The sequence below is a fragment of the Clostridium sp. genome (assembly GCF_051650885.1).
GTDB lineage: Bacteria > Bacillota > Clostridia > Clostridiales > Clostridiaceae > Clostridium.
The window spans coordinates 1-53,861 of record NZ_JBOFRG010000334.1 but is presented as its reverse complement, the minus strand read 5'-3'; the positions used below and the strand labels follow the sequence as shown (position 1 = coordinate 53,861).

Genomic DNA, 53,861 nt, shown 5'->3' with positions numbered 1-53,861 from the left:
AAGTATAATTGCATTAAGTTTATCAACGATAAAATTCAAAGAAAGGTTTATAAAAAAGGTTCCAATAAAAAATTTATTACTAAATAAAGGTGGAACTAACATATTATTAATAATACTTTGCATATTTATAATTGGTATAGTAATTGAAACTTACCTATCTCCAAGTTTAGTAAAGTTAGTAATAACTAAATTTTATTTATAAAAAATGGAAATCAAGAGATGAAAAGTGGGGAGAAATTTGTTGGATAGATAGTAGTAATGGTATTAGGAGAGTAAAATGTTAGAAATTATTGAGAGTTACAAAGAGTATTTATTTAAAAATGACAAAAGTGAAAATACTGTTTATGCATATGTTACTGATGTAAATCTTTTTATAAAGTTTTTAAATGCAAGTAACAAAGAATTATATACATCAGATAATGTATCTATAATTGCCTATATTCAGAATTTACTTGATACAGGGAAATCAGAGAGGTCTATTAATCGTATAGTAATAAGTTTAAGGAGTTTTTATGGCTTTTTAAAAACAAAATCACTTATAACGGATATTCCTAAGATAACTTATAAGAGCAGTAGAAACACTAAAAAACTTCCACAAATTCTTACTATTGATGAAGTAGATAAAATTATTAAATCAATAGATAAATCAGGAATAAAAGGTATTAGGGATAATGCACTTTTAGAACTTATGTATGCAACAGGAATGAAGGTATCAGAATTAATATCTCTAAATAATGAGGATGTAAACTTAGATTTATGCTTTGTAAAATGCACAGATAATAAAAATCTTGAAAGATTAATCCCAATTGGAAGAAGTGCTACACGTGCATTAGAAGAATATATTTTAGTTAGAAATGATATTGCAGAAGTAGGGGAAAAGAAACTGTTTGTGAATTTAAACGGAAAAGGTCTTACAAGACAAGGAATTTGGAGAATAGTAAAAGAATATTCCCATAAAGCAGGAATAAAAAAAGAGGTTAATTTAAATACTTTTAGACATTCATTTGCAGTTCATATGCTACAGAATGGGGCAAATGTAAGAGCAGTTCAAAAACTACTAGGAAACCAGGTATTAACTTATATGGATACTTACTATGAAATAATAAATAGTGATAAAATTAATCTAGTATATAAAAATGCTCATCCTAGAGCGTAATTATAATTTTATGATTTTTGTAAAATTATAATTACATAGATAATAAAAAGAGACTTTAAAAGCTAATTTCAAAAAAGAAATTAGCTTTTTTTATTTTTTTATAATAAATAAAAAAAATAAGGAAATAATACTGATAAGGAGGGATTCAAATGATAAGTTTAATAAAAAACAAAAGAACAATAATAAGTGTGATTGTATTTTTTATGATGATTCCGTTTATGACACCATTTGCTGCTAATAATGAGAATAGTGGAATTGTGGTAGAAGCAAAATCAGCTTTATTATTAGAACCAACAACAGGAAAAGTTGTATATGAAAAAAATCCAGATGAAAAATTTGCACCAGCATCAGTAACAAAAGTAATGACAATGCTATTAGTAATGGAAAGCATTGATTCAGGTAAAAATAAGATATCTGATAAAGTTACATGTAGTGAAAATTCTAAAAAAATGGGTGGTAGCACTATGCTATTAGATACAGGAGAGATAAGAACTTTAGAGGATCTTATAAAAGGTGTTGCTATTGCATCCGGGAATGATGCAGCTATAGCTATAGCAGAGTATATTGCAGGAACAGAAGAAAATTTTGTAAAATTAATGAATGAAAAAGCAAAAGAATTAGGGATGAAAAACACTAATTTTAAAAATTGCACAGGATTACCAGCAACAGAACATTACTCAACAGCAAGAGATATTGGAAAAATGTCTATGGAATTATTAAAACATAAAGATATATTGAAATACTCAAGTATATACATGGATACAATTTCAGAAGGAAGAAAAAGTCCAATTGAGCTAGTTAATCACAATAAATTAGTAAGATTTTTCAAAGGTTGTGATGGATTAAAAACTGGATATACAAAAGAAGCTAAATATTGTATATCATCTACAGCAACTAGAGAAGGAGTTAGGATGCTTGCAGTAATAATGGGAGCACCAACATATAAAATAAGAAATAGAGATGCAAGCATGCTTCTTAATTATGGATTCTCTAAATTTGAAGGGCGAAAAATAGTTTCTAAAGATGAAGTTATAGGAGATGCAAATTTATCAGAGGAAACAGATGAATTATTTGAAGCTAAAGCTAAAAATGATCTTATAGCAGTTTTAGAAAAAGGCAAAAAATGTGATGATATAGAAAAGAAAATTGTATTAGATAAAAATAAAGAAACATTTAAAGCAGGAGAAATAGTTGGTAAATGTGAATTATACAGTGGAAAAGATCTAGTAGGGGAAGTAGAAATTTACACTGATAAGGATATAAATAAACCAACTACATTTGCAAAAATAAAATATAAAATTAAATCTATTTTTAAGGAAAAAAATAAAATCAAAAAAGAAGATAAACAAAACAGTAAAAAAGAAGATAAAAAAACAAATGAAAATGAAAAATGTAAACAGAAAAATATAAAAAATTAAAATGTATAATTGTAAAAAGGGCTAAATTTATTTTAGTCCTTTTTTTTGAAACATAAGATAAATAGTGTATAATATTTAGAGAGTAGACTATGGAGGATGGTAAATGGAAGAACATAAAGTAAAAATAAAAATAGCAGATTTTGAAGGACCATTTGATTTATTATTACATTTAATTAAAAAAAATAAAATGGATATATATAATGTGCGAATATATGAAATAACAAATCAATATTTAGAGTATTTAGAACATATGAAAAAAATAGATTTAGAGATAACATCAGAATTTATAGTTATTGCAGCAACATTGATAGAAATTAAATCTAAAAGTTTACTTCCAAAAGAAAAGAAAAAGGAAGATGAGCTTGAAGATGAAGATTTAGAAAAAAATCTTTTAGAAAAATTAATATTGTATAGAAAAATAAAAGCATCAACAGAATTTTTCAAACAAAAGGTAGATAATATAGGACATACATATAGTAAAAAACCAGAAATAATAGAAGTTAAAAAGGAAAAAATAAGTAACGATAATATATTTGATAATATTACATTGATGGATTTATATAATATCTATAGTAAGTTATTAGAAGAATATATGCAAAAAAGAAATACTGGAGTAGTTGCAATAAATAAGAATATAAAAAGAGATAGCTATAAAATTGAAGATAAATATGAATATATTTTAAGAAAAATTGAAGGTATAAATCGCTTGAATTTTAGTGATATTATATATGAATGTTCTTGTAAAATAGAATGTGTAGTAACATTTTTAGCATTATTAGAACTTATAAAGCAAAAGAGAGTAAAAGCTTATCAAAGTGATAGCTTTGCAGAAATAATAATAGAAGGATTTGAAGATGATGAACAAAGTTAGCATAAGCCAATTTGAATTTGAAGAGGTTTCAATGAAAAAAACGTATAAAGCTGCCATTGAAGCAATGTTATTTGTAAGTGGAGAGCCACTTAGCCTAAGAGATATAGCAATAAATTTAGAAATAACACCTAAGGTAACAGAAGAAATATTAGGTGAGATGTTACTTCAGTATGAAATTGAAGATAGAGGGATAAAGCTAATAAGAATAAATGGCTTATATCAGTTAGTAACAAAGGGAGAATATAGTGAGTATATAGAGAGACTTTTAAATAAGAATAGAAGACAAGGCTTAAGCCAAGCCTCTTTAGAAAGTTTATCGATAATTGCATATAAACAACCAATAACAAGAGCTGATATTGATGAAATAAGAGGAGTAAAATCAGATAGTGCAATTCAAAAACTAATTGAGAGAGAATTAATAGCAGAAGTAGGTAGACTAGAGGTTATAGGAAGACCTATTCTATATGGAACTACAGATGAATTTTTAAGACAATTTAGTTTATCAGGATTAGAAGAACTACCATCTTTAGATTTATATCATGTAGAAGATGAAGAAATAGATGACGAATAAAAGAACTCATTTCTATAATGAGTTCTTTTATTTAATATATTATTATTTATCAGATTCATAGTAAGTTGAGTCTAAAGGTGATTCGTTAGCATGTGCATTAGAATCACAAAAAGGTGAAGATTTCTTTTCACAATTTTTGTTAGATTTAAAATCCTTACACACATCTTTAAACATCTCTAGAACTTGTGGTATAGTATCCACGATTCTATCATAAGTGCTATCTTGTTCTACTGGTAAAAGTCTAATAGAATCTTTTCTAACAACTAAAAACGATACTGGTTTAACAGAAACACCAGCTCCTGATCCACCAGCAAAAGGGTAGTCGGCATTAGTATTAGATGAATCTTTTTTTGTAGATTCAAATTCTGAACCTCCAGATGCAAATCCAAATGAAACCTTAGAAATTGGAATTATGCAAGTACCATCTTTAGTTTCTACAGGTGTTCCTATAATTGTGTTTACATCAATCATATCTTTTAAATTTTCCATTGTGCTTTCCATTAAATTTTCTATTGGATGATCGTTAATATTTTTCATAAATAATCCCTATTTAGGGCACCTCCTTAATTTGTAAAATTCTTTTAATAAAATAAATGCTGTATAAATAATCTGCCCAATTGAAGTTGTTATTATACATTTGCCGTTTAATCGCACAAAAAATGAATTTGTAAAATTAGGATGCAAAGATAACTTGGGTTTAGAATTTTTAAATAATACAGAAAAGATTTTGAATATAAATGGGAAAAGTGTATGAATAAATCCAAATAAAAGAGCCGTATTTTTAGCATCATTTAGTGAATAAGAAAGATTAAAGTCTAAAAAAAACTTAGGTTTAAACTTTCTATTATTAAAATTTGAAATAAAAAGATAAACATTATTTGGAGTTAAATTTTTAGTAAAAGAAGGTTTCTTCTTTTTTTTACTCTTTTTTTTCATAGATTTATTTTTAGAAGTTTTATTTGATTTAGTTTTGGGAAGAAGAGAAAAATTATATAATTTTAAGCTAAAAGAGGAATTATTAATATATGAAAAGTAAATTTTGATTTTAATTGGGAAAAATAAAATAAACATAACTATAAGTGCTATAAAAAAAATTTTCATATAATTTAATTAATACCTCCTTAATCATAACTAATTATATTTTGAACAAACATAAGGAAAAATATACTATAAAAAGAAAATTAAAAAATAGGTATATAACTTTAAGTTTAAAGCAAAATAATGTAGAGGTGATTTTTATGAAAATTTCTAAAAAGCTAATAGTGATTATTGTAATGGTGATTATTGGATTAAATGTTATGGGAAAAAATAGTTTTGCCTTAGATAAAAAATTAAAAGTTGATGGAAGATGTGCAATAGCAATTGAAAAAGAAACAGGAAAAGTACTGTTTGAGCAAAATGCATATGAAATAGTAGAAATGGCAAGTACAACAAAAATATTAACTGCATTAGTAGCTATAGAAAATGCTGACTTAGAACAAAAATTTACTGTGTCTAAAAAGGCAGCTAGTTGTAGAGGATCAAAGGTTGGATACAAGGCTAATGAAGAGATAACAGTGCGTGAGTTACTATATGGGCTTATGTATAAGTCTGGAAATGATGCTGCAATAACCTTAGCAGAAGGGATTGGTGGAACGGAAGAGGAATTTGCTAGAATTATGAATCATTATAGTTCAAGCTTAGGTTTAATAGATTCTCACTTTCAAACTCCTCATGGATTAGATAAGGAGGATCATTATTCATCAGCATATGATCTAGCTATGTTAACATCAAAAGCAATGGATTATAAAATATTTAGAGAGATTGTAGGAAGTAAACAAATAGATAAAAATAGATATAAGTTTACTCGTGATTATAACAACATTAATAAAATACTTTGGCAAATTGAGGGAGCAAATGGAGTAAAGACAGGTTATACAGGTAAAGCAGGTAAATGTTTAGTAAGCTCAGTAAATAAAAATGGTAAAGATATTATAATGGTTGTTTTAAATTGTCCAAAGCGTTGGGAAGAAACTAAAAAAATATATGAAAAAATAACAGAAACTAGTGCAATAACTAAAGTCCCAAGGTTAGATGACGAGGAAGTAGTATATGCATATAACCCTGGTAAAAAAACATCGATTATAGAGACATATAATTATTAAGATAAAGGTAAATGTAGAGATATGTAAATATTTCTACATTTTTTTGTTAGTAAATGTTGAAATGGTGAACAAAAAAGTAAATAAAGTAATAATTTAATATAAGAATTAATTTGGAGAGAAAAGATATGAGAGAAAAATTTACTTGTATAGATTTAGGAACTGTATATTGTCCATGCCACTTGGCCAAAAGTGGAGATTGTATATTATGCTCACAATTACAAGGAAAGTCCTTTTGTGAATGTTGTAATTGGAATGGAGTATGTGTCTATAATGAATTTTGTAACAATAAAAATAAACCCCAAAAAGGACGTGAAAATATTCAGTGTGATGTGATAGAGTCTGAAAATGTAGATGGGGAACTTCTTATTATTAAATTTAAAATTACTAGAAGATTAGCTATAGACTTAAATGTGCCTGGAGCTTACATTTTTTTAAGAAAATCAGAATTAAATTATTTTGAAATTCCAATATCAATTATGGAAACAAACAGTGAGGAAGGATGGGCAAAAGTTGTTATAAAAGTTAATGGTGTAAAAACTAAAGATTTATTAGATGGGGATATGAAAGAAATTACAATAAGAGGACCTTATTATAATGGGATGTTTGGAATTAAAGAATTTAAAAAGTTAAATAATGAAAAAGTATTAATTATAGCACGAGGAATTGGGATTGCACCGAGTATACTTGCAGTAAATTATTTACTTCAAAAAAATAATGAGGTGTATATGATAAAAGACTTTGGAGATATAAAGTATGATTTTTCAGAAAAAAATTTAAAGGAGAATATGATAAAAGAATTAGATTATGAAGAAATTATAATAGATGGAAAATTGACTAATAATGCAAAGGATAAAATAAAAGCTTATATAGAACAAGGGATAAAACATATTCATGTGGGAGGAGCAGATATAATGACATACTCGATTATAGAATTTTTAGATGCATTAGATAGAAATGATATAAGTATGTCTTGCTGTAATAACTTTAAAATGTCATGTGGAGAAGGTGTATGTGGTGCATGTACTATAAAGTATGAGGGAAATAAAGTTAGACGATATTGTAAATATCAAACAGATCCAAGGACTGTATTTAAAGGAAGGTGGCTAATATGATAAAAGTGGTTGTTATAGGTGGTGGATGGAGCGGCTGTGCAGCAGCACTTACAGCAAGAAAAACAGGAGCAGAGGTTCATATATATGAAAAAACTGACCTATTACTAGGGTTAGGAAATGTGGGAGGAATTATTAGAAATAATGGTAGATATACAGCAGCAGAAGAATTAATAGCCTTAGGGGCAGGAGATTTAATAGAGATTTGTGATAAATGTGCAAAGCATAAAAATGTAGAATTTCCAGGACACTCACATGCAACATTATATGATGTTAATTTAATTGAAGAAGCAGTAAAGAAATATATATTAGAGCAAGGAATATATCTTCATATGGAAGAAAGAATAGTTGATGTTAATTTTGAGAAAAGTATCATTAAGGGGATATACAATCAAAATGATGAATATATACAAGGGGACGTATTTATCGAAACAACAGGCTCTACAGGCCCTATGGGAAACTGCTTAAGATACGGTAATGGATGTTCAATGTGTATATTAAGATGTCCAGCATTTGGACCAAGAATAAGTATAAGTGGATTATGTAATATAGAAGATATTAGAGGAGAAAGAGGAGATGATGAACTAGGAGCATTTTCAGGATCTTGTAAACTAGCAAAAGAGACGCTATCAAAGGGAATTAGAGAGAAGTTAGATAAAGAAGGGGTAGCGGTAATAAATTTACCAAAAGAACAAGTAAATTATGAAAAACTTACTAAAAAGGTATGTCAACAATATGCATTAAAAGAATTTGCTGAAAATATAGTTTTATTAGATACAGGTCATGCAAAATTAATGAGTAGTTTTTATAACTTAGAGAAATTACGAAAAATTGAAGGCTTAGAAAAAGTTAAATATATTGATCCTTATGCTGGAAGTAAAGGAAACTCTGTAAGATATCTATCAGTAGCACCTAGAACAGATCAAATGCAAGTTAAAGGGGTAGATAATTTATTTTGTGGAGGGGAGAAATCAGGATTGTTTGTTGGACATACAGAGGCAATGACTACAGGAGCGTTGGCAGGTTTAAATGCAGTGAGATGGGCTATGGGTATAACACTTTTAACCTTGCCGCGTAATTTAGCAGTAGGGGATTTAATAGGGTATGCAAATGAAATGGTTGATACAAAAGAGGGAAGAAGGCTAAGATATACATTTGCAGGGTCAGTATTTTTTGAAAGAATGATGGAGAGAGGAAGTTATTTAATTGATAAAGAGAAGATAAAAGAAAAGGTAAAAAAATCTGGATTAGAAAATATATTTAATCAAAAAATCCTATAAATAATCCTTATATAAAATACTCGTAAATAAGTATAAAAATAAAAAAGAAAATAAAAAATTAACAGTTAACAAAAAATTAATAATATTGTATAATTTTAAATATAAACCAAATATAATTTATAAAAGGGGTAAACGAATATGAGAAAAAAAGCAATATTATTAATCTTAACATTAATGATTACAGGAGCTACTTTTGTTGGGTGTGGCGGAAAAGATTCAACAACAGGAACAGGAACTAGCCAAGAACAAGTAAAAGATGTAAATCCAACAGAAGTTGTAGCTAGTATAAAAGAAAAAGTTGAATTAAGATCAATTGCACCTGTAGATGATGAACAAGCAAAAGAAATTTTTAAATTAAATTTAGATAATATAGAAGCATATGCAATAGAAAAAGGAATGATAAATACTGGGTTAGAAACATTAGCAGTATTTAAAGTAAAGGATGGAAAAATAGAAGAAGTAAAAAAATCACTTGAAGAATATAAAAATGGAATGAGACCGTATCCAAATGAAGAGGAATTTATAAAAAATGCTAAATTTATTGAAAAAGGAAATTATCTTGGATTCTTTATAGTTCCAGATTATGAAGAAGGACAAGGGAATATGGACAAAGTTGTAGAGGCATTTGAAAATTCATTCAAATAATAAAAAAAGCTGCTTAAATTATTTAGGCAGCTTTCGTATTAGGAGGGTTTATGGTATTTAGTAGTTTAGTATTTATATTTAGATTCTTGCCAATATTTTTTTTAACATACTATATTGTACCGAAAAAATTAAAAAACATAGTATTACTTATAGGAAGTTTAATTTTTTATTCATGGGGAGAAGGTAAATATTTTTTGCTAATGGTATTTTCTATTTTAATAAATTATTTTTTGAATATATATATTGAAAAAATCAAGAAAAACAAATTGAAAATAATTATATTTAGTTCTGGAGTAATTTTTAATTTAGGAATTTTATTTATTTTTAAATATATGAATTTTTTTATAGAGATTTTAAATGAAACAACACATCTATCTATAAGTGAAGTAAAGATAACTTTGCCACTTGGAATAAGTTTCTATACATTTCAAACTTTATCATATTGTATAGATGTTTATAAAAAAAATATAGTCGCAGAAAGAAACTTAATAAATTTTGGAACATTTGTTAGTATGTTTCCTCAATTAATTGCAGGACCTATAGTAAAGTATACGGATATTAATAAAGATTTAGGAACGAGAAAAATTTCAAAGGAGGCTATCGGAAGTGGAATAGAAACATTTATATTGGGACTTGGTCAAAAGGTATTAATAGCAAATAATGTAGGGATGCTATGGGAAGAAATAAATAGAATGGAGATAAATAGTGTTCCAACTGTTTTAGCGTGGCTTGGCATAATTGCATTTTCATTGCAAATATATTTTGATTTTTCAGGATATTCTTTGATGGCAATTGGACTTGGAGAAATACTTGGATTTAAATTTCCTATTAATTTTAGGTATCCATATATATCAAGAAGTATAACAGAATTTTGGAGACGATGGCATATAACACTTGGAAGCTTTTTCAGAGAATATGTTTATATTCCATTAGGAGGAAGTAGATGTGGAAAAGTAAAACTTCTTAGAAATTTATTTTTGGTTTGGCTAGCCACAGGGCTATGGCATGGTGCTGAATATAATTTTATTTTATGGGGATTATACTTTTTTATATTAATCTTAATAGAAAAAATATGTTTGGAAAATATTTTAAATAAACATAAGATATTTTCTCACATATATACATTAATCCTTCTTTCGGTAGGATGGCTTATTTTTAGTACAAGCAATTTAGAGCAAGGAATAATATATTTTAAAAATATGTTTATTTATAAAGGTGGAGATTGGGTCTATTACTTAGAAAATTATGGAGTAATTTTAATTATTGGAGTTGTATTATCTACACCTATAATAAAAAATCTATATGAGAAATTTATAAAAAATGAAATTTTAAAGACAATTATTTTAATGATTATATTTATATTAAGTATTTCATATATAGTAGACTCAAGTTATAATCCATTTTTATACTTTAGATTTTAGAATTTGTAGTTAAGTGAAAGAGAGAAGATTTTATGAAAAAAAATTATCTTATGTATGCTTTTTGTATATTTGTTGGAAGTATAAGTATATTTGATATTATAAAACCGATAAGAGATTATTCAAATTTGGAAAATAGAAAACTAAAACAAGAAGTTGAATTTAGTTATAGTAGTTTTATTAGTGGAGAATTCTCAAAAAATTATAGTGATTATATAAATGATCAATTTATATTTAGAGATGGATTTATTTCATTAAAAGCATTAAATGAACAAGCTCTACACAAATTAGAGAATAATGGAGTTTTAATTGGGAAAAATGATTATTTGTTTTTAAAATATTTTGAAGTAGATAACTATAGAAAAGAATATAATATTAACTCAATTCTTCAGTTTGCTAAAAAGAGAAAAGAAAATATAACATTTATGATTGCACCTAATTCTTATGAATTATATGGAGAAGAAATTAAAGGACATCCACCATTAATAAATCAAGAAAAAGAAATACAGGAAATTTATAGTAAGGTGAAAGAGATAGATACAATAGATTTAGTAGAGGTATTTAAAGAAAATAAAGATAAATTATTATATTATAAAACTGATCATCACTGGAATATAGATGGAGCTTATTTAGCTTATGAAAAATTTATTGAAAGCAATGGAGAAAAGCCTATTGATAATAGAAATTTAGCTATTGAAAATGATGAATTCTATGGAACTTTTTATTCTAAAGCAAAGCCAATATTTAATAAAGGCGATAGAATTTTCTATATTCCAGTTGAAAATGTGGAAATGGAGATAAGCGGAGTTAAATATAATTCACTGTATGATTTAGAGGCATTGAATGGAAGAGATAAGTATAGTGTATATTTAAGGGGGAATAACCCTTATTTAAAAATAAAAAATAAGAATCTAAATAATAGAAAAAAACTATTAGTAATAAAAGATTCATTTGCAAATTCAATGATTCCTTTTTTGATAAATCATTACGAAGAAATTCATGTAGTAGATCTTAGATTATTTAATGGAAGTTTAGAAAAAACGCTAGAAGGAATAGAATTTAATGAAACATTGATTTTATATAATTTTGAAAATTTTTGTACTGAAAGTAATATATTAAAAATTAAAAACTAATATTTCCTGGGAAAAAATGGAAATAATAAAGTTAATAAAATATAAAATTTTGAAAAAATAATAAAAACAGAAATATAATTTAGTATAATTAAAGAAAAAGAAACGAGGGATAAAAATGAAATGTATGAATAACAGAGATACTAATACAAAATATTGTGCAAGTTGTGATAAATATTACGATGCTGAGTATATGTTTTGTCCTATATGTGGTAAGTCATTAGAATGTGATGATATAGATGTATCAGACTTTAATGAGGGATTCAGAAGTGTATATGGAAGATGGGAAGTTTCAACATATGGAAACTTTGAAGGATCAACAGTTGAAAAAATAGGTGTTTATGAAGGATATATTGATGATATAGCATTAGCCTTAGCAGATAAAGCGGTTATAACTTTAAAATTTAAACCAGCACCAAAAGATGAAGAAATAAAATATAAGCATAAAGCAAAAAAGGTTAGGGTAAGTTTCCCAGATGATGCATATCAAGGAGAGAAAGATACTAAGGAATTTAATGAATTGGTGAATAGATTATTTACTTATAGAGAAGATATTAAGGTAGATGCAACAAATATATATTCTTTTGAAATTAAAAAAAAGTAAATTAAAAAGATTATAAATAAAAAATTAAGGCAATGCTATAAATGGAGGTGTTGTCTTATTTTTTTGAAATTATCAAATGTTACATATGATACAGTGAAAAGAAATTTTAGAATACTGTATTTATTGAACATAACTGATTATATATTTACAGTAACATTAGTGAGTACAGGAGAATTTGAAGAGGGAAATGTTTTAATGGAAAGCTTCATTGCAAATCCATTAAGAGGACTAGTTTTAAAAGTATTTATAATAGGTCTTATTATAAAAGGCTTGATAATTCTCTTTAAAAAAGCAAATGAAAGTGAACTTAGAAAATTGAATTTTATTTCAATTATAAGTTTAGCAATTTATGGTGGAATAAATTTATTACACATTTACTATAGTATTTATTATATAAAAATAGCCTCTTCATGAGGCTATTTTTGTATGTTAAATTAATTGACCATGCCATATTTCTTTCTTTTCAAAAGAAATATTTAAATCTGTTGAGTATTTATTTATAAAGCTTAAGTCTCTTTTTGTTGCAACACAAATTGAAGTTCCAGAAGTATTATTACGTCCAGCACGCCCTGCTCTATGAACATATTCATTAGACATTAATGGGTAGTCTAAATTAATAACATAATCAATATTAGGAATATGTAAACCTCTTGCAGCAATATCTGAACATACAAGTATATCTATATTACCTTCTTTGAACTGTGCTAAAGAATTTTTTCTATCAACCTTATTTTTATCACCACTCAAAACAACAGAGTTTTTCTTATGAAAATCTAAAGTTTCTTTTAAAAGATTTAAATCATTTTTAGAATTTGTAAAAATGATACATTTCCCATCAGAGATAGTATTTAAAATTTTATTAGTAACTTCGTATTTATCACGTCTATCACATTCAACTATTAAATGAGATAAATTAGAACCCAGTTTTTCTTCATTAACTTTAACAAGTTCACCTTTATTCATAAGTGCAAGTGCTCTAGAAGTTGTAGATTCATCTATAGTTGCAGAAAATGCAACTACCTGTGTATTTTTTAATGTAGATTTTCTGATTAAGTTAGTTGTTTTAGAGTTTGATTTATCTAAAAGGTGATCAGCTTCATCAAGAACTAATGTGTCAATTGTATGAAGAGAAAGTTTTTTTAACTTTATAAGCTCTAAAACTCTTTTTGGTGTTCCTATAATAACATTAGGTTTTTCTTTTAATTTTTTTATTTGGTTATTTATATTTGCACCACCAATAACTAAGGCTGAAGTTATATTTAAATTAGACTCTTCTTGTAAAAGAAGTGCTTCTTTATATATTTGAGATGCCAATTCTTGAGTTGGAGCTAGAACTAATGCTTTGATAGCAGATGAATTTTCTTCAATTTTATTAAATAATGGAAGTAAAAATGCAAGAGTTTTTCCACTTCCAGTTTTAGCCTCGACAATAATATCTTTTGCCTCTAAAAAAAGAGGAATTGTTTGCTCCTGAACAGTAGTTAGTGATTCAAATTTCTTTTTCTCAAGTGCAGTTTTTAAATTTTCATTTAAAGTATTCATTTTTAAATCTCCTTTGTGAGTTAATAGTTTATATTATACATTGTCTGAGTATTTAAAGCTACAACAAAAGAAAGGTAAATTTATTTATAGAAGTTGAATAAGATATATAGGGAGGTGATCTAAAGTGGTAGATAAATTAGGAATATTAATATACTTAGATGAAGTGCTAGTAAAAAGTATAAATTCAATTCAAGGAAATTTTTATGGATATATTGATATAAGGACTAGAAAAAAAGCGTGGGATATTGGAATAAGTGCTAGAAGTCATAATCAAAATCAAAATACATTTTACTTAGAAGATAGAGAAAATAAAGATAAACGAGAGGGGTTTAAAGGATATAATAAATCAGATGCAAAGACAGAAACAAATATAAATTTATGTGATATTACACAGGAGCAACATGGTGGAACAAGATGTGAAGAAGAAGTAAAAGAAATTTATACTTCATATGTGTATCATATGGAATTTTGTAATAACTTAATAACGAATGGAAGATTAAAAGCGTATTGTAATGGTGAACAGTGTACAAGCGGAGATTATATTTTTTTGCAAGGAACATTAATAGAAAATAGTATCTTAAGTTATATTGAAGCAATATTATTAATTATAAATGCATATGGAGATGTTATATTAGATAGATTTATTCCTGATGAAGAATTATTGAAAACCAAGAATATAAAAATAATATTAGAAAAAATGAAAGTAGATATGGAGAATGATGGGATTATGGATTTGTTAGTTCAAAATAAAAAAGAGGAATATATATTACAAGTTAATACAAAATATTTTTTTAATAACGGTTGTTCTAAAAATATTAATGTTGGATGTGTAGTTAATATTGTTGGTAAGTTAGTTAAAAAAGTTACGAATGACGAACAAATAAGTCTTTTAAGAAAATTAGATCAAACAGATTTTTATGAAAGACTGTTAGAAAAAATAAGTTCTATATTTAATAATATTAATATTGGGATACAAATACCAATACTTCAAAAGGTAAGAATTGAAAATACTTTGCAAGTAATTCCAATAAGTATATTTATTTAAAGGGATACGCAAATTTATAGAAAAAAGAATTGAAAAATGATAAAATAGTTATAACAATACATAAATGAAGGGAAATACACCAATGAAAGAAAAAATAGGAGTATATTTTTGTATAGAAAAAAATAATGAAAAATATAGATTGAATTATGTAATAAAAGAGATAAATCAAAATAAAGTATTTATAAAAATTAAAAAAAATCTTAAAAATGATACAGCAGAAAAAAGAGTAGTAGAAGCATTAGAGTATCTTTTAAGCAATATTGTGGCATTAATAAAGCTAAATGAGATTGATGTGAATTCCAAAATAGAACTATTTACGAATAATAGAAGTGCACGTATGCTATTAGACAAAAAGGATAACATATCACAAGAAAGTATAAAGTTTTTTTTAGAAAAAATAAATTTAAATAAAGTAGTTGAGTATAAAAATATTGGAATGCTTTTAAAAAAAGAAAAACAAGTATCCATGAAAATATATAGAGAGTGTAAAAAAATAGTAAAAGAATATTATAAAGTATTAAAAAGAAATTCAACTTTAGAAAAGTTAGAAGAAAGCATAAAGACTACTAAAACATTAGTGTTTTTTGATTTTGAAATGAATTGTTTAGTAAACTTTAAAAGTGTAGAAATAGTAAGTGTTGGAGCCTGTAAAATTAATTTGGAAACAAATGAAGTTTCTAGATTTTATAGTTTAATTAAACCACAGGAAGTTAGTGAATTAACTGAAAAATGTATTGAAATAACAGGTCTAGATCAAGAGGAAATAGATATTTCTAAAGGATTTAATGAAGTTTTAGCAGAGTTTGGAGAATGGGTAAATGATAAGAGTGCTATATTTTTATTTTGGGGTGGAAATGATATTGCTGTCTTAAAAAATGATTTAAAAAGAAATGATAGTAAAAGCAAGGACGCTTTAATGATTCTTCAAAAAAATATAGATTTTCAAGAAGTTCTATGTAAGGATATTTTAAATAGAGAAGATATGTTATCCTTAAAAAATGGATTGATAGAAGCAAATTTAGAACTTGAGGGCTTGCAACACAATGCTGGTGATGATGCTTATAATTTGTTTAGAATATATAAAGAATTTGAAAAAAGATTGATGCATATTTAAGTTTGCATCAATCTTTTTTTATACAGTAAAAATAAGACCTATAATAATTCCTAAAATAGCACCACCTAAAACTTCAAATGGGGTATGGCCTAAAAGTTCTTTAAGCTTTATTTGTGGAAGAGCGAATTTTTTATTAGGATCTTGATTTTCAGATGAAACAATCAGGTTTAAAATTTTAGCATGTTGCCCAGCTGCACGACGAATTCCCATAGCATCATACATAACAATAAATGCCATAACAAGAGAAAGTGCAAAAATAGATGAATGAATACCATTTTTTCTAGCGATACCTACAGTTAAAGATACAATAAATGCAGAATGAGAACTTGGCATTCCTCCAGTTTCAAAAATTCTTTTAAAATTGATTTTTCTATCTATAATATAACCAATAGGTATTTTTAAAAATTGTGCAAACAACATAGCAAAAAGACTTAAAAATATTAAATTGTTTTCGAACATTATGTATTCCTCCAAATATGTCTAATAGTATTATTATAACTATTTTTTATGAAAAAAATATAAACAAAAGATAAACAAAAAAAATTGTTGGTTAGATAAGTTAAAACTAAAAATACTAATATATATTTTTTTTTAGGAAATAATACTAAAAAGAAACGATTTTATGGGAGGGAAAAGTTAAAATGCCAATACCAGTAATTACATCAATAATATCAGCAATTTCTATAATAACAGGGTCAGTCCTTGGTGGTTTATTTAGTTGGATTATTAATAATAAAATGCATGAACGAAAAAAAAAGGAAGAATGTAAATTGATTGAGGAAAATAGAGCATATGAGGAACGATTTAAAATAAAAGAAGTGTGTGCAAATGCGAATGTAATAAGATTAGATATCTGTACAGCTATTTATCAAAGCATAAGATTTATATTAGATCCAAACAAGGAGGGTATAAATTACATATTACCAATAAACAAAGGATATTCTTGTGCAGTTGCATCATTAAGTGACAAATATAACTTAAAAGAATTAAGTTATATTTATCAATTATATGGAATTATAGAAAAACTAAATAAAGATATAGAGAAAGAAAGTGAACAAAAGCAAATTGTTAGTGGGTTCTATTCTATATTAATAAAAATTTATGGTCAAAATGTAGAAAAAATATTAAAGGAGGATATAGATAAAGTTACATATAAAGAGTTATGTAGAAATGAATATATAAAGAAAGGGTATAGAGAAGTACTAAAGAGGTTAGATTATCTTTGTGCTGAAGAGAATATTTTAAAAGAAAAAATAGCAATAAAAAATAAGAGTATAGAAAGAGAAGCTATTAAACGAAGTGAAAAATAAGATATCTTTAATTAGATATCTTATTTTAATAATAATAATTTTATTTTATCAAGGGTAGCTTTATTTTTATCTAAATTACTAACATACTCAGATATATTATTATTTAAATAATTTATTCCTGAATCTGTAATGGAATAAATTTTTTTACTACGCTTATTAGAAGCCGTATCACCACTCCATTTAGAAATTACATATCCACAGTTTTCTAATTCATATAAACTTTCATAGATTGTACTAGATGAAACTGGAAATGGTAGTGAAGATGCTTGGAAAGTTTCCTTAAATGTTGAAAGAACTTTATTTCCAAAAACAGTATTACCTTTAGAGAGTTCCTTTAAAATATATAACATATACATCATTTTAGCATTAATTACATTTCTAGGAACAATAGCACGAGTTCGCTCATTCATAAATTTAAACCTCCTAAAATATATTTTTACAAAATAATAGTATCACAGATTATAAATAAATCATATTATATATTAATTAAACTAATGAAAAGGAGTGATAAACTTATGTCAAAAAGAAGAGATTGTTGTTGCAACGGATGTTGTAACACATGTAATCATTACGGAAATGGATGTTGTAATAGTGGGTTTAATAACTGTGGATATGGAAATTATGGATATGGGTATGGAGGATTCGGAAATAATCCTTTATTATGGCTATTATTATTAAATAATAACCAAAGATGTTTCTAAGAAAATATTTAGAATATAAGTGATTATAGAGATATTGATTCACAAATAAAATAAACTCAGTAGATTTATTTCTACTGAGTTTATTATTTAAATAATAAAAATATAGAGTATTCAATAATATAAAAGTTATGGGGGTAATATTTATGGATTATGAAATTTTCCTTAGATTGATTTTATCTGGAATAATACCTGGACTTATAGGATTAGAAAGAGATTATCGTCTAAAGGATGCTGGATTTAGGACTCACTTTTTAGTTGGTCTTGGAAGTGGACTCATTATGATTATTTCTATCTATGGCTTTACGGCACTAATAGGAGTGAATGGAATCAATGTAGATATAGGACGGATGGGTTCACAAATTGTATCGGGGATTGGCTTTATTGGAGCTGGAACTATTATTTTAAATAAAAATATTATAAAAGGGCTAACAACCTCAGCAAGTATATGGGTATCAGCAGCAATTGGGATGAGTATAGGTACAGGCCTCTTCAAAATAGGAATAAGTGCAATGATAATAGCAATTGTATGTTTAGAGATAGTTCATTTGTTCAATAATAATAGAGAATTTAGAATAATCAAGGTATGTATTTATTTCAAAGAAAATTTAGAAGAATCTATAAATAATGTAAATAAAATAATAACGGATATTGACTTTACATCGTGTTCGGTAGAGTATGGAATTAATGGGAAAATGTTAAGTATAGAATATAGAGTTTTTATAAATAAAAATGAATTACTGTGTTTAATAAAAAAAATTAATAATAGCAATTTAGATTTAATAGAAGTTAAGGTGGATGGAGGATAAGCAATGTATAGATATATTGATGAAATAAGTAAAATAGCACAAGGGATAATTGAAAAGTATGTAGAAAGTAAAAATATAGCCATAGACTGTACTCTTGGGAATGGATATGACACTGATTTTTTAGTGAAACATTTTAAAAAAGTATATTCCTTTGATATTCAAGAAGAAGCCTGTGAAAAATATAGAAGTAAGAAAGAGAATAATGTTCTTATAATAAATGAATCTCATCATAAATTAAAAGAATTTATAAAAGAAAAGGATATAAATTGTATAATGTACAATTTAGGATTTTTACCTGGAAGCGGTAAAAAAGAAATAACAACTAGAGTAGAGACAACAATAGAAAGTATTAAACAAGGATTAGATATGCTTAGTAAAAATGGAATAATGACAATATGCGTATATATAGGGCATGATGAAGGGAAAGTTGAAGAGTCTTGCATAAATGAACTATTGGAAAGTTTACCAAAAGAAAAATTTGCAGTATTAGAACAAAGGTATATTAACAGAAGTAGCATTGCACCGAGACTTTTTATTATAGAAAAAAATTCTTAAGTGCTAAATTCTAGAGAGATATTAAAATGAAATTTTAATTGCATTAACATTTATGAAATGTTAAAATTAGTTTGCTTAATTAAATAAAAAGAGTAGGTATATTATGAAAGAATTTAAAGATATTGATTTAAACGATAATAAAGATTTAATGAAATTAATTCAAATTAGATTTTCTAAACTTAGTAAAGGACAAAAGTTAATCGCAGAATATATATTAAATAATTATGATAAAGCTGCCTTTATGACAGCTGCAAAACTTGGTGTTTCTGTTGGTGTATCAGAATCCACAGTAGTAAGATTTGCAAATGAATTGGGCTTTTCAGGATATCCAAAGCTTCAAAAAGCATTACAAGAATTGATAAAAAATAAACTTACAACTGTTCAAAGATTAGAGTTGTCTAATGATTATATTTCAGATGAGGATGCCTTAAAAGGTGTTTTAAAATCAGATATGGAAAATATTAGACTGACACTTGAAAAAATTGATCCTAAAATATTCGAGCAAGTAGTAGATGAGATATTTGAAGCTAAGAATATATATATAATAGGACTTAGAAGTTCTACAGCAGTTGCAGAATTTTTAGGGTTCTACTTAAATATTATTTTACAAAATGTTAGAACAGTAAGCTATGGTATATCTGATATATTTGAGCAAATAATAAATGTTAAAGAAGGAGATTTGGTTATAGGGATAGGGTTTCCAAGATATGCATCTAAGACTATTGATGCATTAGATTTTTCTAAGTCAAGGGGAGCAAGAGTTGTTGCAATTACAGATAGCTTAAACTCGCCATTGTCATCAAAGGCGGATGTTTCATTAATAGCACAAAGTAATATGGCTTCATTTGTAGACTCTTTAGTAGCACCACTTTCATTGATAAATGCACTTATTATAGCTGTAGGGATGAGAGAAAAGGAAAGCATTGCAAATATATTCGGTTCGCTTGAAAGAATTTGGGAAGACTATAAAATATATCAAATAAATAATAAAACAATTTCTGATTTAGAAAAATAATTATAAGGCTAAAAGGAAAATTTTCTTTTAGCTTTTTTGGAGTAAAAATGGAATTTTTTTTAGTGAATTCAATTATAAGTAGAACTTTAGATATAGTTATTGTACAAAAAAATAAAAGCTTAGTTCAAAAATCGGTAGAGATAGGTGAATTTAAGAGGAGTTTTGAAAAATTATCAATTTCAAAAATAATTTTTAGAAATAAAATTACATATAACTACTTAAGGTTAATGTCAATTAATCTTGAATTTGAATTTTTAATTTTAGAAGAGGAGTTTAACATAGATGAATTGAAAGGGATGGATTCATTATATATGATAACTTTTATAAATATTTTAGCAGAACATAAAAAACTTGAATTTAAGAAAAATAAAAATTTAGAAGTTTGTTTCAAAGAAAATAATATTTTATTTACAGGTAAATTAAAGGATCTGCAGAGATATAAGGCAATTAAAATAGTTGAAGAACTTGGTGGAAATGTTTTAAGAAATTTTTCGGAGAAAGTAAATATTTTAATTTGTGGAAAATTTAAATGTGATAGAGCATCTACTAAGTATATAAAAACAATGAAATTAATAAATGAAGGAAAAAAAGTACTAATTTTAAAGGAAGAGGAATTTTTAAAATTAGAAACAATGATAGGGAGTGAAATTTTTGAAAAAAGTAATAGTTATAGGAGCAGGACCAGCTGGAATAATGGCAGCTGTGAAAGCAAGTGAAAAAAATGAAGTTATTTTAATCGAAGGAAATGATAGAATAGGAAAAAAACTTTTTATAACGGGAAAAGGAAGATGTAATGTAACAAATAATAAGGATATCTCAGAATTCTTTGACTTTATTCCAGGTAATCCATATTTTTTATATAGTTCATTATATAGTTTTACTAATTTAGATACTATGGAGTTTTTTGAAAGTAGAGGAATAAAATTAAAAGGAGAGCGTGGTGGACGTGTTTTTCCAAATTCAGATAAATCCTCAGATATAATAAAAGGCCTAAATATAGCATTAAAAGAAAGTAATGTAAAAGTGTTGCTAAATAGTAAGGTAACTAAATTATTTAAAGATAAAGAAAAGAACTTGATAACATCCATTGAGATAAATAATGAAAAAAAATTAAATGCAGACTATTTCATAATTGCAACAGGAGGTGCTTCATATCCATTAACAGGATCAAGAGGAGAAGGTCAGGATATGAGTAAAAGTGTTGGACATAAGATAGTAGAGTTAAAGCCTTCATTAGTACCTATTGAATTAGAAGCGGGATTTTTAAGAGAAGTAATGGGATTATCATTAAGAAATGTAGAAGTGAAGATTTTAGAAAATTCTAAAAAGGTTTATTCAGAATTTGGAGAAATTAAATTTACATACTTTGGAGTTTCGGGACCACTTGCATTAAAGGGAAGTAGATTTATAAAAAATAAAAATAATGAATATGAGTTAATAATAGATTTGAAACCAGCTTTAGATTTAAAAGAATTAGATTTAAGAGTACAAAATGACTTTAAAAAACATCTAAATAAAGAATTTAAAAAATCATTAGATGGATTATTGCCACAAAAGCTAATTCCTATAATTGTAGAACTATCTAATATACAAGAAAATAAAAAAGTAAATGAAATTACAAAATTAGAAAGAAAAGAATTAGTTCATTTACTAAAAAATTTAAAATTCAAGGTGAAGGGTTTACGTCCAATTGCAGAAGCCATAGTAACAGCAGGGGGAGTATCTACTAAAGAAATAGATCCATCAACAATGAGGAGTAAGATTATTGAGAATTTGGCGTTTGCTGGAGAGGTGATGGATGTAGATGCTTTTACAGGTGGATATAATGTACAAATAGCACTTTCGACAGGATATATTGCAGGGAGTAATGTCTAAATAACTTGTTTAAAGGAAAATAAAGCTATATAATAAAATTGTAAAATGTAAAAAATGAAAGGTGGATTAATTTTGAGAATAGCAGTAGCGATAGATGGACCAGCGGGAGCAGGGAAAAGTACAATAGCTAAATTAGTAGCAAAAGAATTTGATTTAATGTATATAAATACAGGTGCAATGTATAGAGCAGTTGCATTAATGGCTGACAAAGAAAATTTCTCAGCAAATGATGTAGAAAAAATTTCTGAGATGATTATGAAAATGGAGATGCATTTTGAAAATGATGATTTATATTTAAATGGGGTTAATATTCAAGATGAATTAACAGTTCCACATATTAGTGCTATCGTATCAGCATATGCATCAATAAAAGAAGTGAGAATAGCGTTAGTTAGACTTCAACAAGAAATGTCTGAAAAATTCAATGTAATAATGGATGGAAGAGATATTGGAACAGTTGTATTAAAAAATTCAAAATTTAAGTTTTTCTTAACAGCAACTCCAGAAGAAAGAGCTGATAGAAGATATAAGGAATTAATGAATAGAGATATTGAATGCTCTTATGAGGAAATATTAAAAGATATCATAAGAAGAGATCATGAGGATAGTACTAGAGCAATTGATCCACTTAAAAAAGCGGATGATGCTATTGAAATAGATACAACAGGATTAAACATCGCAGAGGTTACAAGAGAAATTTGTAATAAAATAAAATTGAAAATTAATAAGTAGTTTTGGAGAAAAGAGAAATGAGAAAAATAATATTAGCTGAAAGTGCTGGATTTTGTTTTGGTGTAAAAAGAGCAGTTGATAAATCAATAGAAGTTCAAAAAGAATATGGAAAGAAAATATATACATTAGGACCATTAATTCATAATAATGATGTTGTTAGTTACTTAGGTGAACATAAGGTTTTTGCAGTAGAGCTTGAAAATCTAGATGAATTAAATGAAGGCGATACTATTATAATAAGATCTCATGGAGTGTCAGAAGAAGTGATTTTAGAACTTCAAAAGAGAAAATTAAATATTATAGATGCGACATGTCCATTTGTAACGAACATACAAAAGAAGGTTAGAAAATATTCTGAAAAAGGATATAACATTATTATATTGGGTGATGAAAAACATCCGGAAGTAGTTGGAATTAATGGATGGTGTGATAATAAAGCAATTATAACTAAAGATGGTGAATTTACAGATGAGCTTCCGAAGAAAGTTTGTGTAGTATCACAAACGACAGAAAAAGAAGCAAATTGGAAAAAAACTATATCAAACTTATCATTTGAAACAAAAGAATTATTAGCTTTTAATACAATTTGTTCTGCAACTGAAGTAAGACAAAAAAGTGTATTAGATTTATCAAATAAGGTTGATGCATTAATAGTTATTGGTGGAAAGAATAGTTCAAATACAACAAAGTTATACCAAATAGCAAAAGAAAATTGTGAAAATACTATTCATATAGAAAATGCTAAAGAATTAAAGGAAGACTTTATAAAAAATAAAGACCTGAAAGTTATTGGAATAACGGCAGGTGCATCAACACCTGATTGGATAATTGAAGAAGTTATTGATGTTATGAAATAAATTTAAAATAAATGAAGCAAATGAAAAAATGGCATTAGACCATAAGAATTACTAGGAGGTTGTAATTATGATAGATAATAACAGCACAAATAATGAACAGTTAGAACTTATGAATTCAATAGATAGAAAAATTACAGTAGGTGAAGAAATTACAGGGGAAGTATTATCAAAATCAAGAGAAGGAATAATAGTTTCATTAGTTGGATATCAAACTGATGGAATCATTCCATGTAGTGAATTCACACTAAAAGAAGAACCTGAAATATTTTTAGAGAAAATTAAAGTTGGAGATTCAATTACTTCAAAGGTTATTAAACTTGCAAATAAAGATAATTTAGTAGTACTTTCAAGATTAGAGTATGAAAAAGAAGAAGGTTTAGAAGAATTACAAGAATTCTATAAAAATAATGAGAAATTTGAATTGAAAATTTCAGAAATAAAAGAAAATGGAATCGTAGGATTTTATAAAGGGATTAGAGTATTTATTCCTGGATCACAAATAGATACAAAATTTATTAGTGATAAAAATGAGTTTTTAAATCAAAAAGTTGATGTTGAATTAATTGAATTAAAATTAGATAGACCATATAGAATAGTAGCTTCAAGAAGAAAACTTATTGAAGAGGAAAATAAAAAGAACAGAAGTGAAGTATGGGATAAGCTAGAGACTGGAATGATAGTTTCAGGAGAAGTGAAAAGATTCACTGATTTTGGAGCATTTGTAGAGATAAATGGAATTGATGGATTAATACATTTATCACAGATATCATGGAATCATGTGAAAAAGGCACAAGATTATTTAAAAATAGGTGATATTATTGATGTTAAAATCATAGATATGAATAAAGAAAGTGAAAAATTATCATTAAGCTTAAAGCAATTAACAGAAGAACCATGGGCAAATATAGAAGAAAAATATCCAGTAGATTCTGTTGTTCTTGGTAAAATTGTTAGAATTAGTGATTTTGGAGCATTTGTAGAATTAGAATCTGTAGTAGATGGATTAGTTCATATATCTAAAATAAGCCATAATAAGATTGATAATATAAAAGACGTTTTATCTATTGGTGAGGAAGTAAAGGCAAGAATTTTATCTGTAGATAGAGAGAGTAAAAGAATTGGATTAAGTATAAAAGATGTTTAAAATTAAGAGTGCTGTATCGTAAGATGCAGCCTCTTCTTTATAAAGGAGTAGGAATGATTAGTTTTGAAAAGTTTAAAGATAAAAATAAAGATATTTTAAAAAAAATAATTGAAAATAACTTACATTCATTAAACCAAAATTTCTTAGAAGTATATGAAAAAAGTAAAACTATAGATAAATATATTTTACGAAATAATTTATATTTATTTAAGTATGAAGATATCTACGTAGGATATTTATGGAGTGAAAAGATTGATTTGAATGAATATAGAATTATAGATATGTATGTAAAGTTAGATTATATTGAATTTTTCAAAATTAATCAATTAAGTAAATTAAAAGATAAGATGGTTATTTATGAAGGAATAGAAAATTATGAAAATAGTATTTTAACATCAATTAACATGTTCTATAAAGTGAAGTCTGTCAAATTATTAAAAAAAATCTTATGTAATTTTGAAGTTGCAGAAGATTCTAGAATAAAATTTGAAAAATTTAAAATTGGGAAAGATGAAGATCTTAGAGTAAATCTTCAAAATAAGATATTTCATAATATAAATAGAACCCCTATAAATAAAATGGATATTAAATTTGAACAAAATACAATAAATTACCTAGAAGAATTTTCAATTTTTGAGTATCTAGATGATATACCTATTGGATATGCACAAATAATAAAAAAAAATAATAAATATGTATTAGTTAATTTTGGGGTAATCAAGGATTTTAGAGGTTATGGTTTAGGCGAAAAGCTTTTGAAATACATGTGTAAAATAGCAAAAGAACATAAAATAAACAATATATATATATATGTAGATAACGATAATTACGTTGCATTAAATTTATATAGAAAAATGGGGTTTCTAGAAATTGCCAAAGTAGCAACGTGGATAAAAGATTGACAATAGACTATAAGTAATCTTTATACTTATAGTCTATTGTGTTATAATACAAAAGTAATTTATAAACATGGAGGAAAATTTTGATGAGTAAAGAAAATTTAAATAAAACATATTTTATAGCTACATATGGATGCCAAATGAACGAAGAAGATTCTGAGAAAATTTCAGGAATGTTAAAGAGAATAGGATATTCAAGAACAGAAGAAAGAGATACAGCAGACATAATCATATTTAACACTTGTTGTGTAAGAGAAAATGCTGAAAATAAAGTTTTTGGTAATTTAGGTGCTATAAAAAGATTAAAAGAGAAAAATCCAAATCTTATAATAGCTATTTGTGGTTGTATGATGCAACAACTTGGAATGGCAGATAAAGTATTAAAAACATTCCCATTTGTAGATATAATATTTGGAACTCATAATGCATATAAGTTCCCTGAATACTTAAGTAGAGTACAAACAGAAGGGGTTCAAATAAAAGAAATATTAGATAAAGAAACTGAAATAGTTGAGGGAATTCCAATAGATAGAGAAAGTTCAGTTAAAGCATTTGTAACAATAATGTATGGATGTAATAATTTCTGTACTTACTGTGTAGTACCATATGTACGTGGTAGAGAAAGAAGCAGAAAATCAGAAGATATAATAAAAGAAATTGAAGACTTAGTATCTAAAGGGTATAAAGAGGTAACAATTTTAGGACAAAATGTTAACTCATATGGAAAAGGACTTGAAGAAGATATTGATTTCGCCAAGTTACTTAGAAAAATTAATGAAGTTGATGGATTAGAGAGACTAAGATTTATGACATCACATCCAAAAGATTTAAATGAAGATGTTATTTATGCAATAAGAGATTGTGAAAAGATATGTGAACAAATTCACTTACCAGTACAAAGTGGATCAAATAGATTACTAAAAGTAATGAATAGACATTATGATAGAGAAAGATATTTATACTTAATAGATCTTATTAAAAAAGAAATTCCAGGTGCATCTATAACAACAGATATTATAGTAGGTTTCCCAGGTGAAACTGAAGAGGATTTTGCAGATACACTTGATTTAGTAGATAAAGTTAAGTATGATTCAGCATTTATGTTTATATATTCAAGAAGAAACAACACTCCAGCTGATAAAATGGAAAATCAAGTTCCAGATGATGTTAAACATGAAAGATTTAATAGATTAGTTCAATTAGTTAATAAAAATATAGCATTAAACAATAAACCTTACGAAGGAACAGTACAAGAAGTTTTAGTAGAAGGAATAAGCAAGAATGATGAAACAAAGTTAATGGGTAGAACTAGAAATGGTAAGTTAGTTAACTTTGATGGAGATAATGAATCAATCGGAAGCTTAGTTAATGTAGATATAAAAAGAGCGCAACCATTTTCATTAGTGGGAGTTCAAATAAAATAATTTTTAAGGATAGCAATTTTTGCTATCCTTGAATTTTAAAAGGAAGTATTAATTATGGTTAAGGATAATTTTATGAAGGACTTTTTAAAGAATATTAATGTTAAAGAAAGAGATTCGGCAAGAAAAATTGTAAATAATGAACTTATAGAAAAATGTGATTATAAAATATTAGAAGGTAGAAAAATATTATTTCAGGGAAAGATACTATCTTCAGATTTATATAGCTCATATAAGTCTGAGTTAATTATAGATATTTTAACTTCAAAAGTAGAAAAAACATCTTGTACATGTGAGAAGTTTATGAATAATAAAAAAGATGGTTATTGTTGTAGTCATATTATTTCTATGTATTTAAAAAAAATTGAAATTTTAAAAGAGGATATATTAATAAAAAAGATTTTATCAGATCAAAAGGATATTATGAAAATACTTTTTAAAAAAGAAGATAGAGAAAGTAAATTACTACAAACACTTATATCTGCTAGTGAAAAAAAGCTAGTATGTATTGATGTATATATAAATAAAAATGTATGGACAAAAAAAATAGGTTTTGAATTTAAAATTGGAGAAGTTGGAAATAGGAAGAGATACATAATAAAAGATATAAAAAGTTTTCTCTTAAATTATAATAATAGAATACCTATGGAATTTAGTAACGATTTTATATTTTCATTAAGAGATTATAACCTTGTAGAAGAGGCAGAGATGATTATAACTATGATGAACTCTATGCTTGAGCTTGAAGATAGTAATTATAATTTTAGAAAAAGACAAGATACATTTCTAAATAAAAAAGAAATGATAATTCCAGAGGGGTTATTAAAAACTTTTTTATTAGGATTAAAAAAATCAAAAATATTTTTAAATTCAGGCTTTTTTTCAAGGGAAATAGAAACTGAGATTTTAGAATGTGATATTGAAGTTCCAATTGAACTATATGAGATAGAAGAGAAAATAAAAATGAACTTTCCAAGAGAATTACCAGAAATTCTTGGAGGAAATAAAAATTTATTTTTATATGATACAACAATATATAGCCCATCTAAAAAACAAAGGGATATTTTAGTGCGATATATAGAAAATTTAGGAAATGAAAGTGAAGTTAGCTTTGATATTGAGAAGAAAGAAACTGTGTTTAAAGAATTGATACCATCACTTCAAGATATGACGAGTGTGCTTGTTTTAGATAATAATATTTCAGAACAATTAGTTTTTGAAAAACCTAAATTTAAATTTTATTTTAATAGAGACGAGTATATAAAGCTTATAATAAAAGTAGTGTATGGAGAATATGAGTTTAACATTTTTAGGGATATTAAAGAAAAATATATCTATAGAGATAAAAAATTAGAACAATTTGTGATTAACAAGGTTATAAATTTAAAGTTTGGAAATGTGAATAATGATTTATTTGTTTTTATTGGAAGTGAGGATAATGCATTTGAATTTTTCAATGAAAAAATAGATGAACTTCATGAAATAGGAGAAATTTATTATTCAGAAGATTTTAAAGGAAAATTAAATATTTCTAAAGGCGATTTTAATATTCAGGTCCAACGTGGCAGAGAAGAATATTTTGAATTTAAGTATGCTATAAAAAACATACCTGATGATGAATTTAAAAATATACTAATGAGTTTTAGAGAAAATAAAAAATATCATAAGTTAAATTCAGGAGAGTATATCGATTTAGAAGATATAAATTTAAAAGAACTACTAAAATTATTAGATAGTGTCTCTAATGAGTATACAGATGAGTCTATAAAATTTAATTTAAATAAAAGTGTATATATGTATGAAAAATTAAATAGCATTGTATCAAACTATGGTGGTAAAAGTGAGTTAGCTAAAACCAAAAAGAAAATTTTGGAAAATGAAGAGTTTAAACTACCATTAAATATAAGTGCAACATTAAGAGCATATCAAGTGGAAGGATATAATTTCTTTAAACGATTAAGTGGACTTGGGATGGGTGGAATATTAGGAGATGAAATGGGACTTGGAAAGACACTACAAGCTATTACATTCATCACTAGTGAAAAAGGAAAGAAAACTTTAATCGTTGCACCTACATCATTAGTATACAATTGGGAAGGAGAATTTTCGAAGTTTTCACCTAATATGAAGGTTCTTGTTAATACAGATTCTAAAGAAAAAAGAAAGAAAATGTTAGAAAATATAGATGAGTTTGATGTGGTAGTAACTTCATATAATTTACTTAAAAATGATATAGATGTATATAAAACATTAAAGTTTGATTTTATGATCTTAGATGAAGCACAATATATAAAGAATCCAGGTGCTAGAATTACTAGGGCATGTAAAGAAATAAAAGCTAATAGTAAATTTGCATTAACAGGAACACCTATTGAAAATAGCCTTTTAGAATTATGGTCAATATTTGATTTCATAATGGAGGGATATTTGTTTGACAAGAAAACATTTAATTCTAAATATAATAGAAATCTGTCTGAAGAAGAGGTTTTGATTAAAGATTTGAAAAAATTAACGACACCATTTATATTAAGAAGGTTAAAGAGAGATGTTTTAGATGAATTGCCAGAAAAAATAGAAAAAATTGTTTATGTAGATATGACAAAAGAACAAAAAAAGGTTTATAGTGCATATATTAAATATATTAATGAACTAATAGATAAAAAGGTTTCATTAAATGAATTTAAAAAAGAAAGCATTGAAATTTTAGCATATATAACTAAGTTAAGGCAAATAGCATTGCATCCAACGTTAGTTACAGACAATTTTTTAGGAAGTAGTGGAAAGATAAATGCGTTAAAGGAAATTGTAACTGATACAGTACAAGAAGGGCATAAAATTCTTATATTTTCACAATTTACAAGTGCACTTAAGATAGTAGAGGAAGCTTTAAAGAAAAATGAAATTACATCTTATTATATTGACGGGAGTGTTAAAGGTGAAAAAAGAGTAGATTTAGTAAACAGATTCAATGAAGATGATACAAATGTATTTTTAATTTCGTTAAAAGCTGGTGGAACAGGATTGAATTTAACTAGTGCAGATGTGGTTGTTCATTTAGATCCATGGTGGAATCCAGCGGTAGAGAGTCAAGCAACTGATAGAGCACATAGAATAGGTCAAAAAAATGCAGTAGAAGTTATTAAGCTTATAGCTAAGGGAACTATCGAGGAAAAAATAATTAGCCTACAAGAAAAGAAAAAAGAAATTACAAATGCAATATTAGATGGTAATGAAGAGAATAATAATGTCTTTAACAAATTAACGGCAGAAGAGATTTTATCATTGTTAAAAGAAAAGTTTTAAAAAAAGGCCGATGGAAATATGTTTATTTCCACTGGCCTTTTAATTATTCAGTAACTTTATCAACGTGGATATCCATTTGAGGATATGGAATTGAAATACCCTCTTCATCAAATCTAAGCTTTGATTCTTCTAATAGGTCAAAATAGATTGTCCAATAATCTTCGTTTTTTCCCCAAGCACGAACCACAAAATTAAGAGAACTTGCTGCTTGCTCAGATAATGCGATAAATGGTTCCGGTTCTTTAAGAATTAAGGGATGTTTCATTACTAGTTCATGAAGAATATTTTTTACTTTTAAAATATCATCATTATAACCAACACCAAAAACTAAATCTACTCTTCTTAAATCTTTAGAAGAATAGTTTATAATAGTTCCATTAACTAAACTTCCATTAGGAATCATAATTTCCTTATTATCTGGTGATATGATATGTGTATAAAATATGCCTATTTGCTCAACAGTTCCACTCTTAGTAGATGCTTCAATTACATCTCCTACATTAAAAGGTCTTAAAAGAAGTATTATTACACCACCGGCAAAATTGGAAAGACTTCCTTGAAGGGCTAATCCAACTGCTAAACCAGCAGAAGCAATCACAGCTGCAAAGCTTGATGTCTGGACACCTAAATAAGATATAACACAAACAACAAGTAGGATCTTTAATGCAATATCAGCAAAAGCATGAAAGAAACTTGTTAAAGTAGGATCTATATTTTTTTTGTTAAACAAAATATTTAATTTTTTTAATCCTTTATTTATTAATTTCCATCCTATAAGCAGTATAACGATACTAATTAGAAGTTTCACACCACTAGTAACCGCCCAATGAATAAAGGAGTGAGTTAGTTTTTCAAAGTCAAAAGTTTTCATTAGTTAATCCTCCATTTTAAAATATATAACAATCTATTATACTTTAAAAGTAGAGGATTTAATACAATGTTCATTAAAAATTAACCAGATTAATTATTTTCTAATGATTCCTTTCCCAGAATCGGAAAAATCTATTAGTTGCTCTGGATAAGGTGACAATAAGCTTTGATTTAATATATATGTATCATTAAAACGTATAGCATATCCTTTTAGTGTATTAATAAGAATAGAGTAAGGGCAGTTTCCATGTTTATATTTATCTAAAAGTTCAAAAAAGAAGTCTTTTTCATTTGACCTGAGCATATTCGAAAAATGACTATATATATGAGTAAACACATTTATTATAGAAGTATAGCTAGGTGTTTTGCGAAGTAAATCTAATAATTTTGATTCATATAGTGAGAAAGTGGTATTAAAGTCAATAGAACCGTATCTAGCTAAAATCTGTCCCATTTCTTTGGATAGAGTTTGATTATAAGACATAAATAAAAATTTGTTTTTAGTATGAAATTGAATGATAGAATATATTTTATTTGTATCTTTTAAACTATAAAAATTAGCTAGAGTAAAAATTTTTATTAGGAACTGATTTCGGATTGAAAAGTTACTTAGTCGTCCTTCATCTTCGATTGGCAGAGTAGGGAAATAAGTTTTTATAGCACTACTATATAAACCACTAGATTTTCGTATAGCACAAGCCCCTTTAGTCTCATCAGAGTAAATATTAGCATCATGAAGAGCACAACTAGGAGACTTTGTTTTAAATATAAATCCATGGGGGTGTTTTGATTCTAAGTTAATACAACTTTCATTTGCAAATTCAGTCATTAAAGAAGTGTAGTTTTTTAGAGTTTTAGGTTCGATAAGTAATATTTTTTTATTTTTTTGAACCAAGCGAATTGGATTTCTTGGTGTATTTAGACCTATTCCTTCCTCGGGGCATACTTCAATTATATTAATGAATGGATTTAGTTTAGAGACTAGTTTGCTATTTGAAGACTCACCATTATATCTACAAGGGTGATTATTTAAGCACTTACTTATTATAATGTTAGGTTTTACCCAATTATTCATAGTTATACAACCTCCTATCTAATAATATAGTTTGTAATTAATCAGAAAAATATACTTTATAAATACAAAATTACAAGAGTTATAATGTGACGAAAAATATTGACAAAATAAGTAAAAAGAAATAAAATTTAAGAAAACTTAAAAATAGGAGGATGGAAAAATGAAAGCGATAGTAACGGTTATAGGGAAAGATAAAGTAGGTATAATTGCAGGAATTAGCAATGAATTAGCAACTCAAAATATAAATATTTTAGATGTTAACCAAACTATAATGGAATCTAATTTTACGATGATGATGATGGTTGAATTAAAAGATACAAATGGATTTGAAAAGGTGAAAGCATCACTTATTGAAACAGGTCGAAATTTAGGGGTAGATATTAAAATTCAACGTGAAGAAATTTTTAATTCAATGCATACAATTTAAAGGAGATATATATGAATAGTAAAAATATAATAGAAACAATAAAAATGATAGAAGAAGAAAGATTAGACATAAGAACTATTACAATGGGAATATCACTTTTAGATTGTATAGATAGTGATGGTGTGAAGGCAAGGCAAAGGATTTATGATAAAATAACAAGAAAAGCAGAAAACTTAGTAAAAGTAGGTAATGAAATAGAAAGTGAGTTTGGAATACCTATTGTAAATAAAAGAGTTTCTGTAACACCAATATCATTGATAGCAGGTGCAACTAATGATACTGATTATGTAGAGTTTGCAAAAACATTAGATAAGGCTGCAGATGAACTTGGAATAGACTTTTTAGGTGGGTTCTCAGCATTAGTGCATAAAGGATATACAAAAGGAGATAGAATTCTTATAAAGTCTATTCCAGAAGCACTAGCATGTACAAATAAGGTTTGCTCTTCAGTTAATATAGGATCAAGTAAATCGGGCTTAAATATGGATGCAATAAAAGAAATGGGAGAAATAATAAAAAGAACATCTGTTCTTACAAGTGAGAAAAAGGGGTTTGGATGTGCTAAGTTAGTTGTTTTCTCAAATGCAGTAGAAGATAATCCTTTTATGGCAGGAGCCTTTCATGGAGTAGGAGAAGAGGACTGTGTAATTAATGTAGGTGTATCAGGACCGGGTGTGGTACAAAGAGCACTAGAAAAAGTAAAAGGAGAATCTTTTGATGTAGTAGCTGAAACTATAAAGAAGACTTCATTTAAAATTACTAGAATGGGTCAACTTGTTGGAAATGAAGCATCCAAAAGACTAGATGTTCCTTTTGGGATAGTTGATTTATCTTTAGCACCAACACCTGCAATTGGAGATTCGGTAGCACATATTTTAGAAGAAATGGGACTTGAAGTAGTGGGAACACACGGAACAACAGCAGCATTAGCACTTTTAAATGATGCAGTTAAAAAAGGTGGTGTTATGGCTTGTGGTCATGTTGGAGGATTAAGTGGAGCATTTATTCCAGTTTCAGAGGATGCAGGAATGATAGATGCAGTACTTAAAGGATCTCTCAATTTAGAAAAACTTGAAGCAATGACAGCGATTTGTTCAGTTGGACTTGATATGATTGCTGTACCGGGGGATACTTCAGCGAGTACAATTGCAGCAATGATTGCAGATGAGGCGGCTATTGGAATGATAAATAATAAAACAACTGCTGTTAGAATTATACCAGCAGCTGGATGTAGTGTTGGAGAGATGATTGAGTTTGGAGGATTACTAGGACGCGCTCCGGTTATGCCAGTAAATAAATATTCATCAGAAATATTTATAAATAGAGGTGGACGTATACCGGCACCAATACATTCATTTAAAAATTAAGCTTTGGAAGAGGTAAAAGTAGAAAATAAATAGATAGAAGTTGTGTAAAAATTTAATAGTTATATAATGTATATATAGGAATCTACTTTGTAGAAATTATAGTTATCTAGATTTAAGGAATAATCATAAGATAAATTCCTATTAAAAATATTATAGATAGGAGTTGGAATTTTTGAAAAAATTTATATCATGGAATGTCAATGGGCTTAGAGCATGCGTAAAAAAGGGGTTTTTAGAATACTTTAATGAAGTTGATGCAGATATTTTTGCAGTACAAGAAACAAAGCTTCAAGAGGGACAGATTGATTTAGATCTACCAGGATATTTTCAGTATTGGAATTATGCAGTTAAAAAAGGGTATTCTGGGACAGCAGTATTTACAAAGGAAAAGCCTATTTCTGTAAAGAATGGTTTAGGAATAGAAGAGCATGATACTGAGGGTAGAGTAATTACTTTAGAATATGAAAAATATTTTTTTATTACTGTTTATACACCAAATGCTAAGGCTGAACTTGCAAGAATTGACTATAGAATGGTTTGGGAAGATGCATTTAGAGATTATTTAAAAGAATTAGAAAAAATTAAACCTGTAATTGTCTGTGGTGATTTAAATGTTGCACATAATGAAATTGATTTAAAAAACCCAAAGGCAAACGTTAAAAATGCAGGGTTTAGTATTCAAGAAAGAGATAAATTTAATGAATTTTTAAATGCAGGATTTATAGATACATTTAGATTTAAATATCCAGCTAAAGAGGGAGCATATTCTTGGTGGTCATATAGATTTAATGCTAGAAAAAATAATGCTGGATGGAGAATAGATTATTTTATTATTTCTAATAGTCTAAGAGATAATGTAGAAGATGCTAATATTCATTCGGAAATTTTAGGCTCAGATCATTGTCCGGTTGAATTGATATTTAAAAATATAGAATAAAAAGATAAAGCTATTTCCAAAAAGGAAATAGCTTTATCTATAATCTCTATATATACCTACAAGTTGACCAAGAATTAAACAATTATCTACTAGAATTGGATTCATTGTATCATTTTCAGGTTGAAGTCTAATATGATCTGATTCCATAAAAAATCTTTTAATGGTTGCTTCTTCATCAATAAGTGCAACAACAATATCACCGTTTGAAGCTATAGATTTTTTCTCTATAATAGCAAGATCCCCATCATGGATTCCAGCATTAATCATACTATTTCCTTTAACTTTTAATATAAACAAGTCATTATCATGTTTTACAAAGTTTAGAGGTAAAATAAAAGTATCTTCAATATTTTCAGAAGCTAGTATTGGTAAACCAGCTGTAATGTTTCCTATAATAGGAATCGAAATCATTTCAGGCTTTTCACTTGAAAACTCAAGAATTTCTAGTGCACGAGGTTTAGTTGGATCTCTTTTTATTAATCCTTTCTTTTCTAATCGTTTTAAATGCCCATGAACAGTTGAGGTAGATTTTAATCCTACAGCTTCACAGATTTCTCTAACTGATGGAGGATAGCCTTTATTTTCGGTATATGTTTTTAGAAATTCATATATTTGGCTTTGTTTTTCTTTTAAATTTACCATTTTACACCTCATATTAATTTATTTAATTAATTATAGCATATAGAAATAATCTAATCAAACTTATGTTCTTTAATAGATGAAGATGGATGAGCTATTGCGAGAAGAAGAAAAATTTGATATAATGAAAGTCTAATTTAAATTGAGGTAGGTGTTAATCATGACGAAAGCTTTTATAGTTGATGAATTTTGTGATTTTTTAGATCCTAACAAAATATGCGATAATTGCGGTGCATGCTTAAATTTAAGTAAAGCAGATTTACATGCAATAAAGATAGAAGAAATTTCAAAAAATATAGATGAAAATGAAATGATTGAATCAGAATTAGAGGAATCAACATTTAATGAAAATGAGATAGCTTTAGATTGGTCTGAACTTATAAATAAAGCTAAAAAAATAGATCCGAATATAACTAAGCAAGAAATAGAAGCTATGTTAAAGTCAACTAGTATTAAGGTGGATGAGGGAATACATAAACCAAAGGTTAAACAAGAATATGATATAACAGAAATCCAAAATATTTTGAATGCAGATGACATAGTAGAAGAGGTAATTTACTTAGAAGATTTGGAATTTGAAGAAGGAAATTTAGAAGAGGATACAGAAGAAATTTTTCCGGGATTAAGAAGATTGAAAAAGAAAAAGTAGGTGTAGATACACTTGCTTTTTCTTTTTTTTATACATAAAACCGTAAATATAGAATATAGTTATATTAAATTATTATATTTTATGAGGTGGATTTTATGAAAAAATGTAAGAAGTGTAGAGGGGTAGAATTTGGAGCTGATGTAATTGAAATAAAAGTAAGTCCGGCAAAGGTGATTGATGGAGATATTATAGAAATTTATAAAGAGCCAATTACAAAAACAGAGTTAAAATACAAGTATTGCTTTACGTGTAATTCTGAGGTAACAGAAGATGATATAGTAGAATTTGTTGAATGCGAAATTTGTGGAGCTGAAACAGAAAATATAGATGAGTGTATTTGTGAAAAATGTATAGATAAAGCTGAAGAATTAAAAGTATTGAGTAAAGAAGAATTGATACTTAAGTATCTAAAAAAAGATATTTAAAAAATAAAATACTTAGACTATGAATAAAAGAATTTTTTAAGCAAAAACTAACTTCAAATCTATTATGAAGGAGTTTTGTAAAATGATGAAATTAAAAAATAATTTAGGTATTATTATGGTGATTTTTTTAATGATAGGAGCACTTGTTGGATGTAATGATGTAAATAAAGGTATTAGTGATTCGGAAAATCAAATAAAAGGAATAGGAGATTCATCGAATGCTAAAATGAATAATTTACAAGATTTTACAAGTGAAGATGCAAATATTAATGCGGAATATGTTATAAATTCGCTAAATGCAAAAGGTTTTAATGCTAAAAAGATAACTGCAACACCAAAACCTTATGATAAACTTTTCTCAGTACCACAAGAATTGGTTCAGTTAAACGGAGGATATATATCGATATATCAATATGGGATAAAAGAAAAACAAAGAATGCAGAATGATTATAATACTATAAATGAAAAAGGATATATTGTAAATCAAAATGCTGATAATTGGACTTTGAATTTTCATTTATTCCAAAAGGGGAGAGTTTTTGTTGTTTATGATGGAAGTGATATCAATATTTTAGAGGCGTTAAATCAAATTTTAGGAAATCAGGCACAATAAAAGCAAGGATTTATTCCTTGCTTTTTATATTACCAAGAGGATTGCTCTTAACAGCTTTTCTTAATGTATCGTCATCTACATGTGTATATATCTGTGTAGTTGAAATACTTTCATGACCAAGTATATTTTGAAGAGCACGAATATCAACTTCACCATATTTATACATTAATGTTGCAGCGGTATGTCTTAGTTTATGAGGTGTATATTTTTGATCATTAAAACCAGCAGATTTAGTAGCGTTCTTAACCATTATCTCAACTGTTCGTTTATTGATTCGTTTATGCCTATTAGATAAGAAAAGATAATCTTTTTCAATTGAGTTGCATTTAGATGAATCACGTATTTTTAAGTACTCATTTAATGCATCTAAACAGGCATCATTTAAATAAACTGTTCGCTCTTTATCACCCTTACCTATGATTGTTAATGTATCGCCTTTGATTGTATCTAAACGAATATTACAAAGTTCAGACAAACGCATTCCACAATTAAGGAAAAAGGTTATGATACAAAAATCTCGCTTATAGTTTATGTGATTTTTATCAAGTGAATTTAATAATGTTATGCTTTGATCCAAATCTAGATAAACGGGATGACGTTTATTTATTTTAGGAGATTCCAATTCCAAAGTTGGATTTTCTTCAATAAGTTTTGCTTTATTTTGTAAATACTTGAAAAAAGATTTTAAAGTTGCAACTTTTCTTGCACGAGCATAGGAGCTATTATTTCTATATCGTTCTAAAAAACTCATAAAAGCGTACAGTTCAGAAAGTTTTACTTTTTTAACAAAATCTGAATTGATATCATTAATTGGAATTGAAGAAAACTCTACATCAGAAATTTCCTCGCGATAAATTTTTAAAAATCTAAAAAACATAGTTAAATCTATTTTATATGCATCTATAGTGTTGATAGATTTACCTTTAATTGTCTCTAAGTAAGTTAAAAAATCTATTATAATAGATGGAAGCTCATCCTTTTTCTTTAAGTCAGTAAAATCATAAATCAAAATAAAAACTCCTTAAGTAATATATGTATATAATATATCTTATTTTATCATATTTTTCACTGGAATGGTATAGACCATAAAGTTATTGACTTTAACTGACTTTTAAAATGAGAAAAAATAACTAAAAAGTAATAGATGTACCAAAACCTATTTTAAAGAAAAATTACATTCAAAAAGTTTTTGAATGTAGAAAAAATAATTAGAGGGATAATGAAATTTTAAAATAACAACAAAATTGATGCTTTAATTATAACAAATAAATCCTATAGCCACATATTATTTCGCTAAATAACAATTTAGCGAAATAATATAGAGGATTATAAAGGAAAAGTAGTTTATATTTGAAAAGTATCTCCAAAATCATATCTTTTATTGCTTAAAATTTGAATCAGATCCTCTTTTAATTCGCTGTGAGTTAAATCCTTTGCAGTTTTGACGTTTAAATTAACTAATGCTCTAAATACTTTTTCCCCAGTTCCTTTTATTATCATAATTTTTTTATCTTCAGATTCAATTATTGTAGGTGTATAGTTTTCTTCATTAACCCAGATTTTTAATTTTGGAGCTGGAATGTTGAAATTAAGCCATTTATCTGTGATTTGGTTATATAAAAATGCTATTTTATCGATGTCAGAACATATGTTCGATTGAGTGATATCTGTGATTGATTCTAATTCTTCAAGTGAAAAAACAACTCCGTTTGGAGGTTGGATATTTTCATTTTGTTTTTTGATGTATGAAAGTAAAAGAAGGTCAAACACACTCTCGATGGAAATAGTTTTTGAAATTGAGACATTTTTAATTAAATCAACTATTTCATTTAGATTAAAGTTGTTGATTCTTTTTAATGTTGTAGTTCCATTGCTTTTGATTATATAATTTTTATAATAATCAGAATTAGTGCATAAAAAAAAGGTTGAAACAAATAAATGTTCTAAATTACTAGTACTTTGTCTCGCTTGATTTTCATTATTTAATAAAATAACCGGTAGCCAAGTCTCCTTTTCAGTGTTTAATGTTCTGTAAAAAAACTTAATTGCTTTCGAATAAACTTCTAAAGAACTATTATTTTTCAAGTGTTCTGTTAATAAATCTAAATAATCGTATTTTTGCATAAAATTATTAGATTTTAGCAATGTAAGATTTTCTTTTTTATTTGATGAGCTTAAATAGATAAATTCATTAAATCTAAGGGGGTCATGTTTTAAAAATGAACTTGAATATTTCCTTAAGTTGTTTTGAGTTAATGCTCCATATTTAATATCACTCCATTTATTAGTACTCATATAAGATTCAACTACATTTAATTTTTTACGTAATGTGGATAGGGTCTTCCTGTAAGTTTTATAATCCATAGATAACATTTTGGCTGTTCGCTTTCCCAAAGCATTATTTTTTTTATTAGATGCATTTGTAGATTTTAACCATTTTGCTAAATTGCTTGGAGATTCTGAGTCTATATCGTGAATAAGTTGATTTTGAAATAAGGTAGCAACTGTATTTTCAACCTCAGTATAAAAAAATTCATATAAGTCATCGTATCTTCCGTACTTCGGGATAAACTTCACATATAATTTAAATTCTTCAGGATAGTTATCTGCAAGTTGATTAATGATATATCTGAAGGCAACTTTGTTTTTAAGGCCTTTTCTATCTCTAAGATAAGAGATTAATTTAAAGAAATAATCTTTATCTTCTTCTAATGCAGCAACTGCAAATTCTATATTTATAGATGATTTATTGTATGTGACACTTAATAAATGATTATAAAAAAATAAGGTTTGATATTTTTCGTTATCAAATAAAAAATCCCCTTCAATTGTATAATCAAATTCATCTAATTTTGGGTCAAATCCATTTAAATAATCACCATCATCGTTTAAAAAAGTTTTAACTTTATTTAAAAATTTCAAATTAATCCTCCTTTTTGTAAAGTCACTGTTAGCCTTCAGCTAACAGTGACTTTAAACAAGACGTTATTTCAAGAATGCTTTACGTCTTTTTAAATTTTACGAGATGTAAATTTAAAATACAATGCACAGACATCTCTATATTATATATACATATTCTAAATATAAAGAAAATATTCTACGAAAAAAAAGAAACAGAAAATTAATTCTGTTTCTTTTAAATTTCTTTTATGAATTGTATTAAATCAGATTTTATATATTCTGATTTAGAACTTCCTTTTTTATAAATCCTAATTTGTTTGTAACTACACCCTTCTAAAGAAAGATCTAAAATTTCAATTTTTTCTGCTTCAATAATACGGTGTTCTCTAACACCTTTTAATGCTATTTTAATTTTCAAAAGTAACCCCTCCTAAATTTTATTTTTCTTCCAATCTTCAATTTCTTTAGCTAGATTGAGTAAAAATTCTTGTCTTTCATATTTTTCAAGTATTTCAAATTCTAATGTTTCTTTAGTTTGAACTAATTCCTCAAGCTTAGAATAGTTAGTTGAATTAGACTCTATATCTAGTTCGATGCTTTCAAGTTTTTCTTCAAGCTTAGAAATTATTGAATCTATTTCTTCAAATTCTTTTTTTTCATTAAATGAAAACTTAGGCGCCTTAGATGAAGATTTTAATTTTTCCTTTTTAGGAGATGAAGTTGTAGTTCCGATAGGTTTTTCTTCAATTTCAAGTTTTTTATTTATTAGATAATCACTATGATTACCATGGTAAATTTCAATATTTCCTTTTCCATCAAAATAAAATATTTTATTACAAATTCTATCTAGAAAATATCTATCATGGGATACAACTATAATGACACCATTATATTCATCTATAAAATTTTCAAGAATTTTTAATGTTTCAATATCTAAATCATTTGTAGGTTCATCTAATATTAAAAAGTTTGGATTCTCCATAAGGACACGTAATAGCTGAAGCCTTCTTTTTTCTCCACCAGACAGTTTTTCTATTTTGCTATATTGAAGTGTTGAATCAAATAAAAATCGTTCACTTAAAGTGGAAGCAGAAATCTTAGAGCCATCACTAGTAGGAATATATTCTCCACCTTCTTTTACAAAATCGATAACTCTCATATTTAAATCAAGTTCTTTCCCTTCTTGAGAAAAAGTTCCGATTTTTACTGTATCACCAACAGTAATTTTCCCAGCATCTATATTAGAAGAATCTTCTAATAGTGAAAGAAATGTACTCTTCCCTACTCCATTATCTCCGATAATTCCAATTCGATCTTCTTTAGTGAAGATATACGAAAAATTTTCTATTAAAATTTTATCATCAAAAGATTTAGAAATATTTTCTATTTCAATTATTTTTTTACCTAGTCTACTTCCAATATAATTAATTTCTATATCGGTATTTACTTCTGTATACTCTTTAGAAACAAGATCTTCAAATCTTTGGATTCTAGCTTTTTGTTTTGTTGTTCTAGCTTTAGCTCCTCGTTTAATCCATTTAAGTTCAGTTCTAATTAAAGATTGTCTTTTTGTTTCAAGAGTTTTCTCCATTTCAAGACGTTCAATTTTTTTATCAAGATATTTTGTATAATTACCTTCATAAGAATAAAGAATTCCACGATCTAATTCAATAATTCTATTCGAAACTCTATCAAGGAAATATCTATCATGTGTAATCATTAAAAGTGCACCTTTACGCTTGTTTAAGTACTCTTCTAGCCATTCTATAGATTTAGAATCTAAGTGGTTTGTAGGCTCATCTAAAATCAATAAATCACATGGCTTTATAAGTGCTGCAGCAAGAAAAATTCTTTTTCTTTGACCACCTGATAGTTCGTTCATTTTTTGGGTATAATTAGTAATACCCAGTTTATTTAATATATTTTTAGCTTCAGTTTCTAAATCCCAAAGGTTTAAATTATCTATTTCGGTTTGAATAGATAATAACTTTGTATGATCAGTAGATATTCCAGTTTCTATATCTTTAACAAGAGTCTCGTAATCCATTAAAAGCTTAAACTCACGTGTATCACTTTTAAAAATTTGTTCTAAAACAGTTAAATTTTCTTCTATCTTTTCATTTTGACTTAAATATTCTATAGTAGTATTTTTTCCTACAATTCTTGATCCATCGAAAAATTCATCCAAGCCTGCAATTATTTTAAAAAAAGTAGATTTTCCAGCACCATTTATACCTATTAATCCAATTTTATCACCTTCATTAATTCCTAGAGAGACATCTTTTAAAAGGATTTTTTCACTATAGTTTTTATTTATATTTTCTAATGTTAATAAATTCATTATTTGCTCCTTTAGTTTAGTTTAGATATATTAATTCTAACAAATTTAGAGATAAAATTAAAGAAAAGTAGCTTAAAAACTACTTTTCTTTAATGCTGCCATTAAATAGCCATATCAATTTTTTTAAAAGCAATCCTTTTAGAAATAGTTTTATCAATTGGATTAATCTCAATAGCAAATATGTTAGGACAACTAAATTCACGCCACTTCTTCATATATTTTGCATTAGCACAAATAGAATAATGGAAGTCTTCTTCAAAATCATCAGTAAATTCTAAAAATTTCAAATTTGAACGTGTGTCTATGTATAACGAATCTTTATTTAAATTATTTACTACAGGATAAAAAAATCTCATAGGAACTTTATAATTATATAAACCTTTTAAAGGTGTTGATTCATAAAGAATTCTTTTTAAAATTCTATTATTCAATAATTCATCATCTTGTATAGAAATTTTAAAAATTGGTTCATCAAACCTATTTTTATCAATTTTAATTTTTACCATAAATATTCTTCCTTAAATATAAATTTGAAGATTAAGTGTTTTAAAGGATTATGTTTAAAACACTTAATCAAATTTTAAAGTTCGAAAAAATCATTTAAAATTACCGATGAAATTTCATCAGTATCCATAGTTTCAAACTTTGATTTACTAATCCACTCACTATTTACAATATTCTTTCCATGATTCATAAAATCTTTGATTTTTCCTGTAAATACTAATATGTTACCGATTTCGGCAATTGTGAATGTTTTATATTCCTCTAAATCAAAGATTAAAGTATTTAAATCTTCTTTAATAGAATTATTTATACATTTATCATTAGTTTCTTTTCCTTTCTTGAAACGACCAACTAACTGCCACTTTCCAGGATTCTTTTTTTTACCTTTTTGAACTAATAAAATGTTACCAAAATCATCTTTTAATAAGATATAACAACCATTAATATTTTCCATATCCAATTCCCCCTTATAAAACAATAAATGAATTCATTTTACTTAATTCGATAAAAAAATCTAAAATCCTTCTTTTTTAGAAAAATAATAAAACAAAAATAAATTATATTAAATTTTTGCTAGAATATACCCTCCTATTTCAGCACAGTTAAATATATTAGTAATAAAACTCGTATTGTTTGTATTAGAAATATGACTATTAAAAACTAAACTCCAATTGCCTTTTGGAAGTGAGATATTTACATATTCACGATTTGCATTATATATAACAATAACCTCTTTCCAATCATCTTTTATAGAGGTAGAAGTTATTTTAAAAGAGACTAAATTATTTGCCTTGAAGTCAACTCCATTTTTAAGAAAGGTAATATTCTTCCTTATAAGTTCACTTGTAGGAAGGCTAAATATGGGATGTTTTCTTTTAATATTTATGAGCTGTTTATAAATATTAAATATTTCAGTATATTTTTTTTTGCGATTCCATGTAATCTTATTTACAATATCAGAAGAGTTATAGCTATTTTCTATAATATTACCATTTAAATCTTTTTTTCTTCTAAGAAGTTCCTCACCACCTTGAATAAACGGAATTCCTTGAGAAGTAAAAATAATAGTGGCAGCTAATTTATTCATTAATAATCGAATACTTTCATCATCCTCTGAATTAGAAAGTAAAAGTTTATCAAATAATGTGTAATTATCATGTGATGAACAATAATTTATGGTCTGATATGGTTCATTGGCCCAAAAATGATTTGAGTAATTCACTTTATTTATATCTATTTCAGGATGATAGACAGATCCAACTACACCGAATTTGATAGTTTCTTCTAATCCATATGCCCCACTTACAAATCCTTGAGAGTTTCTATAAAAAACATGACCTTTAACGCCATCACGAATATCATCACTAAAAACAGCAATTTGATTTTTATCAAAAAATTTGACATTATCTTTTATCGCACGCTTTTCATAAGGGAGTGGAGTATCACCACCAGTCCACCCTTCTCCATAAATAATAATAGATTTATCTATTTTATTTAATTCTTCTCGAATCAATTTTATTGTGTCAACATCATGAAGTCCCATTAAATCAAATCTAAATCCATCAATATGGTATTCTTTAGCAAAATAAATAATAGAATCAATTATTAATCTACGTACCATTTTTCGTTCAGAACACAATTCATTGCCACAGCCAGATCCATTTGAAAAGCATCCATAAAAATCTTGTCTATAATAGTACTTAGGAACGATTTTATTTAAATTAGAATCATCACTTTTAAATGTATGATTATAAACAACGTCCATAATAACTCTAATTCCATTTTTATGAAAAGTTTGGATTAAAGTTTTAAACTCTCTTATTCTAGATTCACCATTTATTGGATCAATTGAATAGGAACCTTCTAGAGCATTATAATTTTGAGGATCATATCCCCAGTTATACTCATTTATCCCAAAATTACTTTCATCTACAGAGGAAAAATCGAATATTGGTAGCAAATGAACATGAGTAACCCCTAATTCTTTTAAATGAGCAAGACCTGTTTTTATACTTGTTCCTAAAAGAAATGTATTATCTTCACAAAATCCTAGATATTTCCCACGTATTTTTGGTGAAATTCCAGAAGCCTCATCAATAGTAAAATCTCGGATATGCATTTCGTATATGCTAGATGACTGAAAGGATATTAGCGGAGGTCTTTTATCTTCTTTAAAATTAGGAGGATTTAATCTAGTCATATCTACAACTTGGGAGCGTAGCCCATTTACAGAAACAGATTTAGCATAAGGATCTACCACTTCATATGATAGTTCTCCATTTAATACTAGAAAATTATAATAATGAAGATGAAGATCACCATTAATTTCAATTTGCCAAGCACCATTACTTAATGGTGTCATTTCAATTGTCTGACGCTCTTTATAGTTTAAATTTTTACCTTTTATACCATAAAGCAAAAGAAATACTTTGTTTGAGCAAGGTGCCCATAATGTAAAGGTAGTTTTTTCTCCTGAATAGATAGCGCCAAGTTCTCCAGGATAGTAATATTTATTTTCAAATTCGTAAATATTATCTCGAAATAATTGTATAGAATCTATATTATCTGTCATATTTTCACCTCTTATTCAACATAAGTGTTATAATAAATTATAGTTAATGATATAATTACTATATGAAAATAATAATATAGATATTACAGGAGAGGATTAATATTTTTACAGTAGCAGAAATTATTTATATGTTGAAAACTATTATTGAACAAAAAGATGAAGAGGATTATAAATTCAAATTTGAAATACAGAAGATTTTAAATTCATTAAGTTTTGAAAAATACTTAGAAATTATGGACTCATTAGAATTAGCAACAGAAAGTTTTGAAAAAACATTAGAATTAAATAGTTTAAATATGTTGCATTTAGAGATGGAAGATTATATATATTTAAATTTAAATACTTATTTGAAATAAAATCCAGAAATTTTTTATTTTTTCTGGATTTTATATATTTAGTTAGTGAATTAAAACTATTATTGTATTTGATAAAAAACTTCTTAGTTCGTTAATTTATCTAATTTTACAAAGAGTTTTTCATAATTTTCTGATGTTATATACATTTTAAAGTTTCTAGGTATTCTCCATTCTGTTGGGAAAAAATAGTCCTTAATGTTAATAACTTTTTTTCTTCTAATAAATACTATTTTATCAGTCCTATTTATTTTTATCTTTTCTATATCTTTAAATCGAATGTTCACTTTTTCAAAAAAATCATAATAAGTTCCAAGGGTAATTATTATTAATCGTCTATCAGTTTGAACTATTAAAGACCTATCTCCAAAATTAGTTAAAAATGCTCCAGGCATTGTTACAAGCATTGTAACTAAACTTCCTAGTAGTCCACCTGTACTTGGGCATCCTAAATATTTCGCTTCAACTCTCTCATCTACTTCTAAACTTTTATTTATTTCTTCATTTAATTCTTTTTTATTTTCATTTATTATTTCTTTTCTAATTTGCTTTGGCTTTTCTATAAATATATTTACAAACATTTCTCCAAGCTTTTCAAAATCTCTAACTTCGACCTCATTAAATTCTTCATATGGAATGTTATCTATATTAAACTCTTTATAACTCACTATAATATCCCTCCATTATATCTTTTATTTTTTTCTTTCCTCTTGAAATTCTTGTATATATAGTTCCTCGTTCAAGCTTTAATCTTTCACTTATATTATCAATATCTAAATCATCTATATATCTCATTGTAAAAATTTCTTTATCTGGACTTTTTAAATCTTGAATAGCTTTATAAAGATATGCTTTTTCTTCATCTTTTAATATTATCTCTTCAACTCTCTCTTTATTTTCTATCTCAACATTTTCAATACTTCCATAGTTTTCTTTAGACCTTAATATATCTATGGACTTAAACTTACATAATGAAATTATAAAATTTCTAAATTTCCCTTTTCTACTTTCAATTTTTCTTGCATTATACCAAATAATTAGAAGAACATCATTAAAACACTTATCTACTTCGCTTTCCATATTATTAGGCTTTAAAATAGACCATATAACTCCATAGCATAGCTTGCCATATATTTTTATGAAGCTATCTAAAGCGTCGTGCTTTTTTTCTTTTAAAGCGTCTATTAACTCTTCATCTCTCATTTTAACACCTCACCATTTTTCTATTTACCTTATATACGGATGGGACATAAATTTTCTTACACTTTATAAAAAAAGTGTTAAAAATATTTTTAAATATCTTTAACACTTAAATTTATACTAACCTTAGTATTCTACACTTTCCATACATAATCCTCTTCCAGGAACCTTAAAGCCACCTTCATCTCTAGACTTAGCTTCTAATATTTCTTCTAAGTCTGTAGCACTAATATTTCCTTTTCCAGCTTCAATTAATGTTCCGGTTAAGATTCTAACCATATTTAAAAGAAATCCATTTCCTAAATAAGTTATTTTTATAATTCCATTATCTTTTGAAACATTAATATCATAAATTGTTCTTACAGTAGTTTTATTGCTCTTTGCTTTTAAATTTGTAAAACTTCTATAGTCATGTGCTCCAATTAAAACCTTTGATGCTTCTTTTATTTTTTGAATATCTAATTTTTCTTCTACATGATAAGAAAATCTTCTATTAAAAACATCACAGTATGGATTATTATCTATTGTATATACATATTCTTTTTTCTGTACATTGAATCTTGCATGAAATCTATCACTACACTCATTTACTTCTTTTACAACTATATCTTCTGGTAAATACATTTTCAAATAAGCTTTTATTTCACTTACTGAAGCCTTTGCCTTGCATTTAAAATTTGCAACATAATTATTAGCATGCACCCCTGTATCAGTTCTTCCACAACCTATAACTTGTATTTCTTCATTCATCATTTTAGATAAAATTTTCTCAAATTTATCTTGAATAGTTACAGCTTCGTGCCCTTTTACATTTTGCTTTTGCCATCCTTTATATCTTGTTCCATCATATTGTATTATAAGCTTTATATTTCTCATTTAAATGTTCTCCTATCCTTTTATTTTATCCTAATACCTTTAAGCCTAAATCCAAAATATTTGCAAATAAAGATATATTGTTTTTTGTTGGTATAACATTATTTTCAATATCTAGAAGCTTTCCAAGTCCATAATTTGTGTATATGTGAACCTTATTTATATCTCCTAAAGATACTATTAAATCAGTTTCTCTTAATGTTATATCTCCATCTGGCATAACATAATAAAGTCTATCTCTTGAATCATATCTTAAAACAGTTGTATTTTTATCAGTTTTCACCTTAGCTGCTTTAGTTTTTATATCAAATTTCGTAGTTGTTGCTAAAGTATTATTTATAACGAAATATGGTACATTTCTTTTATAATCTACCTTTTCTCTAAACTCTTTTACTCTCTTTAAATTTGTCTTTAAATCTACTTTAACTTCTGTCTTTTCTAAATTTGAAAATCCAGCTTTTACATATTCAAGCTCTTTATCTAGCTTTATTTCCTTTTCTAAAACAACCATACACTCTTTATAAACTTCTTCAAAATCATTAAAGCTTAAAATATATTTTACGCCATTTAAAATATAATAAACCTTAAACTTAGCTCCCATTTCTCTGCTTTTATTAGAGTATATAGTTTCAACTAAAAACAATCCATTTAACTCTTCTGTATAATACATTAAATTTTCGACATCATTTTCTTTTAAGACTTCATAATTTTTACTATCAAAAAGCTTTTCCTCTCTAGGGTTGATTAAATAATTCCCTTTAAGAGAATCATCTTTAATAATACCTCTTCTTATTCCTGTTTTTATAGAAAGCTTTTTAAGCCCTATATAATCTCCACTTATATATAAATCTTCTTTCTTTAATATTTTCATTTGCATATCCTCATTCTTTTCTTAGTTTTCTTTAATATTATGTTTTCTATAAAGATTAAGTTTATTATATCATTAATTTAACTAATTCCCCTCTTCTTTTTCTCTTTTAAATAAAATATAATCCTCATTCATCCCTACAGCTTCCCAGCCTTCCGCACCTTGTTTATTACATTCATTTAAAATATTAGTCTTACTTTTTATAAACAATACCTCTACCTTATATTCATATTTTTTCATAGCCTACAACTCCTCCATAGATAAATTTATTTTTCAAACTTTTCTTTAACTACTTATTTCTATATTAATCTGTTTATTCCTTTTATTTTAACTAATATTTATATATTTTCACACAAATGGCTCTTCACCTTAATATTTTTCTCCATAAAAAAACATGCAATTTTTGCATGTTTTCTACTGCCAATTTTCTATTATTTTCTCTACATATTCCATATCTATGTTTTTTTCTAAAATTTCTTTTAATCTTTTGTATTCTTTTTCTTTTAAATCCTTATAAGAAGTTTTAAACTCTATTCCTATAAGCTCTTTTATCACTTCTCTTTTATCTAGTATTCCATGAAGATATGTTCCATATACATTATCTTTCTTAAGCCCCACTAATCTTTCTTCATCTTTTATCCAAGGATTTTCACGACTATAGCTTCTTCCGTTATGAATTTCATAGCCTTCTACTTTTATTTTTTCACTTGTTTTACTTTTTAGTCTTTTTGTTATTTTTTCTTTTTCAAATATTGTTTCCATTTTAAAGAAACCTAAGCCTTTTTCTTCTTTTGTTTTTCCTTCTATTTCAAAGGGGTCTTTTAAGCTTTCTCCAAGCATTTGAAAGCCTCCACAAATTCCAATTATCTTTTTGCCTTCTTTCTTATGTTTTTCTAAGATTTCTTTAAATCCTCTTTTCTTTAATGTTTTTAAATCTTCTATTGTATTTTTGCTTCCTGGAATTACTATTATATCTGCACAGTTTACCTCGTTTTTATTTTCTATATACCTTACACTTACGCCCTCTTCTGTATTTATATAATTTAAATCAGTAAAGTTTGACATATGAGGAAGCCTTATAACAGCTATGTCTATCCCTTTTCCCTTTTCTGTATTTATATTTTCAGTTTGTGAATCCTCTTCTTCTATATTAAACCTTTCATAAGGCATTACTCCAAGGACTTTAACCCCCACTTTTTCTTCAATTATTTTTTTACCTTCATTAAAAAATTCTGGATTCCCATGAAATTTATTTATTATTACTCCTTTTATAAGTTTTCTTTCTTCTTCTGGAATAATTAAAAGAGTCCCTATAACAGATGCAAACACTCCACCTTTTTCAATATCCGCAACTAAAATTACAGGTGTGTTTGTTTTTAATGCCATATGCATATTTGCTATGTCTGTTTCTCTTAAATTTAATTCAGCACATCCACCTGAACCTTCTAAAACTAACATATCATGATTTTTTTCTGCAATCTTAAAGGCTTCATAAGCTTTTTCTTTTAATAATGCATTTAAATCTTTATATTTATAAGCATTCATATTACATAAAACTTTTCCTCTAACTATAACTTGAGTTTGTCCTCCTGCTGGCTTCATAAGAATTGGATTCATATACTCTTTCGCTTCTATATTACAAGCTTCAGCTTGTACTGTTTGAGAACGTCCTATTTCATCGCCATCTTCTGTTATATATGAATTTAAAGATATATTAAGTGCCTTATATGGAGCTACATCTATACCTTTATCTTTAAAATATTTGCAAAAAGCTGTAGCTATTGTACTTTTACCCACTGATGATGATGTTCCAAGTATCATTATTCTTTTTTTATTTTTCATTTAAATATATTTCTTCTAATGCCTTAATAAGCTTTAGATTCTCCTCTCTCTTTCTAACTGCAATTCTAAAATATCCTTTTGTAAGTCCTATGTAGTTTTCACAACATCTAATTAAAACACCTTTTTCTAAAAGCTTTTCCTTTAGATCTTCTCTAGCTTTAAAAAATATAAAATTAACAGTTCCACTAAATATTTTTAAGTCTTTAAATTTTTCTAATCCATCTAATAAGTTTTTCTTTTCTTCCTTTAAGTTTTCTATACTTGCATTTATATAAGCTTCTCTTCTTAAAGAAACTTCCCCGGCTCTTGCTGCAATTCTATTGATATTCCACGCAATGCTTACTTTCTGAAGCTTTTTAAGATACTTCGGATTAGCCGTTATTCCATATCCAAGTCTTATCCCTGGGTATGCAAAAAATTTAGTTAATGATTTTACTATAATCAAATTTTTATATTGATCTATTTCATTTATAAATGAGTAGTCATTTTTATTCTCTACAAAATCTAAAAATGACTCATCTATAACTATTGTTGTTTCACATTCTAATGCTTTAGTTAAAATTTTTCTTATAAGACTTTTTTCAACAAGTTTTCCCGTTGGATTGTTTGGATTGCAAATAAAAATTATATCGATATCCTTCTTTATATTATCTATAAAGCTTTCTTTTAATATAAAGTCTTTATCCATTTCATAATGAATTACTTTACAGTCTACACTTTTTAATGCATCTTCATACTCACTAAAGGTTGGTTCAATATTCAAAGCTTTCTTAGGTTTTAATGCTCTAGAAATATTAAAGATTACTTCTGCTGCTCCATTTCCAAGAACTATGTTTTCTTTTTGTACTTTTTCATAAATACTAATTTCATTTTTCAATTTAAAATAAGTTATATCAGGATAATTTTCTATATTGTTAAGTTCAACTATCATCTCTTTTTTCACTAGATTGTTTATTCCTAATGGATTTATATTTGCTGAAAAGTCTACTAAATCATTTATATTAAATTTTCTTTTTATTTCCTCTATATTTCCACCATGATCCATCATCTTAAAATCACTCCTCTAAGTAATAAAGCTATTATAAGTCCTAAATAACTTACTACCAATAAAACGTTATTTACTTTATATAAGTCTTCTATTTCTATCTTTTTCTTTTTATCACCAATAGTTTGTTTTCTAACTAACTTTCCAAAGTAATAATTATCTCCTCCAAGTTCTACTCCAAGCATTCCCGAAATACTTGCTTCTGGGTGTGCACTGTTTGGGCTACTATGATTATATCTATCTCTCTTATAAATTTTATATGCATTTTTATAATCATAACCTAATAAAAATGCGCCAATTATTATAAGGTATCCTGTTATTCTAGCTGGTATAAAATTAAATACATCATCTAATTTAGCTGAAAAGAATCCAAAATCTTTATACTTATCATTCTTATATCCAAACATTGAATCACATGTATTTACTGCCTTATAAAGAATTCCAAATGGAGCACCTCCAATCCCTATAAAAATTAAAGGTGCTATAATCCCATCTGACATATTTTCTGAAACAGTTTCTATTACAGCCCTTACTATGCCTTCTTCATTTAAAGTATTAGTATCACGCCCTACTATATATGAAAGTTTTTGCCTAGCTTTTTCAATATTTCCACACTTTAATTCTTTTATCACTTTTAGCCCTTCAATAGCTAGTCCTTTACTTGCTATACAAAAATAAATAATAATTCCCTGAACAAGTATGCCTAAATAAACATTTATTTTTCTAGATAGATATACTATAAAAAAGCTTAGAAAAAAGCTTATCAAAATAATAAAAAGCAACGTAAAAAATCCCGCTATCTTTAAAGCTTTTCTAAATATTTTTCTAAATAACTTTTCTAAAGCTATTCCTAAACTTCCTATAAATCTAACTGGATGGTATGGATTTTCAGGGTCGCCTATGATTTGGTCTAAAATAAAACCTAGTAACAATGAACTCATACACTAAAACTCCTCTTCAATTTTCAATCTTAATGGATCTATATTTTCTACTATTATTTTATAACCTCCACCACATTTAGGTTGAAGATTATAAAAATAATCATCACTATCTGAAAACAACTCTAATAATGTTCCAATAACACCACCATGACACACTATAACACCACTTTCATTTATATTTTCTAAAGCCTTTTTCAATCCTTTTTCAATTCTTTTATAAAACTCATCTTTAGATTCACCCTTTGGTATTTTAAAGCTTTTCGTAGTATCTGTTATCCAAGCTATGTATTCTTTATCTTCTTTTAATTCTTCATAAGTCTTTCCTTCAAAAACACCAAAGTTATATTCTTTTAATTCTTCTATTACTTCAAACCTCTTTTCTTTAAATAAAATATTAAAGGTTTCATTTGTTCTTTTCATTCCTGTTGTAAAATATTTTTCTACATCTTTTAAATTTAAAGTCTTTTCTTCAATCTCTCTTTTCCCATTAAAGCTTAATTCTATATCTGTGTGCCCTAAATAACGTTTTTCTTCGTTATATTTTGTTTTTCCATGCCTTATTAAATATAAAACCTTTTTCACTTACTTTAACCTTTTCTCTAAAGAAAAAAATACTCGATACACTTCATCACTTTCTTTTATAAGTCTTTGAATTGTTTTCCCTGTTTCTTCTCTCCAGAATCTTTCTTCTTTTTTTATAGGAACTATTCCTTCTGAAATTTGGTCTACTATTATTATTTTGTCTTTAAGTTTA

General features: G+C 26.5%; 56 protein-coding genes and 2 pseudogenes. 34 read left to right on the top strand and 24 right to left on the bottom strand.

The window, feature by feature from the left end:
- From ACRC28_RS16550 to scpB, 5 genes and pseudogenes are all read left to right on the top strand, one after another.
- Positions 1 to 202 (top strand): annotated as a pseudogene (locus ACRC28_RS16550) (stage II sporulation protein M); the annotation flags it as partial.
- Between the two features lie 75 nt (positions 203 to 277).
- Positions 278 to 1,156, top strand: coding sequence for a tyrosine-type recombinase/integrase (locus tag ACRC28_RS16545; protein ID WP_438544546.1), 879 nt, complete (start codon positions 278 to 280; stop codon positions 1,154 to 1,156).
- Between the two features lie 203 nt (positions 1,157 to 1,359).
- Complete coding sequence (locus tag ACRC28_RS16540) at positions 1,360 to 2,574, top strand: D-alanyl-D-alanine carboxypeptidase family protein (protein WP_438544550.1); 1,215 nt, start codon at positions 1,360 to 1,362, stop codon at positions 2,572 to 2,574.
- A gap of 103 nt (positions 2,575 to 2,677) precedes the next feature.
- Positions 2,678 to 3,445, top strand: a complete 768-nt coding sequence (locus ACRC28_RS16535; protein ID WP_438544545.1) for a segregation/condensation protein A — start codon at positions 2,678 to 2,680, stop codon at positions 3,443 to 3,445.
- The gene (scpB, locus tag ACRC28_RS16530) at positions 3,432 to 4,016 is read left to right on the top strand and encodes an SMC-Scp complex subunit ScpB (RefSeq protein ID WP_438544549.1); all 585 of its coding nucleotides are present in this window, start codon (positions 3,432 to 3,434) and stop codon (positions 4,014 to 4,016) included. Before ACRC28_RS16535 ends, scpB begins: the two co-directional genes overlap by 14 nt.
- Before the next feature lie 42 nt (positions 4,017 to 4,058).
- Here the strand turns inward: scpB and ytfJ are convergent, their stop codons facing one another.
- Positions 4,059 to 4,553: a GerW family sporulation protein gene (ytfJ, locus tag ACRC28_RS16525; RefSeq protein WP_438544544.1), complete on the bottom strand. Its 495-nt coding sequence runs from the start codon at positions 4,551 to 4,553 to the stop codon at positions 4,059 to 4,061.
- A 9-nt stretch (positions 4,554 to 4,562) separates the two neighbouring features.
- The gene (locus ACRC28_RS16520) at positions 4,563 to 5,117 is read right to left on the bottom strand and encodes a DUF2953 domain-containing protein (RefSeq protein ID WP_438544543.1); all 555 of its coding nucleotides are present in this window, start codon (positions 5,115 to 5,117) and stop codon (positions 4,563 to 4,565) included.
- A 173-nt stretch (positions 5,118 to 5,290) separates the two neighbouring features.
- Between ACRC28_RS16520 and ACRC28_RS16515 the strand changes: the two genes are divergently transcribed.
- The 8 genes from ACRC28_RS16515 (at position 5,291) to ACRC28_RS16480 (ending at position 12,760) form a co-directional block, all read left to right on the top strand.
- Positions 5,291 to 6,160: a D-alanyl-D-alanine carboxypeptidase family protein gene (locus ACRC28_RS16515; RefSeq protein ID WP_438544548.1), complete on the top strand. Its 870-nt coding sequence runs from the start codon at positions 5,291 to 5,293 to the stop codon at positions 6,158 to 6,160.
- A 125-nt stretch (positions 6,161 to 6,285) separates the two neighbouring features.
- Entirely contained in the window at positions 6,286 to 7,272 is a 987-nt protein-coding gene (locus ACRC28_RS16510; protein WP_438544542.1) for a sulfide/dihydroorotate dehydrogenase-like FAD/NAD-binding protein, read from the top strand.
- The gene (locus ACRC28_RS16505; protein ID WP_438544547.1) at positions 7,272 to 8,549 is read left to right on the top strand and encodes an FAD-dependent oxidoreductase; all 1,278 of its coding nucleotides are present in this window, start codon (positions 7,272 to 7,274) and stop codon (positions 8,547 to 8,549) included. Before ACRC28_RS16510 ends, ACRC28_RS16505 begins: the two co-directional genes overlap by 1 nt.
- Positions 8,550 to 8,687: 138 nt before the next feature.
- Positions 8,688 to 9,194 (top strand): DUF4358 domain-containing protein, encoded by a 507-nt coding sequence (locus ACRC28_RS16500; RefSeq protein ID WP_438544541.1) that lies wholly within the window; start codon positions 8,688 to 8,690, stop codon positions 9,192 to 9,194.
- A 50-nt stretch (positions 9,195 to 9,244) separates the two neighbouring features.
- On the top strand, positions 9,245 to 10,615 hold the full coding sequence (locus tag ACRC28_RS16495) for an MBOAT family O-acyltransferase (protein WP_438544540.1): 1,371 nt from the start codon (positions 9,245 to 9,247) through the stop codon (positions 10,613 to 10,615).
- Positions 10,616 to 10,647: 32 nt separating this feature from the next.
- Positions 10,648 to 11,745, top strand: coding sequence for a DHHW family protein (locus tag ACRC28_RS16490; protein ID WP_438544539.1), 1,098 nt, complete (start codon positions 10,648 to 10,650; stop codon positions 11,743 to 11,745).
- Between the two features lie 115 nt (positions 11,746 to 11,860).
- Positions 11,861 to 12,346: a hypothetical protein gene (locus tag ACRC28_RS16485; RefSeq protein ID WP_438544538.1), complete on the top strand. Its 486-nt coding sequence runs from the start codon at positions 11,861 to 11,863 to the stop codon at positions 12,344 to 12,346.
- A 63-nt stretch (positions 12,347 to 12,409) separates the two neighbouring features.
- Positions 12,410 to 12,760, top strand: coding sequence for a DUF5658 family protein (locus tag ACRC28_RS16480; RefSeq protein ID WP_438544537.1), 351 nt, complete (start codon positions 12,410 to 12,412; stop codon positions 12,758 to 12,760).
- Between the two features lie 15 nt (positions 12,761 to 12,775).
- Here ACRC28_RS16480 and ACRC28_RS16475 read toward each other — a convergent pair whose 3' ends face one another.
- Complete coding sequence (locus tag ACRC28_RS16475) at positions 12,776 to 13,888, bottom strand: DEAD/DEAH box helicase (RefSeq protein ID WP_438544536.1); 1,113 nt, start codon at positions 13,886 to 13,888, stop codon at positions 12,776 to 12,778.
- Positions 13,889 to 14,012: 124 nt separating this feature from the next.
- Between ACRC28_RS16475 and ACRC28_RS16470 the strand changes: the two genes are divergently transcribed.
- Together ACRC28_RS16470 and ACRC28_RS16465 are read left to right on the top strand one after the other, a co-directional pair.
- A complete protein-coding gene (locus tag ACRC28_RS16470) occupies positions 14,013 to 14,933 on the top strand; it encodes a hypothetical protein (protein ID WP_438544535.1) in 921 nt (306 codons plus the stop codon).
- An 82-nt stretch (positions 14,934 to 15,015) separates the two neighbouring features.
- A complete protein-coding gene (locus tag ACRC28_RS16465; protein WP_438544534.1) occupies positions 15,016 to 16,047 on the top strand; it encodes an exonuclease domain-containing protein in 1,032 nt (343 codons plus the stop codon).
- An 18-nt stretch (positions 16,048 to 16,065) separates the two neighbouring features.
- On the opposite strand, the gene ACRC28_RS16460 is transcribed toward ACRC28_RS16465, so the two are convergent.
- A complete protein-coding gene (locus ACRC28_RS16460; protein WP_438544533.1) occupies positions 16,066 to 16,506 on the bottom strand; it encodes a divergent PAP2 family protein in 441 nt (146 codons plus the stop codon).
- Positions 16,507 to 16,688: 182 nt separating this feature from the next.
- Between ACRC28_RS16460 and ACRC28_RS16455 the strand changes: the two genes are divergently transcribed.
- The gene (locus ACRC28_RS16455) at positions 16,689 to 17,357 is read left to right on the top strand and encodes a hypothetical protein (protein WP_438544532.1); all 669 of its coding nucleotides are present in this window, start codon (positions 16,689 to 16,691) and stop codon (positions 17,355 to 17,357) included.
- Positions 17,358 to 17,377: 20 nt separating this feature from the next.
- Here ACRC28_RS16455 and ACRC28_RS16450 read toward each other — a convergent pair whose 3' ends face one another.
- Complete coding sequence (locus ACRC28_RS16450; protein WP_438544531.1) at positions 17,378 to 17,767, bottom strand: PadR family transcriptional regulator; 390 nt, start codon at positions 17,765 to 17,767, stop codon at positions 17,378 to 17,380.
- A gap of 105 nt (positions 17,768 to 17,872) precedes the next feature.
- Here ACRC28_RS16450 and ACRC28_RS16445 point away from each other — a divergent pair, with 105 nt between their 5' ends.
- The 11 genes and pseudogenes from ACRC28_RS16445 (at position 17,873) to ACRC28_RS16395 (ending at position 30,665) form a co-directional block, all read left to right on the top strand.
- On the top strand, positions 17,873 to 18,058 hold the full coding sequence (locus tag ACRC28_RS16445) for a hypothetical protein (protein WP_438544530.1): 186 nt from the start codon (positions 17,873 to 17,875) through the stop codon (positions 18,056 to 18,058).
- Positions 18,059 to 18,201: 143 nt separating this feature from the next.
- Entirely contained in the window at positions 18,202 to 18,864 is a 663-nt protein-coding gene (locus ACRC28_RS16440; RefSeq protein ID WP_438544529.1) for an MgtC/SapB family protein, read from the top strand.
- A 3-nt stretch (positions 18,865 to 18,867) separates the two neighbouring features.
- A complete protein-coding gene (locus tag ACRC28_RS16435) occupies positions 18,868 to 19,419 on the top strand; it encodes a tRNA (mnm(5)s(2)U34)-methyltransferase (RefSeq protein ID WP_438544528.1) in 552 nt (183 codons plus the stop codon).
- Between the two features lie 103 nt (positions 19,420 to 19,522).
- Positions 19,523 to 20,434, top strand: a complete 912-nt coding sequence (locus ACRC28_RS16430; RefSeq protein ID WP_438544527.1) for a MurR/RpiR family transcriptional regulator — start codon at positions 19,523 to 19,525, stop codon at positions 20,432 to 20,434.
- 47 nt (positions 20,435 to 20,481) lie between these two features.
- Positions 20,482 to 21,150, top strand: coding sequence for a BRCT domain-containing protein (locus tag ACRC28_RS16425; RefSeq protein ID WP_438544526.1), 669 nt, complete (start codon positions 20,482 to 20,484; stop codon positions 21,148 to 21,150).
- Positions 21,086 to 22,309, top strand: a complete 1,224-nt coding sequence (locus ACRC28_RS16420) for an NAD(P)/FAD-dependent oxidoreductase (protein WP_438544525.1) — start codon at positions 21,086 to 21,088, stop codon at positions 22,307 to 22,309. Before ACRC28_RS16425 ends, ACRC28_RS16420 begins: the two co-directional genes overlap by 65 nt.
- A gap of 72 nt (positions 22,310 to 22,381) precedes the next feature.
- Complete coding sequence (gene cmk / locus ACRC28_RS16415) at positions 22,382 to 23,041, top strand: (d)CMP kinase (protein WP_438544524.1); 660 nt, start codon at positions 22,382 to 22,384, stop codon at positions 23,039 to 23,041.
- A 17-nt stretch (positions 23,042 to 23,058) separates the two neighbouring features.
- Positions 23,059 to 25,042, top strand: a pseudogene (locus ACRC28_RS16410) (bifunctional 4-hydroxy-3-methylbut-2-enyl diphosphate reductase/30S ribosomal protein S1).
- Positions 25,043 to 25,095: 53 nt separating this feature from the next.
- A complete protein-coding gene (locus tag ACRC28_RS16405) occupies positions 25,096 to 25,944 on the top strand; it encodes a GNAT family N-acetyltransferase (RefSeq protein ID WP_438544523.1) in 849 nt (282 codons plus the stop codon).
- Between the two features lie 83 nt (positions 25,945 to 26,027).
- A complete protein-coding gene (miaB, locus tag ACRC28_RS16400) occupies positions 26,028 to 27,365 on the top strand; it encodes a tRNA (N6-isopentenyl adenosine(37)-C2)-methylthiotransferase MiaB (protein WP_438544522.1) in 1,338 nt (445 codons plus the stop codon).
- 54 nt (positions 27,366 to 27,419) lie between these two features.
- A complete protein-coding gene (locus ACRC28_RS16395; RefSeq protein ID WP_438544521.1) occupies positions 27,420 to 30,665 on the top strand; it encodes a DEAD/DEAH box helicase in 3,246 nt (1,081 codons plus the stop codon).
- 43 nt (positions 30,666 to 30,708) lie between these two features.
- Here ACRC28_RS16395 and ACRC28_RS16390 read toward each other — a convergent pair whose 3' ends face one another.
- Positions 30,709 to 31,536, bottom strand: a complete 828-nt coding sequence (locus ACRC28_RS16390; RefSeq protein ID WP_438544520.1) for a mechanosensitive ion channel family protein — start codon at positions 31,534 to 31,536, stop codon at positions 30,709 to 30,711.
- Positions 31,537 to 31,629: 93 nt separating this feature from the next.
- The gene (locus ACRC28_RS16385) at positions 31,630 to 32,610 is read right to left on the bottom strand and encodes a YbgA family protein (protein ID WP_438544519.1); all 981 of its coding nucleotides are present in this window, start codon (positions 32,608 to 32,610) and stop codon (positions 31,630 to 31,632) included.
- Positions 32,611 to 32,770: 160 nt separating this feature from the next.
- Here ACRC28_RS16385 and ACRC28_RS16380 point away from each other — a divergent pair, with 160 nt between their 5' ends.
- From ACRC28_RS16380 to ACRC28_RS16370, 3 genes are all read left to right on the top strand, one after another.
- Positions 32,771 to 33,037 (top strand): ACT domain-containing protein, encoded by a 267-nt coding sequence (locus ACRC28_RS16380; RefSeq protein WP_438544518.1) that lies wholly within the window; start codon positions 32,771 to 32,773, stop codon positions 33,035 to 33,037.
- An 11-nt stretch (positions 33,038 to 33,048) separates the two neighbouring features.
- A complete protein-coding gene (locus ACRC28_RS16375) occupies positions 33,049 to 34,404 on the top strand; it encodes a PFL family protein (RefSeq protein ID WP_438544517.1) in 1,356 nt (451 codons plus the stop codon).
- Positions 34,405 to 34,576: 172 nt separating this feature from the next.
- Complete coding sequence (locus ACRC28_RS16370; protein WP_438544516.1) at positions 34,577 to 35,341, top strand: exodeoxyribonuclease III; 765 nt, start codon at positions 34,577 to 34,579, stop codon at positions 35,339 to 35,341.
- A gap of 33 nt (positions 35,342 to 35,374) precedes the next feature.
- Here ACRC28_RS16370 and lexA read toward each other — a convergent pair whose 3' ends face one another.
- Positions 35,375 to 35,983, bottom strand: coding sequence for a transcriptional repressor LexA (gene lexA, locus ACRC28_RS16365; RefSeq protein WP_438544515.1), 609 nt, complete (start codon positions 35,981 to 35,983; stop codon positions 35,375 to 35,377).
- A gap of 157 nt (positions 35,984 to 36,140) precedes the next feature.
- Between lexA and ACRC28_RS16360 the strand changes: the two genes are divergently transcribed.
- The 3 genes from ACRC28_RS16360 to ACRC28_RS16350 all read left to right on the top strand — a co-directional run bounded on the left by ACRC28_RS16360 (position 36,141) and on the right by ACRC28_RS16350 (position 37,667).
- The gene (locus ACRC28_RS16360; protein ID WP_438544514.1) at positions 36,141 to 36,629 is read left to right on the top strand and encodes a hypothetical protein; all 489 of its coding nucleotides are present in this window, start codon (positions 36,141 to 36,143) and stop codon (positions 36,627 to 36,629) included.
- A gap of 95 nt (positions 36,630 to 36,724) precedes the next feature.
- Positions 36,725 to 37,054, top strand: coding sequence for a hypothetical protein (locus ACRC28_RS16355; protein WP_438544513.1), 330 nt, complete (start codon positions 36,725 to 36,727; stop codon positions 37,052 to 37,054).
- Positions 37,055 to 37,136: 82 nt separating this feature from the next.
- Positions 37,137 to 37,667, top strand: coding sequence for a hypothetical protein (locus ACRC28_RS16350; protein WP_438544512.1), 531 nt, complete (start codon positions 37,137 to 37,139; stop codon positions 37,665 to 37,667).
- Positions 37,668 to 37,677: 10 nt separating this feature from the next.
- Here ACRC28_RS16350 and ACRC28_RS16345 read toward each other — a convergent pair whose 3' ends face one another.
- From ACRC28_RS16345 to pulA, 7 genes are all read right to left on the bottom strand, one after another.
- The gene (locus ACRC28_RS16345; RefSeq protein ID WP_438544511.1) at positions 37,678 to 38,676 is read right to left on the bottom strand and encodes a tyrosine recombinase XerC; all 999 of its coding nucleotides are present in this window, start codon (positions 38,674 to 38,676) and stop codon (positions 37,678 to 37,680) included.
- 335 nt (positions 38,677 to 39,011) lie between these two features.
- Entirely contained in the window at positions 39,012 to 40,589 is a 1,578-nt protein-coding gene (locus ACRC28_RS16340) for a DUF2828 family protein (RefSeq protein ID WP_438544510.1), read from the bottom strand.
- A gap of 214 nt (positions 40,590 to 40,803) precedes the next feature.
- The gene (locus ACRC28_RS16335) at positions 40,804 to 40,986 is read right to left on the bottom strand and encodes a hypothetical protein (protein WP_438544509.1); all 183 of its coding nucleotides are present in this window, start codon (positions 40,984 to 40,986) and stop codon (positions 40,804 to 40,806) included.
- A gap of 12 nt (positions 40,987 to 40,998) precedes the next feature.
- Positions 40,999 to 42,909, bottom strand: a complete 1,911-nt coding sequence (locus tag ACRC28_RS16330; RefSeq protein ID WP_438544508.1) for an ABC-F family ATP-binding cassette domain-containing protein — start codon at positions 42,907 to 42,909, stop codon at positions 40,999 to 41,001.
- 101 nt (positions 42,910 to 43,010) lie between these two features.
- Complete coding sequence (locus ACRC28_RS16325) at positions 43,011 to 43,415, bottom strand: hypothetical protein (protein ID WP_438544507.1); 405 nt, start codon at positions 43,413 to 43,415, stop codon at positions 43,011 to 43,013.
- 74 nt (positions 43,416 to 43,489) lie between these two features.
- Positions 43,490 to 43,867, bottom strand: a complete 378-nt coding sequence (locus tag ACRC28_RS16320; RefSeq protein WP_438544506.1) for an NUDIX hydrolase — start codon at positions 43,865 to 43,867, stop codon at positions 43,490 to 43,492.
- A gap of 108 nt (positions 43,868 to 43,975) precedes the next feature.
- The gene (gene pulA, locus ACRC28_RS16315) at positions 43,976 to 45,985 is read right to left on the bottom strand and encodes a type I pullulanase (RefSeq protein ID WP_438544505.1); all 2,010 of its coding nucleotides are present in this window, start codon (positions 45,983 to 45,985) and stop codon (positions 43,976 to 43,978) included.
- Between the two features lie 128 nt (positions 45,986 to 46,113).
- Between pulA and ACRC28_RS16310 the strand changes: the two genes are divergently transcribed.
- The gene (locus ACRC28_RS16310; RefSeq protein WP_438544504.1) at positions 46,114 to 46,341 is read left to right on the top strand and encodes a hypothetical protein; all 228 of its coding nucleotides are present in this window, start codon (positions 46,114 to 46,116) and stop codon (positions 46,339 to 46,341) included.
- An 83-nt stretch (positions 46,342 to 46,424) separates the two neighbouring features.
- Here the strand turns inward: ACRC28_RS16310 and ACRC28_RS16305 are convergent, their stop codons facing one another.
- From ACRC28_RS16305 to ACRC28_RS16265, 9 genes are all read right to left on the bottom strand, one after another.
- Entirely contained in the window at positions 46,425 to 47,006 is a 582-nt protein-coding gene (locus ACRC28_RS16305; protein WP_438544503.1) for a hypothetical protein, read from the bottom strand.
- Positions 46,996 to 47,541 (bottom strand): sigma-70 family RNA polymerase sigma factor, encoded by a 546-nt coding sequence (locus ACRC28_RS16300; protein ID WP_438544502.1) that lies wholly within the window; start codon positions 47,539 to 47,541, stop codon positions 46,996 to 46,998. The genes ACRC28_RS16305 and ACRC28_RS16300 overlap by 11 nt, the downstream gene beginning before the upstream one ends.
- A gap of 123 nt (positions 47,542 to 47,664) precedes the next feature.
- Positions 47,665 to 48,414, bottom strand: coding sequence for a tRNA pseudouridine(38-40) synthase TruA (gene truA / locus ACRC28_RS16295; RefSeq protein ID WP_438544501.1), 750 nt, complete (start codon positions 48,412 to 48,414; stop codon positions 47,665 to 47,667).
- Between the two features lie 25 nt (positions 48,415 to 48,439).
- Positions 48,440 to 49,282: a hypothetical protein gene (locus tag ACRC28_RS16290; protein ID WP_438544500.1), complete on the bottom strand. Its 843-nt coding sequence runs from the start codon at positions 49,280 to 49,282 to the stop codon at positions 48,440 to 48,442.
- Positions 49,283 to 49,363: 81 nt separating this feature from the next.
- Positions 49,364 to 49,519 (bottom strand): hypothetical protein, encoded by a 156-nt coding sequence (locus tag ACRC28_RS16285; RefSeq protein ID WP_438544499.1) that lies wholly within the window; start codon positions 49,517 to 49,519, stop codon positions 49,364 to 49,366.
- 174 nt (positions 49,520 to 49,693) lie between these two features.
- Positions 49,694 to 51,121 carry a cobyric acid synthase gene (locus ACRC28_RS16280; RefSeq protein WP_438544498.1) on the bottom strand — a complete coding sequence of 476 codons (1,428 nt, stop codon included), beginning with the start codon at positions 51,119 to 51,121 and terminating at the stop codon, positions 49,694 to 49,696.
- On the bottom strand, positions 51,111 to 52,169 hold the full coding sequence (gene cobD, locus ACRC28_RS16275) for a threonine-phosphate decarboxylase CobD (protein WP_438544497.1): 1,059 nt from the start codon (positions 52,167 to 52,169) through the stop codon (positions 51,111 to 51,113). The genes ACRC28_RS16280 and cobD overlap by 11 nt, the downstream gene beginning before the upstream one ends.
- Positions 52,166 to 53,107 (bottom strand): adenosylcobinamide-phosphate synthase CbiB, encoded by a 942-nt coding sequence (gene cbiB / locus ACRC28_RS16270; RefSeq protein WP_438544496.1) that lies wholly within the window; start codon positions 53,105 to 53,107, stop codon positions 52,166 to 52,168. The genes cobD and cbiB overlap by 4 nt, the downstream gene beginning before the upstream one ends.
- A 3-nt stretch (positions 53,108 to 53,110) precedes the next feature.
- Positions 53,111 to 53,689, bottom strand: a complete 579-nt coding sequence (locus ACRC28_RS16265; protein WP_438544495.1) for a histidine phosphatase family protein — start codon at positions 53,687 to 53,689, stop codon at positions 53,111 to 53,113.
- Between the last annotated feature and the right edge of the window lie 172 nt (positions 53,690 to 53,861).

Coding starts and splice junctions, on each gene's coding strand:
- ACRC28_RS16545 (WP_438544546.1), top strand. CDS start 278: ATGTTAGAAATTATTGAGAGTTACAAAGAGTATTTATTTAAAAATGAC.
- ACRC28_RS16540 (WP_438544550.1), top strand. CDS start 1,360: ATGATGATTCCGTTTATGACACCATTTGCTGCTAATAATGAGAATAGT.
- ACRC28_RS16535 (WP_438544545.1), top strand. CDS start 2,678: ATGGAAGAACATAAAGTAAAAATAAAAATAGCAGATTTTGAAGGACCA.
- scpB (WP_438544549.1), top strand. CDS start 3,432: ATGAACAAAGTTAGCATAAGCCAATTTGAATTTGAAGAGGTTTCAATG.
- ytfJ (WP_438544544.1), bottom strand. CDS start 4,553: ATGAAAAATATTAACGATCATCCAATAGAAAATTTAATGGAAAGCACA.
- ACRC28_RS16520 (WP_438544543.1), bottom strand. CDS start 5,117: ATGAAAATTTTTTTTATAGCACTTATAGTTATGTTTATTTTATTTTTC.
- ACRC28_RS16515 (WP_438544548.1), top strand. CDS start 5,291: ATGGTGATTATTGGATTAAATGTTATGGGAAAAAATAGTTTTGCCTTA.
- ACRC28_RS16510 (WP_438544542.1), top strand. CDS start 6,286: ATGAGAGAAAAATTTACTTGTATAGATTTAGGAACTGTATATTGTCCA.
- ACRC28_RS16500 (WP_438544541.1), top strand. CDS start 8,688: ATGAGAAAAAAAGCAATATTATTAATCTTAACATTAATGATTACAGGA.
- ACRC28_RS16495 (WP_438544540.1), top strand. CDS start 9,245: ATGGTATTTAGTAGTTTAGTATTTATATTTAGATTCTTGCCAATATTT.
- ACRC28_RS16490 (WP_438544539.1), top strand. CDS start 10,648: ATGAAAAAAAATTATCTTATGTATGCTTTTTGTATATTTGTTGGAAGT.
- ACRC28_RS16485 (WP_438544538.1), top strand. CDS start 11,861: ATGAAATGTATGAATAACAGAGATACTAATACAAAATATTGTGCAAGT.
- ACRC28_RS16475 (WP_438544536.1), bottom strand. CDS start 13,888: ATGAATACTTTAAATGAAAATTTAAAAACTGCACTTGAGAAAAAGAAA.
- ACRC28_RS16465 (WP_438544534.1), top strand. CDS start 15,016: ATGAAAGAAAAAATAGGAGTATATTTTTGTATAGAAAAAAATAATGAA.
- ACRC28_RS16460 (WP_438544533.1), bottom strand. CDS start 16,506: ATGTTCGAAAACAATTTAATATTTTTAAGTCTTTTTGCTATGTTGTTT.
- ACRC28_RS16455 (WP_438544532.1), top strand. CDS start 16,689: ATGCCAATACCAGTAATTACATCAATAATATCAGCAATTTCTATAATA.
- ACRC28_RS16450 (WP_438544531.1), bottom strand. CDS start 17,767: ATGAATGAGCGAACTCGTGCTATTGTTCCTAGAAATGTAATTAATGCT.
- ACRC28_RS16445 (WP_438544530.1), top strand. CDS start 17,873: ATGTCAAAAAGAAGAGATTGTTGTTGCAACGGATGTTGTAACACATGT.
- ACRC28_RS16440 (WP_438544529.1), top strand. CDS start 18,202: ATGGATTATGAAATTTTCCTTAGATTGATTTTATCTGGAATAATACCT.
- ACRC28_RS16435 (WP_438544528.1), top strand. CDS start 18,868: ATGTATAGATATATTGATGAAATAAGTAAAATAGCACAAGGGATAATT.
- ACRC28_RS16430 (WP_438544527.1), top strand. CDS start 19,523: ATGAAAGAATTTAAAGATATTGATTTAAACGATAATAAAGATTTAATG.
- ACRC28_RS16425 (WP_438544526.1), top strand. CDS start 20,482: ATGGAATTTTTTTTAGTGAATTCAATTATAAGTAGAACTTTAGATATA.
- ACRC28_RS16405 (WP_438544523.1), top strand. CDS start 25,096: ATGATTAGTTTTGAAAAGTTTAAAGATAAAAATAAAGATATTTTAAAA.
- miaB (WP_438544522.1), top strand. CDS start 26,028: ATGAGTAAAGAAAATTTAAATAAAACATATTTTATAGCTACATATGGA.
- ACRC28_RS16395 (WP_438544521.1), top strand. CDS start 27,420: ATGGTTAAGGATAATTTTATGAAGGACTTTTTAAAGAATATTAATGTT.
- ACRC28_RS16390 (WP_438544520.1), bottom strand. CDS start 31,536: ATGAAAACTTTTGACTTTGAAAAACTAACTCACTCCTTTATTCATTGG.
- ACRC28_RS16385 (WP_438544519.1), bottom strand. CDS start 32,610: ATGAATAATTGGGTAAAACCTAACATTATAATAAGTAAGTGCTTAAAT.
- ACRC28_RS16380 (WP_438544518.1), top strand. CDS start 32,771: ATGAAAGCGATAGTAACGGTTATAGGGAAAGATAAAGTAGGTATAATT.
- ACRC28_RS16375 (WP_438544517.1), top strand. CDS start 33,049: ATGAATAGTAAAAATATAATAGAAACAATAAAAATGATAGAAGAAGAA.
- lexA (WP_438544515.1), bottom strand. CDS start 35,983: ATGGTAAATTTAAAAGAAAAACAAAGCCAAATATATGAATTTCTAAAA.
- ACRC28_RS16360 (WP_438544514.1), top strand. CDS start 36,141: ATGACGAAAGCTTTTATAGTTGATGAATTTTGTGATTTTTTAGATCCT.
- ACRC28_RS16355 (WP_438544513.1), top strand. CDS start 36,725: ATGAAAAAATGTAAGAAGTGTAGAGGGGTAGAATTTGGAGCTGATGTA.
- ACRC28_RS16350 (WP_438544512.1), top strand. CDS start 37,137: ATGATGAAATTAAAAAATAATTTAGGTATTATTATGGTGATTTTTTTA.
- ACRC28_RS16330 (WP_438544508.1), bottom strand. CDS start 42,909: ATGAATTTATTAACATTAGAAAATATAAATAAAAACTATAGTGAAAAA.
- ACRC28_RS16325 (WP_438544507.1), bottom strand. CDS start 43,415: ATGGTAAAAATTAAAATTGATAAAAATAGGTTTGATGAACCAATTTTT.
- ACRC28_RS16320 (WP_438544506.1), bottom strand. CDS start 43,867: ATGGAAAATATTAATGGTTGTTATATCTTATTAAAAGATGATTTTGGT.
- pulA (WP_438544505.1), bottom strand. CDS start 45,985: ATGACAGATAATATAGATTCTATACAATTATTTCGAGATAATATTTAC.
- ACRC28_RS16310 (WP_438544504.1), top strand. CDS start 46,114: ATGTTGAAAACTATTATTGAACAAAAAGATGAAGAGGATTATAAATTC.
- ACRC28_RS16300 (WP_438544502.1), bottom strand. CDS start 47,541: ATGAGAGATGAAGAGTTAATAGACGCTTTAAAAGAAAAAAAGCACGAC.
- truA (WP_438544501.1), bottom strand. CDS start 48,414: ATGAGAAATATAAAGCTTATAATACAATATGATGGAACAAGATATAAA.
- ACRC28_RS16290 (WP_438544500.1), bottom strand. CDS start 49,282: ATGAAAATATTAAAGAAAGAAGATTTATATATAAGTGGAGATTATATA.
- ACRC28_RS16285 (WP_438544499.1), bottom strand. CDS start 49,519: ATGAAAAAATATGAATATAAGGTAGAGGTATTGTTTATAAAAAGTAAG.
- ACRC28_RS16280 (WP_438544498.1), bottom strand. CDS start 51,121: ATGAAAAATAAAAAAAGAATAATGATACTTGGAACATCATCATCAGTG.
- cobD (WP_438544497.1), bottom strand. CDS start 52,169: ATGATGGATCATGGTGGAAATATAGAGGAAATAAAAAGAAAATTTAAT.
- cbiB (WP_438544496.1), bottom strand. CDS start 53,107: ATGAGTTCATTGTTACTAGGTTTTATTTTAGACCAAATCATAGGCGAC.